57 protein-coding genes (1 of these 57 only partly in view) are annotated in these 55008 nt (G+C 69.5%); 36 read left to right on the forward strand and 21 right to left on the reverse strand.

Annotated features, from left to right (window positions below; genetic code table 11):
* Both VEB62_RS09720 and VEB62_RS09725 read right to left on the reverse strand, forming a co-directional pair.
* A partial coding sequence (locus VEB62_RS09720; protein ID WP_324798655.1) for an NYN domain-containing protein occupies positions 1–506 on the reverse strand: 506 nt, incomplete at its 3' end.
* A gap of 52 nt (positions 507–558) precedes the next feature.
* Positions 559–1269 (reverse strand): SseB family protein, encoded by a 711-nt coding sequence (locus VEB62_RS09725; RefSeq protein WP_324798657.1) that lies wholly within the window; start codon positions 1267–1269, stop codon positions 559–561.
* Between the two features lie 205 nt (positions 1270–1474).
* Between VEB62_RS09725 and VEB62_RS09730 the strand changes: the two genes are divergently transcribed.
* The 7 genes from VEB62_RS09730 (at position 1475) to VEB62_RS09760 (ending at position 7940) form a co-directional block, all read left to right on the forward strand.
* A complete protein-coding gene (locus VEB62_RS09730; RefSeq protein ID WP_324798659.1) occupies positions 1475–1843 on the forward strand; it encodes a GntR family transcriptional regulator in 369 nt (122 codons plus the stop codon).
* A gap of 3 nt (positions 1844–1846) precedes the next feature.
* Positions 1847–2716 carry an ABC transporter ATP-binding protein gene (locus tag VEB62_RS09735; RefSeq protein WP_324798662.1) on the forward strand — a complete coding sequence of 290 codons (870 nt, stop codon included), beginning with the start codon at positions 1847–1849 and terminating at the stop codon, positions 2714–2716.
* On the forward strand, positions 2713–3603 hold the full coding sequence (locus tag VEB62_RS09740; RefSeq protein WP_324798664.1) for a hypothetical protein: 891 nt from the start codon (positions 2713–2715) through the stop codon (positions 3601–3603). Before VEB62_RS09735 ends, VEB62_RS09740 begins: the two co-directional genes overlap by 4 nt.
* A 146-nt stretch (positions 3604–3749) precedes the next feature.
* Positions 3750–4439 (forward strand): DUF2306 domain-containing protein, encoded by a 690-nt coding sequence (locus VEB62_RS09745; RefSeq protein ID WP_324798666.1) that lies wholly within the window; start codon positions 3750–3752, stop codon positions 4437–4439.
* 70 nt (positions 4440–4509) lie between these two features.
* Positions 4510–5715 carry a vanadium-dependent haloperoxidase gene (locus tag VEB62_RS09750; protein ID WP_324798668.1) on the forward strand — a complete coding sequence of 402 codons (1206 nt, stop codon included), beginning with the start codon at positions 4510–4512 and terminating at the stop codon, positions 5713–5715.
* Between the two features lie 177 nt (positions 5716–5892).
* Positions 5893–6930 carry an HNH endonuclease gene (locus tag VEB62_RS09755; RefSeq protein WP_324798670.1) on the forward strand — a complete coding sequence of 346 codons (1038 nt, stop codon included), beginning with the start codon at positions 5893–5895 and terminating at the stop codon, positions 6928–6930.
* Positions 6931–7004: 74 nt separating this feature from the next.
* The gene (locus tag VEB62_RS09760; protein ID WP_324798672.1) at positions 7005–7940 is read left to right on the forward strand and encodes a hypothetical protein; all 936 of its coding nucleotides are present in this window, start codon (positions 7005–7007) and stop codon (positions 7938–7940) included.
* Positions 7941–8368: 428 nt separating this feature from the next.
* On the opposite strand, the gene lepA is transcribed toward VEB62_RS09760, so the two are convergent.
* Positions 8369–10177 (reverse strand): translation elongation factor 4, encoded by a 1809-nt coding sequence (lepA, locus tag VEB62_RS09765; protein WP_324798675.1) that lies wholly within the window; start codon positions 10175–10177, stop codon positions 8369–8371.
* A 228-nt stretch (positions 10178–10405) separates the two neighbouring features.
* Here lepA and VEB62_RS09770 point away from each other — a divergent pair, with 228 nt between their 5' ends.
* From VEB62_RS09770 to VEB62_RS09780, 3 genes are all read left to right on the forward strand, one after another.
* Positions 10406–11557: an efflux RND transporter periplasmic adaptor subunit gene (locus VEB62_RS09770; RefSeq protein WP_324798677.1), complete on the forward strand. Its 1152-nt coding sequence runs from the start codon at positions 10406–10408 to the stop codon at positions 11555–11557.
* An 8-nt stretch (positions 11558–11565) separates the two neighbouring features.
* Complete coding sequence (locus VEB62_RS09775) at positions 11566–14658, forward strand: efflux RND transporter permease subunit (protein WP_324798679.1); 3093 nt, start codon at positions 11566–11568, stop codon at positions 14656–14658.
* Between the two features lie 129 nt (positions 14659–14787).
* Positions 14788–14931 carry a hypothetical protein gene (locus VEB62_RS09780; protein ID WP_324798681.1) on the forward strand — a complete coding sequence of 48 codons (144 nt, stop codon included), beginning with the start codon at positions 14788–14790 and terminating at the stop codon, positions 14929–14931.
* Between the two features lie 155 nt (positions 14932–15086).
* On the opposite strand, the gene VEB62_RS09785 is transcribed toward VEB62_RS09780, so the two are convergent.
* Positions 15087–17684 (reverse strand): TonB-dependent receptor, encoded by a 2598-nt coding sequence (locus VEB62_RS09785; RefSeq protein WP_324798683.1) that lies wholly within the window; start codon positions 17682–17684, stop codon positions 15087–15089.
* 234 nt (positions 17685–17918) lie between these two features.
* A complete protein-coding gene (gene nhaA, locus VEB62_RS09790) occupies positions 17919–19130 on the reverse strand; it encodes a Na+/H+ antiporter NhaA (protein WP_324798686.1) in 1212 nt (403 codons plus the stop codon).
* A gap of 225 nt (positions 19131–19355) precedes the next feature.
* On the opposite strand from nhaA, the gene VEB62_RS09795 reads away from it, so the two are divergent.
* The 8 genes from VEB62_RS09795 (at position 19356) to VEB62_RS09830 (ending at position 27586) form a co-directional block, all read left to right on the forward strand.
* Entirely contained in the window at positions 19356–20771 is a 1416-nt protein-coding gene (locus VEB62_RS09795) for a protein adenylyltransferase SelO (RefSeq protein ID WP_324798689.1), read from the forward strand.
* A 301-nt stretch (positions 20772–21072) separates the two neighbouring features.
* Positions 21073–21495, forward strand: a complete 423-nt coding sequence (locus tag VEB62_RS09800) for a DoxX family protein (protein WP_324798692.1) — start codon at positions 21073–21075, stop codon at positions 21493–21495.
* 112 nt (positions 21496–21607) lie between these two features.
* The gene (locus VEB62_RS09805) at positions 21608–22093 is read left to right on the forward strand and encodes a MerR family transcriptional regulator (protein ID WP_324798695.1); all 486 of its coding nucleotides are present in this window, start codon (positions 21608–21610) and stop codon (positions 22091–22093) included.
* A gap of 4 nt (positions 22094–22097) precedes the next feature.
* Entirely contained in the window at positions 22098–23882 is a 1785-nt protein-coding gene (locus tag VEB62_RS09810) for an acyl-CoA dehydrogenase C-terminal domain-containing protein (protein WP_324798696.1), read from the forward strand.
* Positions 23883–24230 (forward strand): hypothetical protein, encoded by a 348-nt coding sequence (locus VEB62_RS09815; protein WP_324798698.1) that lies wholly within the window; start codon positions 23883–23885, stop codon positions 24228–24230.
* The gene (locus VEB62_RS09820; protein ID WP_324798700.1) at positions 24230–25393 is read left to right on the forward strand and encodes an acyl-CoA dehydrogenase family protein; all 1164 of its coding nucleotides are present in this window, start codon (positions 24230–24232) and stop codon (positions 25391–25393) included. The genes VEB62_RS09815 and VEB62_RS09820 overlap by 1 nt, the downstream gene beginning before the upstream one ends.
* Before the next feature lie 16 nt (positions 25394–25409).
* Positions 25410–26129, forward strand: a complete 720-nt coding sequence (locus VEB62_RS09825) for a 16S rRNA (uracil(1498)-N(3))-methyltransferase (RefSeq protein ID WP_324798702.1) — start codon at positions 25410–25412, stop codon at positions 26127–26129.
* Positions 26130–26224: 95 nt separating this feature from the next.
* Complete coding sequence (locus VEB62_RS09830) at positions 26225–27586, forward strand: glutamate--cysteine ligase (protein ID WP_324798704.1); 1362 nt, start codon at positions 26225–26227, stop codon at positions 27584–27586.
* On the opposite strand, the gene VEB62_RS09835 is transcribed toward VEB62_RS09830, so the two are convergent.
* Both VEB62_RS09835 and VEB62_RS09840 read right to left on the reverse strand, forming a co-directional pair.
* On the reverse strand, positions 27580–27990 hold the full coding sequence (locus VEB62_RS09835) for a nuclear transport factor 2 family protein (RefSeq protein WP_324798706.1): 411 nt from the start codon (positions 27988–27990) through the stop codon (positions 27580–27582). The genes VEB62_RS09830 and VEB62_RS09835 overlap by 7 nt on opposite strands.
* Positions 27987–28286, reverse strand: coding sequence for a CC_3452 family protein (locus VEB62_RS09840; RefSeq protein WP_324798709.1), 300 nt, complete (start codon positions 28284–28286; stop codon positions 27987–27989). The genes VEB62_RS09835 and VEB62_RS09840 overlap by 4 nt, the downstream gene beginning before the upstream one ends.
* 135 nt (positions 28287–28421) lie before the next feature.
* Between VEB62_RS09840 and VEB62_RS09845 the strand changes: the two genes are divergently transcribed.
* The 7 genes from VEB62_RS09845 (at position 28422) to VEB62_RS09875 (ending at position 33341) form a co-directional block, all read left to right on the forward strand.
* On the forward strand, positions 28422–29000 hold the full coding sequence (locus VEB62_RS09845; protein WP_324798711.1) for a TetR/AcrR family transcriptional regulator: 579 nt from the start codon (positions 28422–28424) through the stop codon (positions 28998–29000).
* 47 nt (positions 29001–29047) lie between these two features.
* Positions 29048–29422 (forward strand): VOC family protein, encoded by a 375-nt coding sequence (locus VEB62_RS09850; protein WP_324798713.1) that lies wholly within the window; start codon positions 29048–29050, stop codon positions 29420–29422.
* Positions 29419–30171, forward strand: coding sequence for a DUF72 domain-containing protein (locus tag VEB62_RS09855; RefSeq protein WP_324798715.1), 753 nt, complete (start codon positions 29419–29421; stop codon positions 30169–30171). The genes VEB62_RS09850 and VEB62_RS09855 overlap by 4 nt, the downstream gene beginning before the upstream one ends.
* Complete coding sequence (locus VEB62_RS09860) at positions 30168–30539, forward strand: GFA family protein (RefSeq protein WP_324798718.1); 372 nt, start codon at positions 30168–30170, stop codon at positions 30537–30539. Before VEB62_RS09855 ends, VEB62_RS09860 begins: the two co-directional genes overlap by 4 nt.
* A gap of 64 nt (positions 30540–30603) precedes the next feature.
* Complete coding sequence (locus VEB62_RS09865; RefSeq protein WP_324798721.1) at positions 30604–31674, forward strand: NAD(P)-dependent alcohol dehydrogenase; 1071 nt, start codon at positions 30604–30606, stop codon at positions 31672–31674.
* Between the two features lie 95 nt (positions 31675–31769).
* Entirely contained in the window at positions 31770–32495 is a 726-nt protein-coding gene (gene phbB, locus VEB62_RS09870; RefSeq protein WP_324798723.1) for an acetoacetyl-CoA reductase, read from the forward strand.
* A gap of 99 nt (positions 32496–32594) precedes the next feature.
* Positions 32595–33341, forward strand: a complete 747-nt coding sequence (locus VEB62_RS09875) for a DUF4908 domain-containing protein (RefSeq protein ID WP_324798726.1) — start codon at positions 32595–32597, stop codon at positions 33339–33341.
* On the opposite strand, the gene gloB is transcribed toward VEB62_RS09875, so the two are convergent.
* Complete coding sequence (gloB, locus tag VEB62_RS09880; RefSeq protein ID WP_324798730.1) at positions 33342–34070, reverse strand: hydroxyacylglutathione hydrolase; 729 nt, start codon at positions 34068–34070, stop codon at positions 33342–33344.
* A 44-nt stretch (positions 34071–34114) separates the two neighbouring features.
* On the opposite strand from gloB, the gene VEB62_RS09885 reads away from it, so the two are divergent.
* The 5 genes from VEB62_RS09885 to VEB62_RS09905 all read left to right on the forward strand — a co-directional run bounded on the left by VEB62_RS09885 (position 34115) and on the right by VEB62_RS09905 (position 38819).
* The gene (locus VEB62_RS09885) at positions 34115–34855 is read left to right on the forward strand and encodes a class I SAM-dependent methyltransferase (protein WP_324798733.1); all 741 of its coding nucleotides are present in this window, start codon (positions 34115–34117) and stop codon (positions 34853–34855) included.
* A 49-nt stretch (positions 34856–34904) separates the two neighbouring features.
* Positions 34905–35408, forward strand: a complete 504-nt coding sequence (locus VEB62_RS09890) for a SixA phosphatase family protein (RefSeq protein ID WP_324798736.1) — start codon at positions 34905–34907, stop codon at positions 35406–35408.
* Positions 35405–35752 carry a DUF952 domain-containing protein gene (locus VEB62_RS09895; protein ID WP_324798738.1) on the forward strand — a complete coding sequence of 116 codons (348 nt, stop codon included), beginning with the start codon at positions 35405–35407 and terminating at the stop codon, positions 35750–35752. The genes VEB62_RS09890 and VEB62_RS09895 overlap by 4 nt, the downstream gene beginning before the upstream one ends.
* A complete protein-coding gene (locus tag VEB62_RS09900) occupies positions 35743–36780 on the forward strand; it encodes a quinone-dependent dihydroorotate dehydrogenase (protein ID WP_324798740.1) in 1038 nt (345 codons plus the stop codon). Before VEB62_RS09895 ends, VEB62_RS09900 begins: the two co-directional genes overlap by 10 nt.
* A gap of 65 nt (positions 36781–36845) precedes the next feature.
* Positions 36846–38819, forward strand: coding sequence for an ATP-binding protein (locus tag VEB62_RS09905; RefSeq protein WP_324798743.1), 1974 nt, complete (start codon positions 36846–36848; stop codon positions 38817–38819).
* On the opposite strand, the gene VEB62_RS09910 is transcribed toward VEB62_RS09905, so the two are convergent.
* Positions 38765–39229: a very short patch repair endonuclease gene (locus tag VEB62_RS09910; RefSeq protein WP_324798745.1), complete on the reverse strand. Its 465-nt coding sequence runs from the start codon at positions 39227–39229 to the stop codon at positions 38765–38767. The two genes, VEB62_RS09905 and VEB62_RS09910, sit on opposite strands and share 55 nt — an antisense overlap.
* Before the next feature lie 144 nt (positions 39230–39373).
* Positions 39374–39859 (reverse strand): peroxiredoxin, encoded by a 486-nt coding sequence (locus VEB62_RS09915; protein ID WP_324798747.1) that lies wholly within the window; start codon positions 39857–39859, stop codon positions 39374–39376.
* Between the two features lie 121 nt (positions 39860–39980).
* Between VEB62_RS09915 and VEB62_RS09920 the strand changes: the two genes are divergently transcribed.
* Positions 39981–40550 carry a YqgE/AlgH family protein gene (locus VEB62_RS09920; RefSeq protein ID WP_324798750.1) on the forward strand — a complete coding sequence of 190 codons (570 nt, stop codon included), beginning with the start codon at positions 39981–39983 and terminating at the stop codon, positions 40548–40550.
* 4 nt (positions 40551–40554) lie between these two features.
* Here the strand turns inward: VEB62_RS09920 and VEB62_RS09925 are convergent, their stop codons facing one another.
* The 11 genes from VEB62_RS09925 to coxB all read right to left on the reverse strand — a co-directional run bounded on the left by VEB62_RS09925 (position 40555) and on the right by coxB (position 50811).
* Positions 40555–42222, reverse strand: a complete 1668-nt coding sequence (locus VEB62_RS09925) for a putative bifunctional diguanylate cyclase/phosphodiesterase (protein ID WP_324798753.1) — start codon at positions 42220–42222, stop codon at positions 40555–40557.
* Between the two features lie 45 nt (positions 42223–42267).
* A complete protein-coding gene (locus VEB62_RS09930) occupies positions 42268–42858 on the reverse strand; it encodes a GNAT family N-acetyltransferase (RefSeq protein ID WP_324798755.1) in 591 nt (196 codons plus the stop codon).
* A 25-nt stretch (positions 42859–42883) separates the two neighbouring features.
* Complete coding sequence (locus tag VEB62_RS09935; RefSeq protein ID WP_324798758.1) at positions 42884–44095, reverse strand: M16 family metallopeptidase; 1212 nt, start codon at positions 44093–44095, stop codon at positions 42884–42886.
* Between the two features lie 50 nt (positions 44096–44145).
* On the reverse strand, positions 44146–44856 hold the full coding sequence (locus VEB62_RS09940) for an SURF1 family protein (protein ID WP_324798760.1): 711 nt from the start codon (positions 44854–44856) through the stop codon (positions 44146–44148).
* A complete protein-coding gene (locus tag VEB62_RS09945) occupies positions 44846–45238 on the reverse strand; it encodes a DUF983 domain-containing protein (RefSeq protein ID WP_324798763.1) in 393 nt (130 codons plus the stop codon). The genes VEB62_RS09940 and VEB62_RS09945 overlap by 11 nt, the downstream gene beginning before the upstream one ends.
* Positions 45235–46161, reverse strand: a complete 927-nt coding sequence (locus VEB62_RS09950; protein WP_324798766.1) for a cytochrome c oxidase subunit 3 — start codon at positions 46159–46161, stop codon at positions 45235–45237. Before VEB62_RS09950 ends, VEB62_RS09945 begins: the two co-directional genes overlap by 4 nt.
* A 52-nt stretch (positions 46162–46213) precedes the next feature.
* Positions 46214–46777 (reverse strand): cytochrome c oxidase assembly protein, encoded by a 564-nt coding sequence (locus VEB62_RS09955; protein WP_324798769.1) that lies wholly within the window; start codon positions 46775–46777, stop codon positions 46214–46216.
* 10 nt (positions 46778–46787) lie between these two features.
* Positions 46788–46961: a cytochrome c oxidase system small membrane protein gene (locus VEB62_RS09960; RefSeq protein WP_324798772.1), complete on the reverse strand. Its 174-nt coding sequence runs from the start codon at positions 46959–46961 to the stop codon at positions 46788–46790.
* 5 nt (positions 46962–46966) lie between these two features.
* Complete coding sequence (locus VEB62_RS09965; protein ID WP_324798775.1) at positions 46967–47935, reverse strand: heme o synthase; 969 nt, start codon at positions 47933–47935, stop codon at positions 46967–46969.
* Between the two features lie 149 nt (positions 47936–48084).
* A complete protein-coding gene (gene ctaD / locus VEB62_RS09970) occupies positions 48085–49749 on the reverse strand; it encodes a cytochrome c oxidase subunit I (RefSeq protein WP_324798778.1) in 1665 nt (554 codons plus the stop codon).
* Positions 49750–49773: 24 nt separating this feature from the next.
* Positions 49774–50811 carry a cytochrome c oxidase subunit II gene (gene coxB, locus VEB62_RS09975; protein WP_414642017.1) on the reverse strand — a complete coding sequence of 346 codons (1038 nt, stop codon included), beginning with the start codon at positions 50809–50811 and terminating at the stop codon, positions 49774–49776.
* Between the two features lie 227 nt (positions 50812–51038).
* On the opposite strand from coxB, the gene VEB62_RS09980 reads away from it, so the two are divergent.
* From VEB62_RS09980 to VEB62_RS16700, 5 genes are all read left to right on the forward strand, one after another.
* On the forward strand, positions 51039–51425 hold the full coding sequence (locus tag VEB62_RS09980; protein WP_324798781.1) for a PadR family transcriptional regulator: 387 nt from the start codon (positions 51039–51041) through the stop codon (positions 51423–51425).
* Positions 51422–51994, forward strand: a complete 573-nt coding sequence (locus VEB62_RS09985; protein ID WP_324798784.1) for a DUF1700 domain-containing protein — start codon at positions 51422–51424, stop codon at positions 51992–51994. Before VEB62_RS09980 ends, VEB62_RS09985 begins: the two co-directional genes overlap by 4 nt.
* Before the next feature lie 12 nt (positions 51995–52006).
* Positions 52007–52759 (forward strand): GIN domain-containing protein, encoded by a 753-nt coding sequence (locus VEB62_RS09990; protein WP_324798786.1) that lies wholly within the window; start codon positions 52007–52009, stop codon positions 52757–52759.
* 52 nt (positions 52760–52811) lie between these two features.
* On the forward strand, positions 52812–54242 hold the full coding sequence (gene tldD / locus VEB62_RS09995; RefSeq protein ID WP_324798788.1) for a metalloprotease TldD: 1431 nt from the start codon (positions 52812–52814) through the stop codon (positions 54240–54242).
* Positions 54243–54989: 747 nt separating this feature from the next.
* Positions 54990–55008, forward strand: the 5' portion of a protein-coding gene (locus VEB62_RS16700; RefSeq protein WP_414642020.1) for a DUF2283 domain-containing protein. It continues 83 nt past the right edge of the window; the window shows 19 of its 102 coding nt (coding positions 1–19); its start codon is at positions 54990–54992; its stop codon lies beyond the right edge, outside the window.

Here is a 55008-nt window from a genome sequence, read left to right on the forward strand (position 1 = left end):
CCGCCGGGGGCGGCGGCGGCCTCGGCGGCGGCGGGCTCGCCGGTCGGGCCGACGAGGTTCTCGGTGTAGATGAAGCGGGTGCAGGCCTGGCGGAAGCTTTCGGGCGTCTTGCGCTCGCCGAAGCCGTAGACGTCGACGCCCTCTTCCCTGATGCGGGAAGCCAGACGGGTGAAGTCGGCATCGGACGAGACGAGGCAGAAGCCGTCGAAGCGTCCGGAATGCAGCAGGTCCATGCCGTCGATGACGAGGGCGATGTCGCCGGAGTTCTTGCCCTTGGTGTTGGCGAAATTCTGCTGGGGCTGGATGGCGAAGCGGGCCAGCACGCGGGTCCAGCCGGCGAGCTGGGCGCTGGAGAAATCGCCGTAGATGCGGCGGGCCGAGGCCTCGCCGAGGGTGGCGATCTCGGTGAACAGGGCCTCGGCGATGCGCGGCGAGGCGTTCTCGGCGTCGATCAGCACGGCCAGGCGGGGGGCGCGGTCGGCGCCTTTCAGGGTGTCGGTCGCCATCGTCTTTCGGCCTCCTCGGCTGGAACGGGTGTGGCGCGGCGGGCGGGGCGGGTCAACCGCGGGCGGGCACGATCTCCAGCCCGGCGCCCGGGGCCTCGTCCGGCGATCCGACCACCACGTCGAGGCGGGCGTCCAGCGTGACGCCCTGCAGCGCCCGGTTGATCAGCACCGGAATGGCGGCCTCGCCCGGGGCGACGCGGATGTCGAGCAGGAAGCCCTGCTCGCCGTCGCTCCAGCGGGCCAGGGCCAGCCACGCCGCCTTGACCGCCGGCTCGGCCGTCAGCTCGCGGGTCAGGTTGTCGACGAGGCCGGGCGGGGTGCTGGCGGGCCGGGCCACCCCGGTCGGATAGCGGTCGCGCGGGGCCGGGTTGGGGCGGCCGATCAGGGCGGCGATGGCGTCGGAGCTCCAGCGCGCGCCATAGCCGTGGCCGGGATTCAGCACCGCCGGGTTCTCGCGGATGGTCTCGAGCAGGGTGCGGCCGGGGAAGGCGACCGGTGCGGCGTCGGGGCCGATGGACCGGACCGCCCGCTCGCGCGCGGTGAAGACGGCGGTGGCCGGGCGGCCGTCCTGGGCCACGGTGCGCAGGCGCAGCACGTCGGCGGCGGCCTCGCCGGCCGCGGGGACGACCCACAGCTCGGCGTCGGGGACGGCGGCCTCGAAGGCGGCCCGCTCGCCGGCCCCGCCCGAGGCGGCGGCCATCAGCAGCCGCTCCAGATCGTTGAGCGGCTCGAAGGCGGGCCGGGCGGCGGGGGCGGTGGTCATGGGGTCGGTCCTCGTGCGTCTGCCCCCGTAAGGGGCGTCCGGGGGGCGCGTCTGGCGGGGGCGTCTGGATAGCGCAGGCGGGCGCGGCGGTCGACGGGGCGAGGAGGGTCTTGCGCAGGTGTTATGGTCGTGTATAACACCACTACAGGCCGATCGGCATGGGAGCGTGAGACGATGGTCCAGTCAGGACTGTCCGGAACCGACGATGGACTCAGAATGGAACGACAGCCAGCCGATCTACCGACAGCTCCGCGACCGGGTCGTCGCCATGATTCTTGACGACCTGCTCAGGGAGGGCGACCCGCTGCCGTCGGTGCGCAGCGTGGCGACCGACAGCCGGATCAATCCGCTGACGGTGCTGAAGGCCTATCAGCAACTGGTCGACGAGAGCCTGGTCGAGAAGAAGCGCGGCGTCGGCATGTTCGTCAGCGCCGGGGCGCGGGACCTGCTGCTGCAGGGCGAGCGCCAGCGGTTCCTCGAGGAGCGCTGGCCCGAGATCCGCACGACGATCCAGCGGCTGGGCCTGGCGGCCGAACTGCGCGCCTCCCTCGGCGCCGAAGACGGGGAGGGCTGAGCCGTGGCCGTCGTGGACGCGCGCAACCTGCGCAAGACCTATCGCAAGACCGTGGCGCTGGACGGGATCGACCTGTCGATCGGCGAGGGCCGGATCGTCGGCCTGCTGGGGCCCAACGGGGCCGGCAAGAGCACGGCGCTGCAGGCCATCCTCGGGCTGGTGTCGCATGAGGGGGAGCTGCGCGTGCTGGGGCTCGACCCGTGGCGCCAGCGCGGCGCGCTGATGCAGGAGGTCTGTTTCATCGCCGACGTGGCCGTGCTGCCGCGCTGGATGCGGGTCGGCCAGACGCTGGACTACATGGCCGGGGTGCATCCGCGGTTCGCCCGGGCCCGGGCCGAGGACTTCCTCGCCCGGACCACGATCCGCAAGGACAGCAAGGTCCGCGAACTGTCCAAGGGGATGGTGACCCAGCTGCATCTGGCGCTGGTGATGGCGGTGGACGCCCGGCTGCTGGTGCTGGACGAGCCGACGCTCGGGCTGGACCTGCTGTACCGCAAATCGTTCTTCGACGCCCTGCTCAGCGACTACGCCGACCACCAGCGCACCATCCTCCTGTCGACCCACGACGTGCACGAGATCCAGCATGTGCTGACCGACGTGATCTTCCTCGACCGGGGCCGGATCGCGCTGGGCGCCACCATGGAGGAGGTGGAGGCGCGCTTCGTCGAGGTGGTTGTGGCGGACGACCGGCTGGCGGCGGCGCGTGCGCTGAAGCCGGTGTCGGAACGGCGGATGTTCGGGCGCACCAGCCTGCTGTTCGACGGCGTCGAGCGCGAGCGGCTGGCGCCGCTGGGCGAGCTGCGGACGCCGGGCCTGGCCGATCTGTTCGTGGCCCTGCTCGGCGACAGCGTCCCGCGGGAGGCCGCGGCATGAGCGGCGAACGTCGAGAGTGGAGGCGGCTGGCCCGGACCTTCTACTGGCAGATCCGGCGCGAGCTGTGGGAGCACCGCGCCCTGTGGGTGGCGCCGCTGGCGGTCGCCGCCTTCGCCGTGATCGTGCATCTGGGGACCAGCCTGACCGCCTCCGACGCCGGACGGGCCGCCGCCCTCGCGGATCCGGCCCGGGCCGGGGAGTTCATGACCCACTACAGCGCCATGACCGGCGTCACCGTGGTCACCGGCCTGGTGGTCGGGGTGCTCTACAGCCTGGGCGCGCTGCAGGGCGAGCGGCGCGACCGCAGCATCCTGTTCTGGAAGTCGCTGCCGGTGTCGGACCGCATGACCGTGCTGTCCAAGGCGGCCGTCCCGCTGGTGGTCATCCCGCTGATCGTCTTCCCGATCGTCGTGGTCGCCAGCGGGCTGATGCTGGGGCTGCAGTCGCTGGTGTGGAGCCTCGACGGGTTCGATCCGCGTCCGCTGTGGGCCCGGGTGGACCTGCCGTTCCTGTGGCTGGCCCTGCTGTACGGCCTGCCGTTCATGGCGCTGTGGAACGCGCCCTTCTACGCCTGGATGCTGCTGGTCTCGGCGTGGTCGCGGCGGGTCGCCTTCCTGTGGGCCGCCGCCCCGTTCGCGGCGATCCTTATGGTCGAGCACCTGGCCCTGCACCACACGCCCGCCCACTGGCTGCTGGAGCGGCGCATCGGCGGCGGGGTGCTGCAGCCCTACTCGGCCAACGGCGAGGGGGTAGTGTGGATCGAGCGCCTGTCCGACCTCGATCCGGCGCGGATCTACACCCTGCCCGGCCTGTGGATCGGCGTGCTGATCGCGGCCGGCCTGCTCTACGCGGCGATCCGCATCCGCCGCTCCCGAACGCCCAACTGATCGTCGATCCCGGAAAGGATCAGCCCATGACTTCAGACAGATCCAGAGCCGACACCGGCTGACCGACCGGGGCCCCGCCCCGATCCCCGCACCACCGCCCGCCTTTCACCCCACCGACTTTCGCGACGCCGCGAACGGAGGACGCCATGACCTTGCCTGTTTTCAGCCTCGACAGCCTCGCCCAGACCGCCCTCGTCCTGCACATCAGCGGCGGCGCCGTGGGCCTCGTCTCCGGGTTCGTCGCCCTCGCCGCGCCCAAGGGCCGGCGCGTGCACCGGGCGGCGGGCAAGGTGTTCGTCCTCGCCATGGCGGTGATGGCCTTCTTCGCCCTGGTCGTGGCCCTGCAGCGGGGCCAGCCGCTCAACGCCATCGCCGGCGCCTTCGCCCTCTATCTGATCGGCACCGCCTGGCTGGCTGTGCGCCGCCCGCAAGGGACCGTCGGACGGGCCGAGACGGCCGGCTTGCTCGCCGCCTCGGCCATCGCCGCGACCGGCCTGGCGGTCGCCTTGCGGGGGGCGGGCGGCGACGGCGTGCCCGGCCCGGCCCTCTATGTGTTCGCCGGCGTCGCCGCCCTCGCCGCCGCCGCCGACCTCAGCGTGATCCTGCGGCGCGGGGTGTCCGGCCCGTCGCGCATCGCCCGGCATCTGTGGCGCATGTGCACGGCGCTGTTCATCGCCTCGGGCTCCTTCTTTCTCGGCCAGATGGACGAAATCCCGCAGGCCCTGCGCGGACCGCACCTGTTCGTGCCGGCGCTCGCGCCCCTGGCCGCCCTGCTCTTCTGGATGATCCGGACGCATCTCGCCCGGACATTCAAAAGCGTCCCGGCGACGCCCTGACGGCGCCCGGGACGGCTTCGACACAACCAATCAACCGGAGGAACAAGACATGCGTGCAATGATGATGGGAATGGCCGCTGCCGCGGCCCTGGCGGGGGCCCAGCCCGCCGCCGCGGACACCGTCTCCGACTGGTGGGAGTTCGCCGGCAGGATCGCCCCCTATATGGCGTCCGGGAACACCCCGGAGCAGGGCCGCGCCGTCACCCGCGCCTCCCTGGCGATGTTCGAGGCGGTCAACGCCATCGACCGGCGCTACGAGAGCTATCTCGACTTTCCGGCCGGCGATCCCGCCGCGTCCCAGGACGCCGCCGCGGCCACGGCGGCCTATACGGTGATGCTGCACCACTTCCCGGCCCAGAAGACGGCGCTGGACGACAGCTACGCCATCGCCATGGCGGCCATCACCGACGAGGCGGCGCGCGAGGCCGGCCGGCGGATCGGCGAGCAGGCGGCGCGGGCCGCGATCGCCGCCGGCGGCATCGACCCGGCGCTGTCGGCGACGCCCTACCGGCCGCGCACCACGCCCGGCGTCTGGGTCGCGACCCAGCTGCCGCAGATCGAGGGCTATGCGGTGACCTACCGCCCCTGGGTCATGCCGGCCGCCGACGCCCTGCGGCCGCCGCCCCCGCCCGCCCTGACCAGCGAGCGTTGGGCGCGGGACTATGAGGAGGTCCGCCGGGTGGGCGGCAAGACCAGCGCCGAGCGGACGCCGCACCAGACGCTGATGGCGCGCTACCGTCAGGCGTTCGACCTGACCCCGACGATGCGGCTCGCCGCCGACGCGCCGGGCCGCAGCCCGGTGCAGAACGCCCGCATGTTCGCCCTGCACCAGATGGCCTTCGACGACGCGGTGATCGCCATGGCCGACGCCAAGGCCCACTACGACTTCTGGCGGCCGATCACGGCGATCCGCAACGGCGCCGACGACGGCAACGACGCCACGCAAGCGGACGCCGGCTGGACGCCCCTGCTGGGCACGCCCAATTTCGCGGAATACCCCTGCGGCCACTGCATCGTCGCCGCGACGCACGCGGAGGTGATGAAGGCCGAGATCGGGCCGCGCCCGGCCACGGGCGTCCGGGTCGGATCGCTGGCCGTGCCGATGTCGGCGGTGCAGGTGCTGCCGGGCTGGGACGAATGGGTCCAGGAGGTGTCGGACTCGCGCATCTACGGCGGCGTCCACTTCCGCTTCTCGAATGAGGCCGGCGAGCAGATCGGCCGCGAGGCCGCGCGGATGGTGCTGAATCGCGTGATGCGGCCGCTGCCGGGGCGGTAGGGGGCGCCGTCGGATAGGGGGGAGGTGGGGCGGGACGGGGAGCCTCCCCGCCTTCGCCGGGCAGGGGCGAGGCACAGACTGGTGTCGGGGCGGGAGCCTGCTAACCTCCGGTAGGTGGAGGGCCGGGGCATACCAATCCAGAATAGGAAGCCGCGGCCGGGGCCGCCTCGCATCAAGGTGCGCGACGACGCGGGCGTGGAGCTTGACGCCGAGTTCTCGATCGAGCGCACCGCGACGGGTTTTGACGTGGTCCTGGAGTCCCGGGGCGGCGTTATGCGGAAGTCCGGCAAGAGACGGAACACGGACTACGCCCCCGCCCTGATTCTCCTGTTGGCCCGGATGGCCGGGCTCGATCTGGCGATCCAGCAGGCCCGGATCGCCAGCTCGACCACCGAAGCTCTCACGCCGGAACAGCGACGGCTGAATCTGCGTGACCATCCCTGCCCTGTCCAGTTGGCCGACCTGACAGATTTTGAGCCGCTGCGGCTCGACCTCGGCCGTTCGCTGGCGGCGTTCCGCGCGACCGCCGAGAGCAAGGGGGAGGGAACCTCCGCGAAGAAGCTCCGCCTGTCGGTCGTGGGTCCCGAGCTCGGCGGGATGTCGGAGAAGTCTTTCGCCCGGCGTCTGGCAGAACCTGCCACGCGGCGCAGGGCCATGCAGGATGTCGGCAGCGACTTCACCGAGGACCATTACGACGAGGGAGAGCCGGGCCACGCTTCCGTGTGGACCGAGCCTCCGACAGCTGACCCCGAGGCGCTGGCCGCCAGCGTCCGGGCGCTGCGGCGAAAACTGAAGGGCCGTCGTGCGCCGAAGGCGCCGCCGCCGGGATCACCTGGCGGCCAGCAGGTCATCGGCCAGACCATTCGCTACGTCCGAGACCCCAATGTCATCGTCTGGGTGCTGGAGACGGCGGATGGGCGCTGCGAGGTCTGCGAACAGGCGGCGCCGTTCTCACGGGAAGACGGGAGCCCGTTTCTGGAAGTGCATCATGTGCGTCCGCTGGGTGAAGGCGGGCCGGACACGGTCGACAACGCAGTGGCGGCCTGCCCGAACTGTCACCGGCGGCTCCATTACGCCACTGACCGGGTCGCAGTGCGGGAGGTGGTCATTCAGAGGATTGGACGTCTGCAGGATCACCCGGGGAGGCTCCTGATGACGGATATCCCCCTCCAGATCGTCCCGGACGAAGAAGAGCCACCGGTCAGGAGCGCCTGACTTCGCCATATCGTTCTTGAGGGGGGACTAACATGGTAACGACACGACAGGTCTTTCGCGGCGCTGCACGCACCATGCGGGCCATTGATCGCGAGGCTAAGCGATCGCAGGCGCGGCGGGTCGCCTATGAACGATCCGCCCAGAAGATCGCCCTGCTCGAGGAGGCCGCCGACGCGGCGGACGAATATCAGCAGATGATCGACCAGTTGGTCGGAGCCCATCGCATCGCGTTCCGGCCCGTCGACTGGGAGGCGAAGGCGCAATGCGAGCCCCTACCCATGCCCGAACGGACTTCCGTTACGGAGGAAGCCGCCAGACGGGCGGCGGGCGGCTATCATCCGAACTGGTTCGACCGGACCTTCGGTCTCGCCAGAGGGAAGGTCGCGCGACTTGAGTCAGCGGTGGCGCACGCCGTCATCCATGACGAAGCCATGCATCGCGCCGAATGCGGCAAGGTGCGCGCCGTCAACGACGGAATCGAACTGGCGCGCAAACTGATCGCCCTGGATCGAGACGCGGTCGCCAAGGTCGTGAATGAGCAAAGCGGGCTGGGTGACCTTCCGTTCTGCGTCGAGGCGCTGGACCTCTGGTTCGGCGAGAACCGGCAGGTGATCGCCCGCGTCGACGGCTTGGACCTCGAGGACATGCCGACGCAGTCGGTGACCCTGCTTCAGTCCGGCAAGGCCTCGGTCAAGCCGCTCAGCCCGGCGAAGATTCAGGAGCTGCACCGGGCCAACATCTGCGCCTCGGCTCTGCGGGTCGCCGTCGAACTGCTGAAGGTCGTCCCGGTCCCCATGGTCGAGGTGGTGATGGAAACCGACCTGCTGGACCCCGCTACGGGTCACATCGAGCCGAAGCCGGTTCTGAGCGTGAAGGTCTCACGTCAGGCGATCGCGACGCTCGCGCTGGAACGGACGGAGGCGCCGGCGGTGGTGGAGCGGCTGGGCGGGGAGATGGACTGGAACAGCCGGCGGGGATTTGCGGCGATTGCAGATGGGTGCGTAGCCTAAATGGTTCGCTTGGGAGAGAGCATCCCGGGCAGGTCGCGGCAATGGAAGCGGAAGTGGTAGCCGAGGGCGTGGACGAGGCGGCGGGCGGTGAGCTCCGGGGCGGTGTTTGAGCGGAAAAACAGGCTGGCGCCAGAGAGAAAGCATCGTTGGCTGGAGGATTTCCAGTTCCGAAGATGAGAGACGAAAGGCCGCCGAAGTGTCGCTTCTGAGCCTGCATCAGGCCCACGGCATCGATATCGACACATTTGTCGATGTGTATGCTCAGAATATCGGCACCAAAAGCCAAACCAGCCTAGCGCCCGCGCGTGTAGTGAATGCGCTCCGAGCGGCCGGCGCACAGATGGACGCTAGGGATATCAGGCACACGCTGAGCCAGTTGCGGCTGGTGGAACCCGCAGACTACGCCAAGGCGAGGCCGCACGAGGACATCAGTCCTCGTCCATCTTCAGCGCCGCGATGAACGCCTCCTGCGGGATCTCCACCTTGCCGAACTGGCGCATCCGCTTCTTGCCGGCCTTCTGCTTCTCGAGCAGCTTCTTCTTGCGGGTGGCGTCGCCGCCGTAGCATTTGGAGGTGACGTCCTTGCGCAGGGCGCGGACGGTTTCGCGGGCGATGATCTTGCCGCCGATGGCCGCCTGGATCGGGATGACGAACAGGTGGGGCGGGATCAGCTCCTTCATCTTCTCGACCATGCTGCGCCCGCGCATCTCGGCGCGGCCGCGGTGGACCAGCATGGAGAGGGCGTCGACCGGCTCGGAGTTGACCAGGATGTTCATCTTGACCAGGTCGCCCTCGCGGTAGTCGCTGAGCTCGTAGTCGAAGGAGGCGTAGCCCTTGGAGATGGATTTCAGCCGGTCGTAGAAGTCGAAGACGACCTCGTTGAGCGGCAGTTCGTAGACCACCAGGGCGCGGCTGCCGACGTAGGACAGTTCGACCTGCTGGCCGCGCCGGTCCTGGCACAGCTTGATGACGCCGCCGAGGTACTCGTCGGGGGTCAGGATGGTGGCCTTGATCCACGGCTCGGAGATGCTGAGGATCTGCATCACATCGGGCAGGTCGGCCGGGTTGTGCAGCTCCATGGTCGAGCGGTCGCGCAGGCCGATCTTGTAGACCACCGACGGGGCGGTCGCGATCAGGTCGAGGTTGAACTCGCGGCTGAGGCGCTCCTGGATGATCTCCAGGTGCAGCAGGCCGAGGAAGCCGCAGCGGAAGCCGAAGCCGAGGGCGGCGCTGGACTCCATCTCGTAGGTGAAGCTGGCGTCGTTGAGGCGCAGGCGGCCGATGGCGGCGCGCAGGTCCTCGAAGTCGGCGGCGTCGACCGGGAACAGGCCGCAGAACACCACCGACTGGACCTCCTTGAAGCCCTTGAGCGGTTCGGCGGTCGGCTTCTTCTCGTCGGTGATGGTGTCGCCGACGGCGGCGTGGGCGACCTCCTTGATCTGGGCGGTGATGAAGCCGACCTCGCCGGGGCCGAGGCTCTCGACCGGGGTGTTCTTGGGCAGGAAGACGCCAACCCGGTCGATCAGATGGGTCGAGCCGTTCTGCATCATCTTGACGCGCTGGCCGGCGCGCAGGGAGCCGTCGAAAACGCGGACCAGCACGACGACGCCGAGGTAGGGGTCGTACCAGGCGTCGACCAGCAGGGCCTTGAGCGGGGCGTTGGGGTCGCCCTTGGGGGCCGGCAGGCGGGTGACGATGGCCTCCAGCACGTCCTCGATGCCGATGCCCGACTTGGCCGAGCAGAGCACGGCGTCGGAGGCGTCGATGCCGATGACGTCCTCGATCTGCTGGCGGACGCGCTCGGGTTCGGCGGCGGGCAGGTCGATCTTGTTGAGGACCGGGACGATCTCGTGGTTGTTGTCGATGGCCTGGTAGACATTGGCCAGGGTCTGGGCCTCGACGCCCTGCGACGCGTCGACCACCAGCAGGCTGCCCTCGCAGGCGGCCAGGGAGCGCGACACCTCATAGGCGAAGTCGACGTGGCCGGGGGTGTCCATCAGATTGAGGACGTAGTCGAGGCCGTCCTTCGCCGTGTAGTTCAGGCGCACGGTCTGCGCCTTGATGGTGATGCCCCGCTCCTTCTCGATGTCCATGTTGTCGAGCACCTGGGCGCTCATCTCGCGCGCGGTCAGGCCGCCGGTGACCTGGATCAGCCGGTCGGACAGGGTCGACTTGCCGTGGTCGATGTGCGCGACCACGCTGAAATTTCTGATGCGTTCGATGGGAGGGGTCGTCATGGCCGCGCCGGTAGCACGGCAGGGCCGGATCGCCAACGCGGGCGGCGTCGAAGCGCGCTCCGCCACTGTTTTTGTGGCGGATTACATCGCCGTAAGGCGGCGCATTCGTATTTGAGAATAGATCGCGGAACAGCTATTCAACGACCGATGACAAGGTCGCCGGGACTGGCCGACCGTGGACACGCGCGCGGCTCCCCTCCGCGCTGCAGGGGATCTGACGTGGCGAACATGAAACGGAACAGCTGGACCCGCGCGATCGCCCTGAGCCTGACGCTGGCGCTCGCCGCCTGCGGCGCCGGCGAGGACGCGGCCAGAAAGGCCGAGGCCAAGGCCGCCGCCGGCGCCGGCGGCGGCAGCAGCCAGACGGTCACGGTCGCCGCGGCGGCGCTCCAGAACCTGCCGCGCATCGTTACGGCGTCCGGCACCATCTCCGCCTGGGAAGAGGTGCCGGTCGGCGCCGAGGCCGGCGGCCTCACCGCGACCGGCGTCTATGTCGACGAGGGGCGCTACGTCCGCCAGGGCCAGCCGCTGGTCCAGCTCAACGACGCCCTGCTGCGCGCCCAGCTGCGCCAGCAGCAGGCCGGGGTGCAGACCGCCCAGGCCAACGCCGCGCGCGACCAGTCCGCCCTCGCCCGGGCCCAGGAGCTGAAGGAGCGCGGCTTCCTCAGCCAGGCCTCGCTGGACACCGCCCTGGCCAACCAGCGGGCGTCCGCCGCCAATCTTCTCGCCGCCCAGGCCTCGCTGTCCGAAACCCGCACCCGACTGGCCCAGGCCACGATCCGGGCGCCGGTGTCCGGCCTGGTGATCAGCCGCAGCGTCACCCGGGGCCAGATCGTCGCCCCCGGGACCGAACTGTTCCGCATCGTCCGCGACGGCCGGCTGGAGCTCGACGCCCAGGTGCCCGAGACCGAACTGGCGCTGGTCCGCGCCGGCCAGTCCGCCGTCATCTCGTCCGACCAGGTCGGCGAGACCACCGGAACGGTCCGTATCGTGACGCCCGAGGTGAACACCGAGACCCGGCTGGGCATCGCCCGGATCGCCGTGTCCGGCGGCGGCTTCCGTCCCGGCATGTTCGCCCGCGCCCGCATCCAGGTCGGGGACCAGGCCGCCGTCACCGTGCCGACCCCGGCGGTGCTGTATCGCGAGAACCGGGCCGGCGTGTTCGTGCTGGGCGCCGATGGCCGCGCGCGGTTCCGGCCGGTTGTGGTCCTGTCGCGGACCACCGACCGGACCGCCGTCACCGGCATCGAGGCCGGCGTGCGCGTGGTGGTCGAGGGCGCCGGCTTCCTCGGCGAGGGGGACCGCGTCACCGTCGCGGGCGCCCGGCCCCCCGCGGCGACTCCGGTCGCCCGCGGGTCCGTCGCCGCAGCGAAGAAATAGGCCCGGCGATGAAGAACATCTCGTCCTGGTCGATCAAGAACCCGATCCCGATCATCCTCATGTTCGTGCTGCTGACGTTCGCGGGCGTCAACAGCTTCCTCGGGATGCGGATCAACAACAATCCCGACATCGATTTCCCCCTGGTCAACGTCACCGCGGTGCGTCCGGGCGCGGCCCCCGCCGAGATGGAGATCCAGGTCACCCGGCTGGTCGAGGATTCCCTGTCCGGCCTGTCCGGCGTGCGCCACATCACCTCGCAGGTCACCGACGGCGTCTCGAACACCCAGATCGAATTCGAACTGGGCACCGACACCGAGCGGGCGACCAACGACGTCCGCAACGCCATGAGCGGCCTGCGCGCCGACCTGCCGCAGGACATGCAGGAACCCAGCGTCCAGCGCATCGACATCACCGGCGACGACCTGATCCAGTGGGTTGTCCGCTCGCCCACCATGACGCCGGAGGAGATGAGCTGGTTCGTCGACAACGAGGTCACGCGCGCCCTGCTGGCCGTCCGCGGCGTCGGCGAGGTCAACCGGTCCGGCGGCGTGGACCGCGAGATCCGGGTCGAGATCGACCCCGACCGACTGGCCTCGTTCGGCGTGACGGCGGCGGCCGTCAGCCAGACCCTGACCTCGATCAACAGCGACATGCCGGGCGGCCGGGTCACGATCTCGGGCTCGGAGCGCGCCATCCGCACGCTCGGCTCGGCCAATTCGGTCGAACAGTTGCGCGAGACGCTGATCCCCGTCTCCGGCGGCCGGACGGTCCGGCTGGGCGATCTCGGAACCGTCGAGGACCATTGGGGCGAACCGCGCCGTCTGGCCCGCTACAACGGCCAGGAGGCGGTCACCTTCGAGATTCTGCGCTCGCGATCCGCCAGCGAGGTCAGGGTCGCCGAACTGGCCCGCAAACGGGTGGCGGAGATCGACGCGGCCCATCCCGAGCTGACCATCGAACAGGTCAGCGCCAACGTGAAGTTCACCGAGGAAAGCTACACGGCCTCGCTGGAAGCCTTGCTGCTGGGCGCGGTCCTGGCGGTGGTGGTGGTGTTCATCTTCCTGCGGGACTGGCGGGCGACGATCATCACCGCCCTGGCGATTCCGCTGTCGCTGATCCCGACCTTCGCCATCCTCGGACCGCTGGACCAGTCCCTGAACGGGGTCACCATGCTGGCCCTGTCGCTGACGGTCGGCATCCTCGTCGACGACGCGATCGTGGAGATCGAGAACATCGTCCGCCACATGCGCGGCGGCAAGACGCCGTACGTGGCCTCGATGGAGGCGGCCGACGAGATCGGTCTGGCCGTCGTGGCGACCACGGCCACCATCATCGCCGTCTTCGCGCCCGTGGGCTTCATGCCGGGCATCGTCGGGCAGTTCTTCAAGGCCTTCGCGCTGGCCGCCTGCGTCTCGGTGGCCTTCTCGCTGGTCGTGGCGCGGACGCTCACGCCGCTGATCGCCGCCTATCTGCTCAAGCATCAGAAGCACGAGGACAGCGATCCGTTCTGGATGGCCGGCTATCTCAAGGCACTGGGCTGGTGCCTCGCGAACCGCTGGAAGGTGTTCGGCATGGGCACCGCGCTGGTCATCGCCTCCGCGGCCACCATCGTCACCGGCGCCGTGCCGTTCGAGTTCATGTCGGCGGGGGACCAGTCGCGCGCCTCGTTTTCGGTCGAACTGCCGCCGGGCGCGACTTTGCGCCAGACCGACGCCGTCGTGCAGCGGATCACCCGCGACCTGCGGCAGAGGCCGGAAGTGGTCTCCGTCTTCGCCCAGATCGGCGGCCAGGACGTCGGCCAGGCCAATGTCTATGCCGACATGGTCGGCAAGGGCGAACGCGCGCTGAGCCAGCAGGCCTTCCAGCGCGAGATGGTCGACCGGTGGAAAGCCATCCCCGGGGCCAGGATCGGGTCCGGGGCCGCCCAGGGCGGCGGCGGACCATCGGACGGCACCAGCTACACCTTCGCCATCCTGAGCGACGACGGCGAGAAACTGGACGCCGCGGCGCGCCGCATCGAAGCCGAGATGCGCCGCGTCCCCGGACTGGCCAACGTGGTCAACACCGCCTCGATCGCCCGGCCCGAGATCCTGGTCACCCCGCGTCCCGACCAGGCCGCCCTGATGGGCGTCTCGACCGGCGCGATCTCACAGACCATCCGCGTCGCCACCATCGGCGACGTCGAGCAGAACCTGCCCAAATACAACCTCGGCGACCGCCAGGTGCCGATCCGGCTTCAGCTGACCGCCGAGGCGCGGGAGGACCTGTCGGTGCTGGAGACCCTGCGCGTGCCCACGGATACGGGCGGCGCCGTGCCGCTGAGCGCCGTCGCGGAAATCCGGTTCGGCTCCGGCCCGTCGCAGGTGGTGCGTCAGGACCGGGCGCGGATCGCCTCGATCACCGCCGAGCTGGACGGCATCCGTTCGGGCGACGCCGCCAATCGGGTGTCCGAACTGCCGTCCGTCAAGAACCTGCCCGCCGGCGTGCGCGAGGTGCCAGCGGGCGACACCGAGTTCATCCAGGAAATGGTGCTGGGCTTCGCCATCGCCTTCGCGACCGGCCTGTTCCTGATGTATGCGGTGCTGGTGCTGCTGTTCCGCAGCTTCGCCTATCCGATCACCATCATGGCCTCCCTGCCGCTGGCCGTCGGGGGCGCGCTGGCGGGATTGATGATCGCCAGCTCCAGCTTCTCGATCTCGTCGCTGATCGGGGTGCTGATGCTGATGGGCATCGCGGCCAAGAACTCGATCCTGCTGGTCGACTATATCGTCGAGGCCGAAAAGAGCGGGATGAAGCGCTTCGAGGCCATCATGGACGCCGCCCACAAGCGGGCGCGGCCGATCCTGATGACCACCTTCGCCATGGGCGCGGGCATGATGCCCGTCGCCATCGGCTGGGGCGCCGACGTCGAGTTCCGACAGCCGATGGCCATCGCCGTGGTGGGAGGGCTGATCTCCTCGACCTTCCTGTCACTGCTGTTCATCCCGCCGATCTTCACCATCGTCGACGACATCGCAGGCTTCTTCGCCCGCAGGATGAGCAAGATGTTCGCCAGCCAGCGGGATGAGCCCACGGGGCCGGAGCCGTACGTCGCCGAATAGGCGGTCTGCCTCCGGCGGAAACGGGCCGCGGGGCCGCGGGGCCGCAATCGCCCCGTTTGATCGGGGCCGCAACCAATCCGGTCCGGCGCCCCTTTGGTTGGTATGAAAACCGGAAGGCAGTGCCGGATCATGGCCGCCGAGGCGGCCGGCCGGGCCTACATCACCACCGACGAAATCCTCAAGGCGCAGCTGACAGCCCATGCCGAGGCATGGGCGGCATTGGGCGAAATGGCGGACAGGCAGGACGCGCTGCTCCTGGATATCCTGCCCTGACAGGCCGCCCTGGCGTGTCCGGCGGGCCCATCCCGCGATCACCGTGGCGAGCGTCTTCGCAGGCGCGGTCTCATGATCGAAATGCATGACCCAGAACGAAGCCGGCCGGGGTTTCCCCCGGCCGGCCCGTCCGTCCCGCCTTGCGACGGCCGGTTCTAGTACTTGTAGCGCAGGGTGGCGCCCCAGGTCCGCGGCGCGCCGAGGAAGGCGTCGTAGGTCTGGCTGTCCAGCGCCGGGTTATAGTAGGTGCCGTTCGGCTGGACGGTCGACTGGAACGCCGAGCCCTGCAGCGGGGCGTTGTAGGCGACCTGGATGTATTCCTCGTCGGTGAGGTTCTGCACCCAGAGTTCGGCCGTCCAGCGCTCATCCTCGGTGCCGAGCGAGACGCGCCCGTTCAGCGTGGTGAAGGCGTCCTGCTGCTTGAAGGGGATCAGGTCCGAGCCGGTGTTGTACTCGGTCATGTACTTGCCGGCGAGGCTGAAGCCCGTGCGCAGGCCGTTGCCGATGCTGCGATTGAAATTGATCGACAGGGTGGCGGACCATTCCGGCGCGAACGACGCCGTGGAGCCCGGCAGCAGCGACAGCTGCGGGAAGTTGCCCGGGTTGGCCAGGTCGGCGGCGGTGAACTCGCCGTACTCGGCCTCGGTCCAGGTGACGCCGCCCTGGAAGCTCAGGCCGTCGACCGGCGAGAACCACAGGAAGTCGGCGTCGACGCCGCGCGAGGTCAGTTCCGGGATCGACTCCACCACGAAGGCGGTGCCGAGGAAGGTGTTGAGCTGGAAGTCCTGGAACGTCTGGTCGAAGTAGGTGGCGTTCAGCAGCAGGGAGCGATCCAGCAGCGTCATCTTCAAGCCGGCCTCGTAGCTGTCGACCACTTCGGACGGGAACAGCAGCGAGGCGGTCGGGGTGATGCCCGACTGCACCCGGTCGAGGTTGTAGCCGAAGCTCTTGTAGCCGCGGGCGTAGGAGACGTAGGTCATGACCGACGGGTTCAGGCGGTAGGCCGCCTTGATCGTGCCGCTGAGCTCGCTGTCGTCGAACTCTTCCTGGACCCTGCGGTTGTTGAAGGCGATGTTCGACCAGGGAAGGCAGAAGGTGCCGAGGATGGTCGCGGCGTTGCCCGCGCCGACCACCGCGCCGATGGCGCCGGCGTTGGCCAGGGCCGCGCCGCAGGTGTTGCCGTTGCCGTTGGTGTTCTTCTGCAGCCCGTGCAGGCTCTTGTCGTCCATCGTGTAGCGCAGGCCCAGCGTCACATCGAACCGGTCCGTGAGGCGCCAGGTGTTGTTGGTGAACAGGGCGAACGAGGTCGACGTCTGCGAATAGACGTCCTCATAGCCCTGGCCGACGGTGAAGCCGGGTCCGCCGCCGCCGACGGCGCCGCCGGTGCCGAGGCAGGCGCCGAATCCGGGGGCGGTCTGGGCGGCGCGGGTATAGCAGCCGATCGTATTCGGGCTGACCGGCAGGGCCGGGTTCGCCGCATTCAGTCGGGCGCTGAGCAGGAAGGACAGGAAGGGCGTGTAGTCGGCGCCGAAATACCAGCTGTCGGTGCGGCCGATCTCTTCCTTGGTCGCAAACAGGCCGACCAGCCAGTCGAGGCTGTCCGTCGAGCCGGCGAGGCGGAACTCCTGGGTCAGATTCTCGACTTCGTAGCCGTAGTCGCCGTCCTGGACGCGGTAGGCGATGTCCGCGCCGGTGAAGTCGATGTCCTGACCCAGCTCGGACGACCAGTCACGCCACGAGGTGACGGAGGTCAGGGTGGCGTTGATCGACGTCAGGTCGATATTGGCCTCGGCCGACAGGCCCATGTCCGTGACGTCCTGGCCGGTGGCCCGGTTGGCGTAGGCGGTGCGGTCGAAGGGCAGCATGCCGAAGCCGGGGGCCGGCGGGCGCTGGCCCGGGCCGGCGGAAAGGGCGTCGATGAAGGGATAGGTCGGCCCGGTGCGGATCTGCGTGCCGACGCAGCAGTATTCGTTGCGCACCGAATAGTCGGCGATCAGGCGGATCGAGGCGTTGTCGTTCGGCAGGATCAGCAGTTGCCCGCGCAGCGTCGCGAACTCCTGGTTGCCGTCATCCGTCTCCATCCGGGGGCCGTCCCCGGTGTCGATGTTCATGAAGCCGTCGCGGACGCGGCTGGCGGCATAGACGCGGAAGGCGACCTGGTCGTTGATCGGGCCGGTCACGGAGCCCGCGATGCCGACGGCGTCGTAGTTGCCGACCGTCATTTCGAGGTTCACGCCCGGCGTGAACGACGGGGCCTCGGTGATGATGTTGATGACGCCGGCCGAGGTGTTCTTGCCGAACAGCGTGCCCTGCGGTCCCTTCAGGATCTCGATGCGCTGCATTTCGCCCAGGTCGCCGAAGCCGACCGAGTTGCGCGAGCGATAGACGCCGTCGATGACCACGCCGACCGAGCTTTCCAGGCCGGGGTTGTCGCCGACCGTGCCGACGCCGCGGATGCGGGCGGTGGTCGAGGCTTCCGACGCCGTCGAGGTGACGGTCATGCCGGGGGTCAGGATCTGCAGATCCTTGATGTCGCGGACGCCCGCGTCCTCGAGAACCTCTTCCGACAGGCTCGTGACCACGATCGGCACGTCCTGCAGGTTCTGCTCGCGCTTCTGGGCCGTTACGATGATGTCGTCGACGGTGGTCGGGCCCTCGGGGTCCTGGGCCGAGGCGACCCCGGCGAAGCCGAAGGCGACGGCGCCGACGACGGCGGCTGACGCGGTGCAGCGAAGAAGGTTGGTAAGGCGCATGGGCGGTTCCCCGACGTTGGCCGGGTTCCCGCGATGTGCGGGTTGCCGCGGCGTTTCCTGATCCCTGGTCCGCGCTCTTCTTGCGGAGCGCGGAAACTCCAGCATTCGGGGTAATCCAAGCCGGACTCCGCCACAAGCATTCGGGGCCGGAGCGGCCTCATTTCGGCCGTGGCGCAAGCCTGACTGTGACGCAAAAGCGACAGAAACCGATGACGTTAGGTCAATATTCGCCCGCTATCGGGCAGTATCCGGCGCGTCCACGACCGATTCCTTGCGCCGTCGACCAGCAAAAGCCAGCACCGCCGCGCCGATCACGGCCGACAGGAACGAGCCGCCCAGCACGCCCAGCTTGACCTCGACCTGCTGCGGCGAGTCGATGGCGCCCGGGAAAGCCAGGACGCCGATGAACAGGCTCATGGTGAAACCGACGCCGCACAGCAGGCTGACCCCGTAGAGCTCAAGCCAGGTCGACCCTGTGGGACGGCGCCCGATCTTCAGCGCGGAGGCCAGCCATGCCGCCCCGAACACGCCGACCTGCTTGCCCACGAACAGGCCGAGCGCCACGCCGATCACCAGCGGGGCGAAGGCCTGCTCCAGCGTCAGGCCGGCGAAGCTGACGCCCGCCTTGGCGAAGGCGAACAGCGGCAGGACCAGATAAGCCACCCAGGGGTGCAGGTCGTGCATCGCTTCCTGCAGCGGAATCTGACCGTCGCGACGCCGGCCGTTGACGGGCACGATGGCGGCGAACGCCACCGCCGTCAGCGAGGTCGACAGGCCCGACAGCACCGTCAGATACCAGACGAGGCCGAAACCCAGCACCCAGAACGGGGCCGGGACCTTCCAGCGACGCGCCGCCACACCGCCCGCCAGCAGCAGGCCGACGACCCAGATCAACGGCTGCCAGACCACGCCGCTCGAGAACAGCAGGGCGATCAGGGCGATGGCTCCGAGATCGTCGACGATGGCCAGGGTCAGCAGGAACACCCGCAGCGACGAGGGCAGCCGGCGCGCCGCCACGGCGAACACCGCCAGGGCGAAGGCGATGTCCGTGGCCAGCGGAATCGGCCAGCCTCCGTGCGGCCCGCCGGCGGCGCCCGACACGGCCAGATACACCAGGGCCGGCGCGACCATGCCGCCCAGCGCCGCCAGCACCGGCGTCGCCAGCTTCTTCGGATCGCTCAGTTCGCCCCGCAGGATCTCGTATTTGATCTCCAGCCCGACCACGAGGAAGAAGACCGCCATCAGGCCCTCCTTGATCCATTCGGAGATCGTCAGTTCGAGCAGCAGCGGGCCGAGCTGGAGGATGTGCTCGCTCTTCAGCCAGGCGAAATAGGTCGCCGACAGCGGCGAGTTGGCGATGACCAGCGCGGCGAGGGCGGCGAGGCCGAGGACGGCGCCCGAGGCAGCCTCGGTCCTGAGGAAATCGAGAGTGATCTTGCGCGCCACGGCGGCCTCCGGACTGGAAAGGTCTGTCGTGGCGCCCGGTTATCGACGGGCGCCGGACCGGGTTCACGCCGCGGATACGGGCGCCGGCCTGGCCCTGCGGCGCCGCGAACGACGGACGGGCCTGATCTCTGCCGACACAATACGGCCCGGGCCGGGGGGTTCAACCCGTCACGCAAAGGAACCGCGGCGGTTGCCCTTCGGGGCGGCAGACCGCATCTGCCGTCCATGCCCGTGTCCCCCGCCTACCGCCCCGAGCCGCGCTTCTTCGATCTGGGAGAAGACTATGGCGACGCCGTGCAGGCGGCGGAGTTTCCGCAGACCGTGCTGCGCTTTCGCAACGACCGCGCGGCCGCGACGGTCGGGCTGGATAGGCTGACCGACGCCGAATGGATCGCCCATTTCGGCCGGTTCGAGCCCCTGCCGGGCCAGCCCGGGCCGCTGGCCATGGGATATCACGGGCACCAGTTCCGCAGCTACAACGCCGATCTCGGCGACGGGCGGGGCTTCCTCGCGGCCCAACTGAGAGCGACGGACCATCGTCTGCTCGACCTCGGCACCAAGGGCTCGGGCCAGACGCCATGGTCGCGGGGCGGCGACGGCCGGCTGACCCTGAAGGGCGGCGTACGCGAGGTGCTGGCGGCGGAGATGCTGGAGGCGCTCGGCACGCCCACCAGCCGCGCATTTTCGCTGATCGAGACCGGCGAGGAACTGCAGCGCGGCGACGAGCCGTCGCCGACCCGGTCCGCCGTGCTGGTCCGGCTGTCGCACAGCCACATCCGCTTCGGAACCTTCCAGCGCGCCGCCTACATCGGTCGCCCCGACATGATCGAAACCCTGGTCGAGCATGCCCGGTCGCTCTACCACCCCGCGGTCGCGGCCGGAGACACGCCCGGCTTCCTGCGCGCCGTGGTCGAGGCCTCGGCCCGGCTGACCGCCCGCTGGATCGCCGCGGGGTTCGTGCACGGGGTGCTCAACACCGACAATCTTAACGTCACCGGCGAGAGCTTCGACTACGGCCCGTGGCGCTTCCTGCCCTATTACGAGCCGGGCTTCACGGCGGCCTATTTCGATCAGTTCGGCCTCTATGCCTTCGCCCGCCAGCCGGAGGCCGTGTTCTGGGCCCTGACCCAGCTGGGCGGAGCGCTCAAACTGGTCGCCGACGCGGAGCCGCTGACCGACGCGCTGAACGGCTTCGGTCCGGCCTATATCCGTGAGCTGCGCGTCGCCTTCCTGGCCCGGCTCGGGGTCGCCAGCCTCGGCGAGGCGGCCGACCAGAGGCTGCTGGACACGACGCTGGCGATGCTGCGCGAGGGCGGGGAGGCGCTGCGCTGGGAGCCGCTGTTCTTCGACTGGTTCGGCGGCTTCGCCTCGTCGGCGCGGGCGTTGGCCGGTCCCCGGGGCAGGCAGTACCAGGGCGAGGCCTTCGACGCCTTCCGCTTCGCCCTGTTCGAGCACGAGCCGGACCGCCCCGAGCGACTGGAGCATCCGATGTTCGCCGCGCCCGAACCGGAAGAGATGCTGATCGACGAGGTCGAGGCGGTCTGGGCCGCCATTGATGCGGGCGACGACTGGACCCCGTTCGAGGCCAGGCTCGCCCGGCTGCGACAGGCCGGCGAGGCGTGGGGACTGCGCGACTGCTGACAGCAGGCTGGCAGCAGGGTGGCGCCAGGGATGCGGCACCGGCGCCGGCCGGTCCGTCTCCGCAAGGAAAGTCGCCGTGCCACCCCCGCCCTGCTCGCAATGCCCCGGTCTTAAGGCGCCCGAAACGGACGCCGCATTACAGGGATTTATAGATACGGCCACGCTTTGGCCGCGGGACTCACGCAGAAAGCGGTCACGGATGGTTACGGTCTCGATTCGCGCCCTTGCGGACAGCCTCGGTCGATCCGACATCGCCACTGTTGCCAATAGAACGAGCGTCCCTCCCCGGGCGTCACATAAAATGACTTCTCAGGTTCTCACCCCCGCCCGGTCGCGCCTCGCCGCGAGCTACCGCAATCTGACGCTCTGGACGCTGCAGGGCTGGCTGGCGATGTTCTTCATCGCCGCCGGCTACGCCAAGCTGACCGAGCCGATGGCCAATCTCGTCGATCTGATGCGCTGGCCGGCCCTGGTCGCGGAAAACATGGTGCGCGGTCTCGGCGTCGCCGAGATCGTCCTCGCCGTCCTGATCCTCGCCCCGCTGGTGTCGTGGAAGCACGGCCGTCCGCTGCTGGTCACCGCCGCCGCCGGCCTGCTGGCGCTGGAGACGATCATGCTGGCGCTGCACGCCGCCGGGCTCGAGGCCGGGCTGGCCGTGACCAACCTTGTGCTGATCGCCATGACGGCGCCGGTGCTGTGGTACCGGGCGCGCGAGGCGCGCTGATCCGACGGGACTGAAGGAAGGGCGGCCGCCGGAGCGATCCGGCGGCCGCCTGCAATTCCGGCGAAGAACTGAAGGCTTCCCTTTACGTGCACGTCAAGTTATGACGTGGGGCATGGCGACCGCCGACGATCATCGCACCTATTCGATCCGCCAGCTCTGCCGCGAGTTCGGGGCCACGGCGCGCGCCCTGCGCTTCTATGAGGACAAGGGCCTGCTGACCCCGGCCCGCAAGGGCCAGACCCGGGTCTATGACGCCCGCGACCGGGCCCGGCTGAAGCTGATCCTGCGCGGACGTCGCATCGGCTTCTCGCTGCAGGAGATCCAGGAGATGCTGGATCTCTACGACCACGACAATCACAACGCCCACCAGATGGCCGTCGCCCTGCGCCGCCACCGGGCCCAGATCGCCGCGCTGAAACAGCAGCGCGAGGACCTCGACGCCGCCATCGAGACGGCCGAGGAAGCCTGCGCCGTGATGGAGCGCAAGCTGGGCGAGCACCGGCCCGACCTGCTGCCCGGGGCCGAGGAATACGCCTCGCTGCTGCGCGAGCGCCTCAACCCGGACAATCACCACCAGCCCTTCAAAGCGAGAGCGTAACTCCATGGCCTACAAGGCGCCTGTCCGCGACCTGACGTTCATCCTGAACGAGGTGCTGGAGATCGACCGCTACTCCAACCAGCCCGGCTTCGCCGACGTGTCCTCGGACCTGGTCGGCCAGATCCTCGAGGAAGGCGCCAAGTTCGCCGAGGAGGTCATCGCCCCGCTGAACAAGGTGGGCGACCAGGAAGGGTGCAAGTTCGACAACGGCAAGGTCACCGGCCCGACCGGCTGGAAGGACGCCTATCAGCAGATGGTCGCCGCCGGCTGGCCCGGCCTGTCGTCCGATCCGGAATACGGCGGCCAGGGCATGCCCGCGATCGTCGGCATGGCCTTCGGCCAGATGACCGCCGCCGCCTCGGCCGCCTTCTCGATGTATCCCGGCCTGACCCACGGCTGCTACGAGGCGCTGCACGCCAACGGCAGCCCTGAGCAGAAGGCCACCTACCTGCCCAAGCTGGCCACGGGCGAGTGGGGCGGGACCATGAACCTGACCGAGCCGCAGTGCGGCACCGATCTGGGCATGATCCGCACCAAGGCGGTTCCGAACGGCGACGGCAGCTATTCGATCACCGGCCAGAAGATCTGGATCAGCTCGGGCGAGCACGACTTCACCGACAACATCATCCATCTGGTGCTGGCCCGCATCGAGGGCGCGCCGGCCGGGATCAAGGGCATCAGCCTGTTCGTGGTGCCGAAGTTCTTCGTCACCGACGACGGCGGCGTGGGCGAGCGCAACGCGGGCGCGGGCTGCGCCGGGCTCGAGCACAAGATGGGCATCCACGGCAACGCCACCTGCGTCATGGCCTATGACGGGGCGAAAGGCTGGCTGGTGGGCCAGGAGAACAAGGGCATGGCGGCGATGTTCGTCATGATGAACGAGGCCCGCCTCGGCACCGGCCTGCAGGGCCTGTCGATCGGCGCCGCCGCCTATCAGGCCGCCGCCGAGTTCGCGAAGGACCGGCTGCAGGGCCGCTCGCTCACCGGCCCGAAGAACCCGGACGGCCCGGCCGATCCGATCATCGTCCACCCCGACGTGCGCCGCATGCTGATGGAGGCCCGCGCCTTCGTCGAAGGCGGCCAGGCCTTCATCCTGTGGACCGCCCTGCAGGCCGACCTGCAGAAGTCGGACGACGAGGCGACGGCCACCCGGGCCCGCGACTACATGGGCCTGATCACCCCGGTGCTGAAGGCCTATCTGACCGACAAGGGCTTCCACGCCGCCAGCCTGTCGATGCAGGTGCATGGCGGCTCGGGCTACACCGAGCATTTCCCGGCCAGCCAGTATCTGCGCGATGCACGGATCACCATGATCTACGAGGGCGCCAACGGCATCCAGGCGCTGGATCTGGTCGGCCGCAAGCTGCCGGCCAACGGCGGCCGGGCCATCATGACCTGGTTCGCCGAGATCGACGCCTTCACGGCCGAGCATGGCCACGAGGGTCCGATCAAGCCGTTCATCGACGGCCTGACCGACGCCAAGAAGAAGCTGCAGGAGGCCACGATGTGGCTGATGCAGAACGGCATGGCCAATCCGGACAACGCCGGGGCGGCGAGCACCGACTATCTGAACATCTTCGGCCTGACCGCGCTGGCCTACGTCTGGTCGCAGATGGCCATCGCGGCGCAAAAGCAGATCGACGCCGGCTCGACCGACCCGTTCTACGCCAACAAGCTGATGACCGGCCGGTATTTCGTCGAGCGCATTCTGCCCGACGCGGGAGCGCACCTGGTCAAGCTGAAGACAGGCGCCGAGGTGCTGATGGCCCTGCCGGCGGAGGCGTTCTAGGTGAACAGGATTGAGTACTGGACCAGACTTGCCGGTATCTCCTTTCTTGTTCCGCTCGCCTTTCTGGACGGCGTGGGAGCGCCAGTCGCGCTCGGCGTCGTAGTCCTGGTGGGCCTGCTCAACTACTATCGCGCCAGAGCGACCGGACGCCCACAGCTGGGCTGGGCGGCGACCATCGCGTTCGCCTCCGTCGCGCTGGTTCTGAAGGCGGCCATTCACTTCGCGCCTCTTTCTGACCCGATCGCTGATCTCGTCGGCTTTTCCTGCGTCGCCCTGTTTGGCGCCTGGCTAATCCCGACTCTGATCATCGGAGGGCTCCTCTCCAAAGATCGCTACGAAGTCACATGATGAACGTCCTCAACGTCGCCGAACCCGAGTTCATGCAGGACGAGGAGATCACCCTCTTCGCGGACAGCGTCGGCAAGTGGATCGACGAGCACGCCTCGCCCGAGGCGGTGCAGTCGTGGATCGCCAACTCGTCAGTGCCGCGCGAACTGTGGACCCAGTCCGGAGAGGCGGGGCTGCTGGGGCTGTCGATGCCCGAGGCGGACGGCGGCATGGGCGGGGACTACCGGCACGAGGTGGTGCTGATGCGCCAGCTGGGCTGGAAGGGGGCGGACCATTTCGGCATCTCGCTGCACAACGCGATCGTCATGCCCTACATCTGGCACTACGGCACCGAGGAGCAGAAGGCGCGCTGGCTGCCGCGGCTCCAGTCCGGCGAACTGGTCGGGGCGATCGCCATGACCGAGCCGGGCGCCGGCTCCGACCTGCAAGGGGTCAAGACCACCGCCATCAAACAGGGCAACCAGTATGTTCTGAATGGTTCGAAGACGTTCATCACCAACGGCCAGCTGGCCAATTTCGTCATCGTGGTGGCCAAGACCGACCCGTCGGAGGGGGCGAAGGGCACCAGCCTGATCGTCGTCGAGACGGACGGCGCCGAGGGCTTCGAGCGCGGCCGCAACCTGCACAAGATCGGCATGGAGGGGAACGACACCTCCGAGCTGTTCTTCAACGAGGTGAAGGTCCCCGGGGAGAACATCATCGGCGGCGGCGAGGGTCAGGGCTTCATCCAGCTGATGCAGCAGCTGCCGCAGGAACGGCTCAACATCGCCATCCAGGGGGTGGCCGCGGCCGAGCGCGGGCTGCGGGAGACGCTGGCCTACGTCAAGGAGCGCAAGGCCTTCGGCAAGCGGGTCATCGACTTCCAGAACACCCAGTTCAAGCTGGCCGAGGTGAAGACCAAGCTGACGGTGGCGAAGGTGTTCGTCGACCACTGCCTGGGCCTGCACCTGCAGGGCAAGCTCGACGCCGCCACCGCCTCGATGGCCAAATACTGGGTCACCGACATCCAGGGCGAGGTCATCGACGAGATGCTGCAGCTGCACGGCGGCTACGGCTATATGAACGAGTACCCGATCGCCCAGCTGTACAAGGACGCCCGGGTGCAGCGCATCTACGGCGGGACCAACGAGATCATGAAGCTCTTGATCGCGCGGACGCTGTGACCCCACAGAGGCGATCATGATCCGCCTCCACGTCCCGCAGTCCCTCGCCTCCGGCGCCGCCGTCCTGCCGACGCTCGACCAGTCGCGCTATCTGACCCAGGTCATGCGGCTGAAGATCGGGGAGGGGCTGCTGGTGTTCAACGGCGTCGACGGCGAGTGGCGCTGCGTCATCACCGAGGTGCTCAAGAAGGGCGTCGTGCTGCGAGCCGACGAACAGGTGCGACCGCAGTCCACCGGCCCCGACGTGGAGTTGCTGGTCAGCGTGGTGAAAAAGAGCGCGCTGGAGTTCGCGGTCGAGAAGGCGGTCGAACTGGGCGTGCGGCGCATCCGGCTGGTCGTCACCCACCGGACCCAGACCCAGCATGTGCGGATGGACCGGCTGGACGCCATCGCCATCGAGGCGGCCGAACAGACCGGGCGGGTGGATGTGCCGCTGGTCGACGCGCCGGCGAAGCTGGCGGACCTGCTGGACGGCTGGGAGGCCGGGCGACGGCTGATGTTCTGCGACGAGACCGGCGGCGCGCCGGCGGGTCCCGCGCTGCAGGCCGCGGGCGAAGACCCGTGGGCGGTTCTGATCGGCCCCGAGGGCGGGTTTTCGCCCGAGGAGCGCGAGCGGCTGCGGGCCCTGCCCTTCACCACCGCCGTGTCGCTGGGGCCGCGCGTGCTGCGCGCCGACACCGCCGCCATCGCCGCCCTGACGCTGTGGCAGGCGGCGGTGGGCGACTGGGAGCGGTAGCCCAAGGCGGCCTTATCGGCGCCGGAGCAGAATGGCCCTTGAGCCCGCCGCTCCGCCCGCCCATCTAGCGGCGACACGAGGGGCTGGAACACCGCATGGCCGACGCCGAACCGCTTACCCGCGAAGACCTGATCGGCGCCATGTCGAAGGGGTCCAAGCCCAAGGACCAGTGGCGCATCGGCGCCGAGCACGAGAAGTTCGGCTTCGATCGGTCGACCCTGAGGCGGCCGGACTACGACGGGCCGAACGGCATCAAGGCTATGCTGGAAGGTCTGACCCGATTCGGCTGGACCCAGGTCTACGAGGGCGGCCACGTGATCGCCCTCGAGCGGCCGAACAGCGAGGGCTACACCGCCTCGATCAGCCTCGAACCCGGTGGCCAGTTCGAGCTCTCGGGCGCGCCGCTGAGGGACGTGCACGACATCTGCAATGAGACCGGCCAGCACCTGATGGAGGTCAAGCAGGTCGCCGACCAGCTCAACCTCGGCTTCCTCGGCGCCGGTTTCGACCCGCTGTGGCGGCGCGAGGACGTGCCCGTGATGCCCAAGGGCCGCTACGATATCATGCGGGCCTATATGCCGAAGCGGGGCGGTCTGGGCCTCGACATGATGCTGCGCACCTGCACCATCCAGGCCAACCTCGACTTCGACGGCGAGGCCGACATGGTGGCCAAGTTCCGCACCTCGCTGGCGCTGCAGCCGATCGCCACGGCCCTGTTCGCCTGTAGTCCGTTCACGGAAGGCAAGCCGAACGGCTTCCTGAGCGCCCGCGCCAACGTCTGGACCGACACCGATCCGGACCGGACCGGCATGCTCGATTTCGTGTTCCGCGACGGGTTCGGATTCGAGGCCTATGCCGACTACGCGCTGGACGTGCCGATGTATTTCGCCAAGCGCGAGGGCCGCTACGTCGACCTGTCGGGCCAGTCGTTCCGGGCCTTCATGGACGGCAGGCTGGACGCCCTGCCGGGCGACCGGGCCAACGCCAAGGACTGGGCCGACCACCTGACCACCCTGTTCCCCGAGGTGCGGCTGAAGTCGTATCTGGAGATGCGCGGCGCCGACGGCGGACCGTGGAGCCGCATCTGCGGCCTGCCGGCGCTGTGGGCGGGCATCCTGTATGACGCGCCGTCGCTGGCGGCGGCCTGGGACCTGGTCAAGGACTGGGACATCGCCGACCACGAGCGCCTGCGCCGCGACGTCACCCGGCTGGGCCTCAAGGCCGAGGTGGCCGGGCGGTCGGTGCGAGACGTGGCCGTCGACCTGGTCGACATCGCCAAGCACGGGCTGAAGAACCGCGCCCGCTTCTCGGGCGGCATGGTCGACGAGCGCGGCTATCTGTCGGAGCTGGAGGACATCGCCGACAGCGGGATCACGCCGGCGGACCGGCTGCTGGAACTGTACCGCGGCGACTGGCAGGGCGACATCAGCCGCATCTACCGGGATTTCGCTTACTGACCGTCCGCCGGCCCATCCGCGCCCAGCACGCGTTCAGCCAGCGCAGTGTCCATGTATTCGTTGATCTCGACGATCCGGTCACCGGCGAAGCGGAACATGAAGACGTAGCGGTTATCGTACCGCTGGCCCCCGACCGTCTGGTTGTCGCCGTGGAACTCGACCGCCGCGTGATCGCCATCGACCACGATGCGGTCCGCGATGCTGCGGATGGTCCCGAGGCGGGCGCGCAGCGGGACCAGCAGCCGTTCGCGGATGTCCGCCACGCCCCGGTACTCGCCCGACCAGCCGCTCGAACCCGGCACGCGCCAGACGATGTCCTCGGACAGCGCGGCCTGGAAGGCGCGACCGTCGCCCGCCGCCAGGCCGTTGAAGATCGTCGTCAGCAGGGCTCGACGGTCGCTCATCGCGCCGCCGCCGTATTGCACTGGGCCAGCTCGGCTTCGGTCAGGGCGATTCCGCCGCGCTCGTAGCGGGTCACCGCGCCGAAGCGGGCGACGAAACGGCGGCATTCGCGCAGCGCGGGCTGGGACGCGCCGGAGCCGCGGGCGACGCAGGCGCCCTCGGGGCCGCAGGACCACGAATGGCCGTCCAGCACGAGGCGGCGCGCCTCGCCGGGCGCGGCGAGGGTGGCGGCCGCGTCGAGGACGGGGGCGGGCTGGGCGACGGCGAGGGTCGCCGAGATCAGGGTCATGAGAAGCATTGGAGCCTCCTGGGGCTGTTCATTGCGGCCGGTTCGTGTAAAAGTGACCGACCGTGCACATATGAGTGACCGCTCGGTCACTTCGAGTCAACAAGAAAGTGGCCGTTCGGACACTTTTGTTATGGAGACCTCCGCATGCCGCCCAAAGGCGCCGCCACCCACGCCCGGCTGATCGACGAGGCGATGACCCAGGTCACCGTGCGCGGTCTGGCCGCCGTCAGCCTGCAGGACGTCGCGAGCGCGGCGGGCGTGTCCAAGAGCGCGGTGCTGAAGCATTTCCAGTCCAAGGAGGCGCTGCAGGCCGAGGTGGTCGACACCATGATCGAGCGCTTCACCGAGGCCGTGTGGCGTCCGGCCGAGCCGCTGCCGGCGGGCCGCGAACGGCTCGACCGCATCTTCCAGGGCGAGCTGGACTGGATCGACGGCGAGGATCGCCCGGGCGGCTGCCCGTTGAAGGCGGCGGCCATGGAGCTGGACGACCAGCCGGGGCCGCTGCGCGACACGCTGAAGGCCAGCCAGGTGCGCTGGGCCAAGGTGCTGAAGCGCGAGTTCCGGACGCTGAATCCGAACGCGGACGACGCCACGCTCGAGGTGCTGGTGTTCCAGCTCAAGGGCATCGTGCTGGCCTACGGGCATTCGCGCCGTTTGCTCGACGACGACACGGCCCGGGCGCAGGCCACGGCGGCCTACCGGATGCTGGTCGGGGCGGCTTGATCGACGGGCGCGACGGGACGAAGGTCGCCGCCGAAGGGAGCCCGGACATGCCGACCACCGTCACGCCGATGATCCATGTGCCCGACGTGGACGCCGCCGCCGCGTGGTATGCGCGGCTGGGTTTCACCGTCGAGGAGACCGCCTCGGACGGCCTGGAGACGACCTGGGCGAAGCTGACGCTGGGCGAGAACGCCGTGATGCTGAACTGCGGCGGTCGGCCCGCCGAGCATGACCGCCGGGACGTGGATCTCTATGTCGGCGTGGACGACGTCCGGGCATGGCGCGACCGCTTGCCGGACGGGACAGAGATCATCAAGGACCTTTACGACGCCTACCACGGCATGCGCGAGTTCATCGTGCGCGACCTGAACGGCTTCTGGGTCACCTTCGGGCAATGGATTGGCGTGGAGCAGACAGCATGACCGGAACCATCAGAGTCGGCATCGGCGGCTGGACCTATGAGCCGTGGCGGGGCGTCTTCTATCCGGACAAGCTGAGCCAGAAGAAGGAGCTGGAGTACGCCTCCGGCAAGCTGACCTCGATCGAGATCAACGGCACCTACTATTCCGGCTTCAAGCCCGAGACGTGGATGAAGTGGCGCGACGAGACGCCGGACGGCTTCGTCTTCGCGGTCAAGGCCAGCCGGTTTTGCACCAACCGCAAGGTGCTGTCCGAGGGCAAGGAGAGCCTCGAGCGGTTCCTCGATCAGGGGCTGACGGCGCTGGGCGACAAGCTGGGGCCGATCAACTGGCAGTTCATGGCCACCAAGAAGTTCGACCCCGTCGACTTCGAGGGTTTCCTGAAGCTGTTGCCGAAGGAAAAGGACGGGGTGCGGCTGCGCCACGCGCTGGAGGTCCGCAGCGGCACGTTTGACAACGAACAGTTCCATGACCTCGCCCGCAAATACGGGGCGGCGATCGTCTATGGCCATGATGACGAGGCGCCGGAGTGGCCGCGCATCGATCAGGACACGGCGGACTTCAAATACGCCCGGCTGATGTCGAGCCGCGAGGACGAGCCGACGGGCATGTCCGCGGCCGAACTGGACGGCATCGTCAAACAGACCCGCGAATGGGCGAAGACGGGCGACGTGTTCGCCTACTTTATCGCCGGAGCCAAGGTGCGCAATCCGGCGGCGGCGCAGGCGCTGATCGCCAAGCTGGGCGCATGACCACGCTGGTGCGGGGAAGCTGCCATTGCGGAGCGCAACGGTTCACCGCCCCGGCGCCCGACAGCGTCACGCAGTGCACCTGCTCGACCTGCACCAAGCGCGGAACCGTCGCCGCCTACTATGCGCCCGGCGAGGTCGGGTTCAGCCTGACGCCTGACCGGCTGACCGCCTACCAGTGGGGGGACCGGATGATGACCTTCCACCATTGCGACGTCTGCGGCTGCGCCGTGTTCGCCGAGTCGGACGCCTGGACCACGGGGGAGGGCGAGGCGCGGCCGGCGCACATCACCCTGAACGCCCGGCTGTTCGACGACTTCGATCTGGACGCGGTCCCGGTCCGCCACGTCGACGGCCGCAACGACTGGTGACCTTGCGGGTTCGATCCACCGTGAACACCTGCCCCTGAACGCTCCGCTCCGCCGAGGACCCTCGATGCCCATCGCCACCCGCGCCTTCGCCGCCACCGCCGCCGACGCCCCGCTGTCGCCGTACAGCTTCGACCGGCGCGACCCGGGCCCGGACGACGTGGCCATCGAGATCAAATTCTGCGGCGTCTGCCACTCGGACCTGCACGTGGCGAAGAACGACCTCGGCAACACCCGCTATCCGGTCGTCCCGGGGCACGAGATGGCCGGGGTCGTCACCGCCGTCGGGGCCAATGTGACGAAGTTCAGGGCGGGCGACCGGGTCGGCGTCGGCTGCATGGTCGACAGCTGCCGCACCTGTTCCGCCTGCCGCGAAGGCGAGGAGCAATACTGCGTGCCCGGCTTCACCCAGACCTATGGCTGGCCCGATCCCAAGGGCGCCGAGGTCGGACAGGCGATCACCCAGGGCGGCTATTCCAACCGGATCACCGTCGACCAGAACTATGTGCTGCGCATCCCCGACAGCCTGCCGCTGGACGCCGCCGCGCCCCTGTTGTGCGCCGGCATCACCACCTACAGCCCGCTGAAGCACTGGAAGATCGGGCCCGGGTCGAAGGTGGCGGTGATCGGCCTCGGCGGCCTCGGCCATATGGCAGTCAAGCTGGCGGCGGCCATGGGGGCCGAGGTGACGGTCCTGTCCACCTCCGACCGCAAGAAGGCGGACGCCGAGCGGATGGGCGCGAAGCATTTCCTCATCAACTCCGACAAGACGGCGATGCAGGCGGCGGCGGAGAAGTTCGACCTGATCATCAACACGGTGTCGGCCACCCACGAGATCGCCAGCCACGTTCAGCTGCTGGCGCGCGACGGCACCATGGTGATGCTGGGCCTGACCACCGAGGGCCTGCCGGTCTACGCCCTGGGCCTGCTGTGGCGCCGGCGCGCCGTGGCCGGCTCGCTGATCGGCGGCATCCGCGAGACCCAGGAGATGCTCGATTTCTGCGCGGAGCACGGCATCGCCAGCGACATCGAGGTCATCGCACCGGACCAGATCAACGAGGCCTACGCCCGGATGGAGCGGTCTGACGTCCGCTACCGCTTCGTCATCGACATGAGCCGGTTCGACAAGACGGCTTGACCACACGCTTCCCGCGCAACGGCTCGCGGGTTAAAGCGTATCCATATGCAGGCGGCCCGGGTGAGAGGCCGCCGCTCGCAGGACAGGAAACGGACATGGCACGAGTGGCTCTGGTCACGGGCGGCACCCGCGGCATCGGCAAGGCGATCGCCCAGCGTCTGAAGGAGGACGGGATGCTGGTCGCCGCCGGCTACTCCGGCAATGTCGAGGCGGCCGAGGCCACCGCGCGCGAACTGGGCGTCATGGTGGTCAAGGGCAACGTCGGTTCGTTCGAGGACTGTCAGCGGGCCGTGGCCGAGATCGAGGCCGAGCTCGGCCCCATCGACACCCTGATCAACAACGCCGGCATCACCCGCGACGGCTTCTTCCACAAGATGACCAGCGACCAGTGGTCCGACGTCATCCGGGTCAATATGGACAGCGTGTTCAATATGACGCGCCAGGTCATCAACGGCATGCGCGACCGCGGCTTCGGCCGCATCGTCAATATCAGCTCGATCAACGGCCAGAAGGGCCAGATCGGCCAGACCAACTATTCCGCCGCCAAGGCCGGCATGATCGGCTTCACCAAGGCGCTGGCGCTGGAGAACGCCCGCAAGGGAGTGACGGTGAACTGCATCGCGCCGGGCTATATCGACACCGAGATGGTCGGGGCCATGGACGAGAAGGTGCTGGCCGGGATCGTCGCCCAGATCCCCGTCGGAAGACTCGGAAAAGGCGAGGAAATCGCCGACATGGTGTCCTGGCTCGCGGGCGAACGTGCCGGATATGTCACAGGCTGCACCCTGTCGCTGAACGGCGGTCAGTATCTCGTCGGCTAGGCTCCCTCCGCCCAAAATCCGCCGCGCGGCGATTCCACGAAAGTCGCCATGGAGTTGACGGCGAGGGTCAGAACGGCGCGAGGGCCGCTTCCGGCCGCGATGGCGATCGCCCTCGCGGCTGCGGCGCTGTCGCTGACGTCCATCGTCGCCGAAGCGGCGGCCCAGAACCGCGGCAACGCCCAGGCCGAGCAAAGCCGGGCCCTGCGCGACCGCGGCCCGTCCTCGGTCGCCCTGCCGCCCGTGGGCCGCTATGTGGCCGAGTCCGGCGAGGGCTTCATCCTCGACCGGTCCGGACGCCATCCGCTGCTCCGTTTCGACCGCCGCGACGAGACCTGGGTGCTGAGGCCCAGCGCCGCCCCTCGCGGCGACGTCATCTACCGCAACGACGCGGGCGAGCAGGTGCTGAGGGTCACGCCCAGCGGCGGCATGACCATCTACACGCCGCGCGCCCCCGGCGGCTCGCCGGCCTCCTTCACCGGCTCCGGCCCGAGCCTGACGCCGCCGACCCTCGGACCGGTCCTGCTGTTCCGCCTCATGGCCCAGCGCAGCCACATGGTCAGCCAGGCCGTCGGCCGGCTGGTCGAGGTCAATCTGGGCGGCGAACAGTCCGAGGCTCTGTGCGTCGAGGCGCTGATCGTCACCACCGAGGCGGTCATCCGCATCGCCCGCTCGCCGACCGCCCGGCAGTACATCGACGATCTGCGCAGCATCACCATCGTCGAAGGCTCCCGCGCGGGAGTGACCTATGCCCGCGGCCGGCTGACCGTCACCGTCGATCCGGGCGAGGGCATGGCGGGGCGGCCGTCGTCGGCCCGGGTGATCCGGGCCATCCTGCCCCGGGACTAGCTAGCCCGCGAAACGGTCCTTGGCCGCCCTGCGCGCGGCGAAGTCAGCGGCATCGGCGGCGCGCAGAAAGGGGTTGAACGCCTTCTCCGCCCCGATCGTGGTCGGGATCGTCGGCTGCCCCCGCTCCCGCGCCGCGACGATCGCCGCCGCGCGCGCCGCCATCTGCGGCCGGTCGTCGAGGCTGAGTGCGAACCGCGCGTTGGCCGCGGTGTATTCGTGGGCGCACCAGACGGTGGTCTCGTCCGGCCAGGCGGCGAGCCTTTGCAGACTGTCCCACATCTGCCCCGGCGTGCCCTCGAACAGCCGGCCGCAGCCGAGCGCGAACAGGGTGTCGCCGACGAAGGCGTGGCCGCCCGGGGCGTCGCGGTAGACGATATGGCCCAGCGTATGGCCGGGGGTGTCGGTCACCTCCAGCGCCGTCTCGCCCAGCATCACGACATCGCCGCCGCGGACGACCCGGTCCAGCGGCGCGGCCTTGCGCACCTCCTCGGGCCCGATGATTTCGCAGCCGGTCGCCGCCTTGAGGGCCGCGTTGCCCTGGGTGTGGTCCGGGTGCCAGTGGGTGTTGAGGATCAGGTCCAGCCGCCCCCAGCCCGATTGCTCCAGCGCGGCCAGGATGGCGTCGGCGTCCGGCGTGTCGATCGTGGCCACCGCGCCCGTGGCCGTGTCCCGCGCCAGGAAACCATAATTGTCGGAAAGGCAGGGAAACAGGCGAACGTCCAGGGGCATGCCGCATTCTAGCAGCGGGCCCTCCCGCGGCCTATGGTGATCGCATGCGACGCAGCATCGAGGACCTTCGGATTTTCTACGGCGAACCGGCCGGCGCGCTGGTCCGCCGGCTGCTGGCCCGCCGGCTGGACGACGCCTGGGGCGAGGCCGCCGCGTGCGACGTGCTGGGCATCGGCTATGCGACGCCATGGCTCGACGCCTTCGTCGGAGCCCGCCGGGTGGTCGCCGCCATGCCGGGAGGACAGGGGGTGGAGCTGTGGCCCTCCGTCGGCCGCAACCGCACCGTCCTGGTCGACGATCGCCGCCTGCCGTTCGCGGCGGGCAGCTTCGACCGCATCCTGCTGGTCCACGCGCTGGAAGAGGCGGAAGACGCGCCCGGCCTGCTGCTGGAGGCCGTGCGGGCGCTGTCGCCCGCCGGGCGCATCATCCTGATCGCCGCCGCGCGGGGCGGGCTGTGGTCCCGGGTCGAGGCGACCCCGTTCGGCCACGGCCGGCCGTTCACCCGGCGCCAGCTGGAGCGTCTGGTCCGCGACGCGGGGCTCGAGCCCACCGCCTGGTCGCAGACCCTGTATGTGCCGCCCTGGGGGCCGCTGCTGCCGTTCGGCGACGGCTTCGAACAGATCGGACGACGGGTCATGCCGGGGGCCGCCGGAGTGATCCTGCTGGAAGCGACGCGTCAGGCCTATGCGCGGGTGCATCCGGGCAGCGCGACGGCCCCGGTCACGGTCCTGACGCCGGCCCTGCACCCCCAGCCCGCGTCGCGGAGCCGCCGGGTTCGCCACTGACCGGTCTCCCCCGCTTTGCAGGCGGGGCGGCAGGCCCTAAAGGGCGGACATGCAGAGACTGATCCTGATGCGACACGCCGAGGCCGAACGGGCCGCGGGTTCGGGGCGCGACCGCGACCGGGCCCTGTCGGCCCGCGGCCGGGTCGACGCCGCCGCCATGGGACGCGGCCTGGCGGCGCGCGACCTGCGGCCGGACCTCGCGCTGGTGTCCCCGGCGGCGCGCACCCGCCAGACCTGGGATCTGCTCCACGACGCCTTCGGCGACGTCCAGGTCCGCGACGACGAGGCGCTGTACAACGGCGGCGCCGACACGCTCCGGCGGCTGGTCGAGGCCGTCGAGGATGACGCCGGCTGCCTGATGGTCGTGGCCCACAATCCCGGCGTCCATCTGCTGGCCGTGGAATATCTGGTCGAGAGCGCCGCCTCCCCCGCGATCCTCGACCGCATGAGCGGCGGCTTCCCGCCGGGGGCCGCGGCCGTTTTCGGCGTCGACCCCGCGGGCCGCCGTACGCTGGAAGGCTATCTGCAGCCGCGCGACCTCGCCGCCGGATGACCGACCTCGCCTACAAGCTGGTGGACCGGGCCGAGTATGAGGCGGCGGACGGGTTCTATTCCGGTTCGGCGGTGGATCGGGCGGACGGCTACATCCACATGTCCACGGCCGGGCAATTGGCCGAAACCGCGGCCCGACACTTCCGCGGGCGCGACGATCTCCTGCTGGTCGCGGTCCATCTGCCGGACCTGGAAGACCTGCGCTGGGAGCCCTCGAGAGGCGGAGCCCTGTTCCCCCATCTGTTCGGCCCCCTGCCCAAGGCTGCCGCCCTTTGGGAACGGAGCCTGTCGGTCGACGCGGACGGGATCATGCGATTTGACGACGGAGCGACCGGATGGCCCTGACCGACCTCGGCGCCGCCGCCCTGCGCCTCCTCGACCCGGAAACCGCACACCGGCTGGCCGTCCAGGCGCTCAGGCTCGCCCCCCTGCCCGCGCCGCCCGCCGACGATCCGGTGCTGGCGACCGTCGTCGCCGGCCTGCCCCTGTCCAATCCGGTGGGGCTGGCCGCCGGTCTGGACAAGAACGGCGAGGCGCTGCGGGGCCTGTCGCGGCTGGGCTTCGGCTTTGTCGAGTGCGGCTCGGTCACCCCCCGGGCCCAGCCGGGCAATGCGCGGCCGCGCCTGTTCCGCCTGTCGGAAGACCGGGCGATCATCAATCGCATGGGCTTCAACAACCAGGGGCTGGAGGCCTTCGCCGCCCGGCTGGCCCGCCGTCCCGCCGGGGCCGTGATCGGCGCCAATCTCGGGGCCAACAAGGACACGGACGACAAGGCCGCGGACTACGTCGCGGGCCTGACGCGGTTGAAGGGGCTGGCGGACTACGTCGCCGTCAACGTCTCCTCGCCCAATACGCCCGGTCTGCGCGACCTGCAGGGGCGGGCCGCCCTGGACGACCTGCTCGGGCGGCTGGCCGAGGCCCGCGGGGGCGATCCCACGCCGGTCTTCCTCAAGATCGCGCCCGACCTGACGGCCGGGGAGATCGGCCTGATCGTCGAGGCCGCTCTCGACCACGGCATCGACGCGCTGATCGTGTCGAACACGACGCTGGATCGCCCGGATTCCTTGCGGTCCCCGGATCGCGGCGAGGCCGGCGGCCTGTCGGGGGCGCCCCTGAAGGCGCGGGCGTCGGCGGCCCTGCGAGCGGCGGCCGAGGTCTCGGCCGGACGCCTGCCGCTGATCGCCGTCGGCGGGGTGGATTCCGGCGCCGAAGCCTATGCCCGCCTGCGCGCCGGGGCATCGGCCGTGCAGGTCTACAGCGCCCTCGTCTACGAGGGTCCCGGCCTCGTCGGGCGGATCAAGCGGGACCTCGCCGCCCGCCTGCGCGCCGACGGCTTTTCCACAGCCGGCGAGGCCGTGGGGGCCGGGCGTTGACGGAGCGTTAGGGCCCATGGGCCATGATGCCGCACGGGCGAATACGCCCGGTCCGGGGGAGCCGCATGGCGATCGCCAAAGCCAACATGCCTGCCGCCGCCCTCGACTCCACCTGGGCCGGCGCCATCCGTCAACGGCGCAAGGCGCTGTTGCAACGGCTGGGCATGGCCGCGGCCAGCGCCCTGGTGTTCAGCCCGTTGCTCGGCTGGTCGCTCAGCGTCAGCTGGGTGCTGGGCTATTTCCTGGTCCAGCTGGTCGACCTGTGGATTTTCAGCCCGGTCAACTCCGGCCGGACGGATGACCTGGGCGGCGCGCGCAATGTCGCCGGCGGCCTCCTGCTGATAGTCAACGCCAGCTATTTCGGCAGCCTGGCCGTGCCGTTGTGGCTCGTGGGCGGACCGATGGGCGGCATCTGCGCCTCCATGCTGCTGTCGGCCGGCGCCATCTATTCGATGATCAACGCCCCCCGGTCGATGACCGTCCTCGTTCTGACGGTGACGCCGCAATTCCTCTATCTCGCCACGACGCCCTTCTTCATGGCCGCTTACGGCGCATCGCCCGCCTTCGTCATGGCCGCCTCGATCGCCGTCGCCGTCTTCATCACCTACTGCCTGTCGACCTGGCAGCGGATGAACCAGGCGCGGGTCTCCGAGACCGCCGCCCGGATCGAGGCCGAAGAGAAACGGGCCGCCGCCGAACGCATCATGGAGGGGCGCAGCGCCTTCCTGGCCGCCGTCGGGCATGACTTGCGCACCCCGATCAGCGCCATCCTCACCGGCTCCGCCGAGCTGGAGCGCGGGGCGTCGGACAGCTCCGCCCGGGCCCAGGCCCGGCTGATCAGCGACGCGGGCTTCATGATGAAGGCCTTGCTGGACGACCTGCTGGACCACGCCAAACTCGACGCCGGCCACATGACCGTCGATGCGGTCGACTTCAATCTTCGCGAGCTGCTGAACCAGTCGACGCGACTGTGGCGCGGGCCGGCGCGGGCCAAGGGGCTCAAGCTTCGGATCGAGGGCGCGTCCACGGTGCCGGTCTCGGTCCGCGGCGATCCGATGCGGCTGCGGCAGGTGCTCAACAACCTGATCTCCAACGCCATGAAATTCACGGCGGAGGGCTCCATCACCCTGCGCTTCCAGGCTTGGGCCGAGGACACCGGCGGCCACGCCGTGCTGATCGAGGTGTCCGACACGGGTCCGGGCATGTCGCGCGATCAGCTGGCCCGCCTGTTCACGCCGTTCGACCAGACCACCGACGGCGTCAGCGCCCAGCACGGCGGCACCGGCCTGGGGCTCGCCATCAGCCGCCAGCTGGCCGAGCTTATGGGCGGCCGCCTGACGGCCCGCAGCAGCATCGGAAACGGCGCCAGCTTCACGCTCGCCCTCCGGCTCGAACCCGGCAAGGTCCTGACGACGGCGGCGCCGGCCCTGGATCAGGAAAGCCGGGACGCCGTCGCCCGCGCCCTGTCCACCGGCGTCTCGACCCGACCGTCCAGTCCGGCGTCGCCTGGCCCCCTGGCCCAGTCGCTGACGGAGACGAACGCCCCCGCGGCCGAGCCGCCCGCCCCGGCGGCGGTCGACGGCCCGACCGGGGACGAGGATGAGGACGAAGGCCGTCCGATGCGGGTTCTGGTCGTCGACGACCACGACATCAACCGCCGCGCCATCCAGTTGATCCTCCAGCCGCTCGGCTGCGACATCGCCACGGCCGCCGACGGCATGGCGGCGCTGAAGATCTGCGAGACCTCCAGCTTCGACCTGATCTTCATGGACGTGCGGATGCCCGAGCTCGACGGGCGCGAGACGACGCGCCGCATCCGCGCCGGCGACGGTCCCAACGCCCTGGTTCCGATCATCGCCGTTACGGCGGACACCTCGGCGGAAGACATCGCCGCCTGCACCGAGGCCGGCATGACCTATTTCGTGCCCAAGCCGATCACGCCGCCGATGCTGCTGGGCGCCATCACCCATGTCATGACCATGGCTCACCCGGGAGAAGACGCTCCGGACGAGGCCGTGGCCGAGACCGCCGCCGCCTGACCCCGCACCCCGGCGACCAGCCGGTCGGCGAAGTCAGGGGCTTTCATGCCGCATTCCCAGACCGTGATGACGCGCCAGCCGGAGGCTTCCAGCGCCGCCCGCGCCGCGGCGTCGCGCGCCCGGTTGCGCCCGATCTTGCCGCTCCAGTAGTCCGCGTTGGCCTTCGGCTTGCGGGCCCCGCGCGGGCAGTCGTGCCCGTGCCAGAAGCAGCCGTGCACGAACACCGCCGTGCGCCGCCCCTTCATGACCAGATCGGGCCGCCCGGGAAGGCCGGCGCCCCCCAGCCGGTAGCCGATCCCCGCCGCTCGCAGGATGCGGCGCACGGTCAGCTCCGGGGCCGTGTCGCGGCCCTTCACGCGGCGCATCACCGCGCTGCGCTGTTCCGGAGTGAAGACGTCGGTTTTTTCCACTACCCGCTCATCCCGGCGAAAGCCGGGACCCAGTTCTGTCCAGCTTGACGCCGGCTCCTCAGGACGACCTTGCCAGCCGCACCCGATAAACCGTCCATCCAAAGCACTGGGTCCCGGCTTTCGCCGGGATGAGCGGAATGGGGATCAAAGCTGCGTCAGCAGATGCTCCGCCGACGACACCTTGAACTCGCCCGGCTGCTCGATGTTCAGCTGCTCGACGACGCCGTCCTTGACGATCATCGAATAGCGCTGCGAGCGCTCGCCCATGCCGAAACCCTTGGCGTCCATCGACAGGCCGAGCGCGCGGGTGAGGTCGCCGTTGCCGTCGCCCAGCATGACGATCTCGTCCTTGCCCACGCCCTGGCTGTCGGCCCAGGCGCCCATGACGAAGGCGTCGTTCACCGACAGGCAGGCGACGGTGTCGATCCCCTTGCCGGCCAGATCCTCGCGGTGATCCTTGAAGCCGGGCAGGTGCTTGGCTGAACAGGTCGGGGTGAAGGCGCCGGGCACGGCGAACAGGGCCACGGTCTTGCCGGCGAAAATCTCGTCGGTGGACACTGGCTTCGGGCCCTCGTCGGTGGCGCGGGTCAGGGTGGCCGAGGGGATGCGGTCGCCGATCTGGACGGTCATGGCAGGCTCCGGGGTTTCAAGGTCGAACTCCCGATCCAGATAGGCGCTGCGGCGGGCCGCGCCAACCTTTCGATGACCGGTCGGCCTTGCGCGGCCCGGCCCCGGCCCCGATGATAGGGACATGGATCAATTCCACTCCCTCGCCGGCCGGCTGCTGGTGGCCATGCCCGGCATCAGCGATCCCCGGTTCGAGCACGCCGTCATCCTCGTCTGCGCCCACCGCCCGGATCACGCCATGGGGTTGCGTCTCGACCGGCCGGCGCGGGGCGTCGACCTGAAGAAGGTCCTGACCAAGCTCGACACGCCCGCCCCGGACGACGCCTCCGGGCGGGCGGTGCTGGTCGGCGGTCCGGTCGAGCGCGAACGCGGCTTCGTGCTGCACACCGACGACTGGATCGTCGAGGACGCCTCCCTGGCCTTCGGCGAGGGTCTGGCGATGACGGGAACGCGCGAGGCGCTCGCGGCCATGGTCGATCCGGTCGGCGGTCCGCGCCGCGCGGTGCTGTTGCTCGGCTACGCCGGCTGGGGCGAAGGCCAGTTGGAGGACGAGCTGGGCGAGAACGTCTGGCTCACCGCCGAGGCCGACGCCGACCTGATCTTCGATCCCGACTACGACGGCAAATGGGCGCGCGCCCTGGCCGGCCTGGGCATCGACCCGGCGCAGTTGTCAGGGCAGAGCGGCCGGGCCTGAGCGATCAGGCCGAGCGCGCCTTGATCGGGGCCGTGCCGTCGGCCAGCGACTCGTTGAGATAGACCTCGGCCTCCTGGGCCGGGAGGGCCTGGGCGTAGCCGAAGCCTTGGCCGTAATGGCACTGGGCGTCGAGCAGAAGCTTGGCCAGGCCGGCGTTCTCGACGCCCTCGGCCACCACCTCCAGCGACAGGTCGCGGCCGAGGTTGACCACCGACTTGACGATCTTGGCCGAGCCCTCGTCCTTGTCCATGGTCAGCACGAAGTAGCGGTCGATCTTCAGCGTATCGAACGGCAGCTTGGCCAGCCAGGTCAGCGACGAGAAGCCGGTGCCGAAGTCGTCGAGGGCCAGCGAGGCGCCGGCCTCGCGCAGCCGGGTCAGGATTTCGGCGGCGCGCGTGGTGTCGCGCATGATGTCGCCCTCGGTGACCTCGAGCTTCAGCGCCCCCCTGGGCAGGCCGGCGTCGGCGATGATCCGCGCCACGTCCTCGACCAGATTGATGCGCTCGATCTCGCCGACCGACAGGTTGACGCTGCAGAACAGATTGCCCGCCGACGGGTGCCGGGCCAGCCAGTCGGCCAGCTGACGCGCCGACTGGCTCATCATCATCAGGCCGAGGTCGTTCATCAGGCCCATCTCGGCGGCCAGGCCGAGGAATTCGTCCGGCGGCACCAGGCCCCGATGCGGATGGCGCCAGCGGGCAAGGGCCTCGAACCCGGCCACGGCGCCGGTCACCAGGTTCACGATCGGCTGGTAGAAGGGCTCGATCTCGCCGCGCACGAAGGCGTTGCGCAGGTCGGCCTCCAGCGCCAGCCGCGACAGGCTGTCGGACTCCAGCGCCCGGCCATAGGCCGCCGCCCCGCCGCGCCCGGCCGTCTTGGCCTGCTCCACGGCCAGTTCGGCGCGGCGCAGCAGCTCGGCCGGATCGGACGCGTCCGGCCCGCCCTCGGCCGCCACGGCGCCGATGGAGACCGTCGGATAGATGTCGAAGCCCGCCACCCGGAGCGGCTGCTCCAGCGCCTCGCGCAGGCGTTCGGAGGCGGCCCCGGAGCCGCGCGGCACGATCACCGCGAACTCGTCCTCGCCGATGCGGGCCGGATTGGCCTCCGGCGCGAAAGCCCCGTTGAGGCGCGCGCCGAGCGCCGCCAGCACCAGATCGGCCCGTTCGTGACCGAGCGCCTCATTGAGGCGGCGCAGGCGGTCGACGTCGGCCACCACCACTTCGTAGTCGCCCGGCTGGGTCAGGGTCTCGCCGGCGCGCGTCAGGAAGGTGCGGCGGTCCAGCAGGCCGGTCAGGTGATCCCGGTGCGACGCCGCGAACTTGGTCTCCAGCGCCACCACCCCGGCGGCGCGCAACCCGTCCTCCAGCCAGACGCCGCGCCAGATGCAGGTCTCGGAATCGCGCATGCGCAGGCGCACGGCGACCTCGGTCCCCTCCTCCTGGGGCTTGAGGATGCGTTCGGCCAGAGAGCGGTCGTGGGGCACGGCCACGGCGGTGAAGGCCGCCCCGGAGCACTCCGGCGCCAGCGGACCCAGTCCGAGCGCGCGGGTCGCGCCGGTGAAGCGCATCTGGTCGTCCGACGGGGTCCAGATCCACAGCGCGGTGTCGGCGGCGGCCAGCGCCTCGATGGCGGTCGTCGCGTCCCAGGCCAGACTTCTGGAGCGTGTGTTCAAAACGCGTGACGATCCCGACAGGACGGCGCCAGGGATCACCCGAGGTCAGCCGCCGCGCCCGGCGCCGTCATTGACGAGGCCGAACAGGAGATGATCTGCCCAAGCGCCGTTAATTTTAAGATAAGCCCGGGCCTGTCCCTCGAGCACGAAGCCGGCCTTTTCCAGCACCCGGCGCGACGCCAGATTGGTCGGCACGCAGGCCGCTTCGACCCGGTGCAACTTGAGGTCATCAAAGGCGTGCGCCACCATGGCCCGCACCGCCGCTGTGGCGTGCCCCCGGCCCGCGAACGGCCGGCCGATCCAGTAACCCAGGGTTCCGGACTCGGCGACCCCGCGCCGGATGTTCGACAGGGTGATGGCCCCGACCAGCGCCTGGTCCGCGTCGGCGAAGATGAAGAACGGCCAGGCGTTGCCCGCGTCCATCTCGCGCGCATAGATCGCCAGGCGTCGCTTGAAGGCGACGCGGGTCAGATCGTCCTCCGGCCAGCTCGGCTCCCACGGCTGCAGATAGGCGTGGGACAGATGGCGCAGGGCGGCCCAGGCCTCGTAGTCCGGACCGCGCGGAGGACGCAGGGTCACGCCGTCGCCCTTGACGACCGGACCGGTCGCCTCGTTGATCCAGTCCAGCAGGGCCATGCCTGAAAGAATACCCCTCCGGCGATCAGCCGAAAAGGGCGTCCCGGAACGCAGGGCCGGCCGGGGCCGCCGCCTTCGGGCCCAGAACCGCCGTGGCCGCCTTGCCCGACGACAGCGACGCCGCCGCCGCCGCGCGCACGTCATCGACGGTCTGGGCCAGCGTCCGGTCGGCCATGGTCTGGGACGCGATCGGGGCGCCGAAGATCAACACCTGCGCCGCCGCCCGTCCGGCCCGCGCCGCCGGGCTCTCGTCCGACATCCACAGGCCGGCGTTCATCACCGCCTTGGCCCGCGACAGTTCCGCCGCCGTCGGCCCGCTGTCGGCCAGCGCCTTAAGCTCGGCCGCGCAGACCTCGGCCAGCTCGACCGCCCGGTCGGCCGCGGCCCCGGCGTAGATGCCCAGAAGGCCCGCGTCCTCGTAGGGCTCGTGATAGGCGTCGATGGCGTAGGCCAGCCCCCGCTCCTCGCGGGCGCTCTGGAACAGGCGCGAGGCCATGCCGCCGCCGAGGATTTCGGTCATCAGCCGCGCCGCCGCATAGGCCGGATCGGCAGCCGAGGCGGACGGCAGCTGGAAGACGATGTTGGCCTGTTCGATGCGGCGCGACAGGGCTGTGTGGCCGCCGGTGAAGCGGGGGGTGGGCGGAGCCTCGGCGGGGGTCGGCGTCTCGCCGCCGAACCAGCGCTCGGCCAGCGCCAGCAGTTCGGTCTCGTCCACCGCCCCGGAGGCCGCGACCACCATCCGGTCGGGAGAATACAGCCGCGCCCGCCAATCGCCGATCAGGGCCCGCGTGATCGGCTTCAGGCTGGCGACGGAGCCCAGGATCGGCCGCCCCAGCGGCTGGCCCTCGAAGGCGCGCGTCTGGGCCATCTCGAAGACGTGGTCGTCGGGCGTGTCGAAGGCCTCGGCGATCTCCTGGGCCACCACGTCCTTCTCGCGCTCGATCTCGTCCGGATCGAGCGTCGGGCGGAACACCAGATCCGACAGCACCTGCATGGCCAGCGGCAGGGAGCCGTGCAGCGCCCGCACCTCGAAACTGGTGCGCTCGTAGCCGGTCGAGGCGTTCAGGGATCCGCCCTCCGCCTCGATCCGCTCGACGATCTCGCGCGCGCCCATGTCGCCCGCGCCCTTGAAGACGAGGTGTTCGAGACAATGCGACCAGCCGGACTGGGCCTTGCCCTCCCATTTCGCCCCGCCGCGCACGGAGACGGTCAGGGCCAGGGTGCGCAGGCCCGGCATGGGATCGCAGACGACGCGGACGCCGTTGGACAGGGTGTGGAGCGTGGCGGTCAGGATTTCAGCTTTCGGCGAAGCAGGGCGATGTAGACACCGGCCAGCGCCAGCGCCAGTCCGAACCAGGTAATCGCATAGCCGAGGTGGTTGTTCGAGAAGGCGGCGGGCGGGGCCGACGGCTGCAGCGCCAGCCATTCGGGATTGGACGAGGTCAGGGCGTACAGGGTCCACGGCGCGACGGGCCCCTTCAGGTCCAGCGCACGGGCCATGGCGGCGTTGTCGCGGGCGTAGAAGCGCCGGCCTTCGGCGGCCAGGGCCATCGGCCCCGGGGCGGGGGTGTCCCGGACCTCGGCCACAACCCGGACCGGCGCGCCGGACTCCGAGACCGGCGGGCGGGTGGAAATGACATCGGCGACGAACCCGCGATCGACCAGCAAGGCCTGACCGTAGCCGGGATGGCGGCAGGCCGAGATCAGGCGGACCCCGGGCCGACCCTCATGAATGGTCTGGAGTTCGACGAAGGGCGCCGTGGCCAGGCCAGGGCAGGTCAACGACACCTTGCGGAACTCGGGAGTGTCCGCCCCGAGGACATGGGCGGGGGCTCCGGGTGGGGCCGCGGCCGCCGCTGCCGCCCGCGCGATCAGGGCCTGTTTCCACTGCAGCCGCTGAACCTGCCAGACGCCGAGCGAGACCAGCAGGGCGAACAGCAGCACCGACAGAACGGTCAGGATCCACGGAAACCGGCCCTTCGCCATCTCAGTGTTCATGGCGCGCCTGCCCCGCCTCGTTCCGCATCTGCAGGGCGATCATGACGGCCTTGCCCGGCCGCATCAGGCCCAGCGACAACCCGGCCACCAGCGGCAGGGCCACCAGCGCCATGGCCCAGATCGGCGGGCTGTAGGCGATCTGGATGAACAGCGCCCCGAACACCACCGGCGTGCCGGCGATCTGCATCACGAACACCGCGGCGCCGTCGCCGGTGTTCAGCCGGCTGAAGTCGAAGCCGCAGGGCTCGCAGCGCTCCACCACCTTGAGAAATCCGGCGAACAGCGGGCCCTTGCCGCAGTTCGGGCAGCGGCAAAGCAGACCGGCGCGGATCGGGTTGATCCGCGCCGGTTGATTGTCTCGGACTGGAGCCCTCTCCGTCACCCGAAGGTGACGTAGACGAAGGCGAACAGGAACAGCCAGACCACGTCCACGAAATGCCAGTACCAGGCCGCCGCCTCGAAGCCGAAATGCTTCTCCGGGGTCATCTGGCCGGCGAGGATGCGCAGCAGGCAGACGGTCAGGAAGATGGTTCCGATCAGCACGTGGAAGCCGTGGAAGCCGGTCGCCATGAAGAAGATCGAACCATAGAGGCCCGAGTTGGCGGCCTCTTCGTTGAAGAACAGGTTCTCGTGGATGATGTGGTTGTATTCGTAGGCTTGGATGGCGGTGAACAGCACGCCCAGGGCGATGGTGATGCCGAGGCCGATCTTGGTGGCCTTGCGGTCGCCGACCTGCAGCGCGTGGTGCGCCCAGGTCACCGTCGTGCCGGACAGCAGCAGGATGATGGTGTTGAGCAGGGGCAGTTGCCAGGCGTCCAGCGCCTCGACGCCCTTCGGCGGCCAGATGCTCGTGCCGTCGGGATTGGCCCAGGCCGCGGCCGTTCCGGCCCAGTTGCCGATCTCGGGCACGTGGCCGCGCGCCTCGTTGAACACCGCCATCTCGAAGAACATCCAGAAGAAGGCGGCGAAGAACATCACTTCCGAGGCGATGAACAGGATCATGCCGTAGCGCAGGCCGATCGACACGACCGGGGTGTGATCGCCCTGGCGGCTTTCCTTGATCACGTCCGCCCACCAGCCGACCATCGACACCAGCACGCCCGCCAGACCGGCGAAGAACAGCGCCTGCTTGCCGTCGGACAGCAGGGCCGAGGCCAGCGGGCCGGAGTCGGCCGGGACCAGGCCCTTCATCCACACCACGGCGCCGATGAACATGATGACGGTGGCGATCGATGACACCAGCGGCCACGGGCTGGGGTTCACCAGGTGATAGTCGTGATGCGGAACGGCGTGGGCGTCGGCCATCTGGGTCTCTTGCAACGGTCGAGAGTCGGATTGGGGCAGGCTATAGCGTCCGCTATCCGGCCGCGCCAGTGGCTGCGGCGGGGTTTGCGCCCGCTTCGGCGCCCTTGGTCGGATAGAAGGTGTAGCTGAGGGTGATCTCGCGCACGCCGCGGCTCTCGCGGTCGGTGGCGATCTCGGGCGCGACGAAATACTGGACGGGGAATTTCATCGTCTGGCCGGGCTGGATCGTCTGCCCTTCGAAGCAGAAGCACTGCAGCTTCTGGAAGTAGGGCCCGGCCCGTTCGGGCACGACATTGTACGCCGCTGTCGCGTGGATCGGCCGGTCCGAGGTGTTGGTCACGTCGAAGAAGGCGATGCCGGTCTCGCCGATGCGCACCCGCTGGCTGACCTGTTCGGCGCGGAAGGTCATGGGCAGGCCGCGGACGTTGGTGTCGAAGCGGATCAGCACCGTCTCGTCCAGCACCGTGTCGGGCGCCTTGTCGGCCTTGCTCACCGTGCCGTCGAAACCGGTGACCTGGCAGAACATCCGGTACAGCGGCACGGCGGCGAAGGCCGCGCCGGTCATGCCCATCACCCCGAAGACGCAGGCGATGGCGATCAGGTTCTTGCGGTTCATGCCGGCCGCCTCACGGTTCCTGCACGACCAGCTGGGCCGTGGGCCCGCCGGCGGTCTGGTCCCTGTCGGCCGACAGCTTCAGGATCGTCGTGGTGAAGACCAGCACGATGAACACCACCAGCACGGCGGCCAGGGCCCGGTTTCGCCGGGTGCGGGCGGCGAGCTCTTCGGGGGTCAGGCGCATGGCGGCTACGGCCTCATCATCGGGGTCAGGCTCTCGACCAGCAGGGCCGCGAACAGAGCCATCAGGTACAGGATCGAGAACGCGAACAGGTTCCGCGCCGGTTTGGCCTCCGCGCGGACATCATACAATGCGGCCTCTCGCCCCACGGCCTCGGCCTTGTCCGGCTGGTCGCCGGCCCGCGAGCGCCACAGCCGCGCGGCCAGCAACAGGAAGCCCGCCCCGCCCGCGATCGACACCGCCAGATAGACCGGCCCGCCCAGCCCCGACAGCCCGGGCGCGATGGCCACCGGCACGAACACCAGGCTGTAGAGGAGGATCTGCAGGCGGGTGCTCTTCGCCCCGCGCGCCACCGGCATCATCGGAATCCCGGCCTTGGCGTAGTCGCCGGCCGAATACAGCGCCAGCGCCCAGCTGTGCGGCGGGGTCCACAGAAAGATGATCAGGAACAGCAGCCACGCCTGCCACGGCGCGGTCCCGGTCGCGGCCGCCCAGCCGATCACCGGCGGAAACGCGCCGGCCGCGCCGCCGATGACGATGTTCTGGGGCGTCCGGCGCTTGAGAAGCAGGGTGTAGAAGCCGGCGTAGTAGACGATGGTCAGGGCCAGCAGGCCGCCGGCCAGCCAGTTGGTCGCCATGCCCAGCAGCATGACCGAGAACAGCGACAGGACGACCCCGAAGGCCATCGCGTCGTTCTTGCTCACCCGGCCCGCCGCCACCGGCCGTCCGCGCGTGCGGCGCATCAGGGCGTCGGTCTCGCCTTCCAGCGCCATGTTCAGCGCCCCGGCCGCACCCGCGCCGACGGCGATGCACAGGATGGCGATGGCCGCCGTGAGCCAGCCGATGTCTCCGCCGGCCACCACGAGGCCCGTCACCGCGGTGAAGATCACCAGCGACATCACGCGCGGCTTCAGCAGCTGGAAGTAGTCTTCCGGCTGGGCCGTGGTGATCGACGGGGCGGCGGCGGGTCGGGTCATGGGTCTCCAACGCGCTCAACTGGCGCGAAGCGCGGTAGCGCTCAAAACCGCGCTCAAGTAGCGCGAAGCGCGGTAGCGCATACAATGCCGGAGGGCCGCTCCTCCGCTGAAGGAACGGCCCCCGATGCCTTGGTCCGGACTGGCCGGTCCTAGTGCTCGTCGTTCTTGACCACCGGCAGTTCGTTGAACTGGTGGTGCGGCGGAGGCGAGGACAGGGTCCACTCCAGGGTCGTGGCGCCTTCGCCCCACGGATTGTCGACGGCCGGACGACGCCGGATGGCGGCCTCGGCCAGCATGATCAGGAAGACCACCACGCCCGCGGCCGTGATCGCATAGCCGATCGAGGACAGGTGGTTCCACATGGCGAAGCCATCGGCATAGTCGACGATCCGGCGCGGCATGCCCTGCGCCCCGAGGAAATGCTGCGGGAAGAACACCAGGTTCACGCCGACGAACATGATCCAGAAGTGGGTCGCGCCGAGGTACTCGTTGTACTTCACGCCGAACATCTTCTCGAACCAGTAGTAGAAGCCCGCGAAGATCGCGAACACGGCTCCCAGCGACAGCACATAGTGGAAGTGCGCCACCACGTAATAGGTGTCGTGCAGCGGGTAATCGATGCCGGCGTTGGACAGGACCACGCCGGTCACGCCGCCGACGGTGAACAGGAAGATGAAGCCGATCGCCCACAGCATGGGCGTCTTGAAGCTGATCGAGCCGCCCCACATGGTGGCGATCCAGCTGAAGATCTTCACCCCCGTCGGCACCGCGATGATCATGGTCGCGGCGATGAAGTAGGCGCGCAGGTTCACGCTCATGCCGACCGTGTACATGTGGTGCGCCCACACGATGAAGCCGACGAAGCCGATGGCGACCATGGCGTAGGCCATGGCGAGGTAGCCGAAGATCGGCTTCTTCGAGAAGGTCGAGACGATGTGGCTGATCATGCCGAAGCCGGGCAGGATCAGGATGTAGACCTCCGGGTGGCCGAAGAACCAGAACAGGTGCTGGTACATCACCGGATCGCCGCCGCCGGCGGGATCGAAGAAGCTGGTGCCGAAGTTGCGGTCGGCCAGCAGCATGGTGATGGCGCCGGCCAGGACCGGCAGCGACAGCAGCAGCAGGAAGGCGGTGACCAGCACCGACCAGGCGAACAGCGGCATCCGGTGCAGGGTCATGCCCGGCGCGCGCATGTTGAAGATGGTGGTGATGAAGTTGATGGCGCCGAGGATCGAGCTGGCGCCCGCCACGTGCAGGGCGAAGATCGCCAGGTCGAAGGCCGGGCCGGGGTGGCCCATGGTCGACAGCGGCGGATAGGCCGTCCACCCGCCGCCGAAGCCCTTGCCGGGGCCGCCGTCGACGAACATCGAGGTGATCAGCAGGATCCACGAGGCGACCAGCAGCCAGAACGACACGTTGTTCATGCGCGGGAAGGCCATGTCCGGCGCGCCGATCATGATCGGCACGAACCAGTTGCCGAAGCCGCCGATCATCGCCGGCATGACCATGAAGAAGATCATGATCAGGGCGTGGCCGGTGACGACCACGTTATAGCCGTGCTTGGACTGCTCGACGAGGCCGAGCAGCCAGACGCCCGAGCCCTCCTGGAAGATCTGGATGCCCGGCTCGGCCAGTTCCCAGCGGATCAGGCCCGACAGGGCGCCGCCCACGATGCCCGCCATGATGGCGAACAGCAGGTACAGGGTGCCGATGTCCTTGTGGTTGGTCGACAGGAACCAGCGGGTGAAGAATCCCGGCTTGTGGTCATGATGCCCGTCGTGGTCGTGGGCGAGGTTCGCGGCTGCGGTGGCCATGGTCTTTGGGGCTCTCGCGTATCGTTACTGGGCGGCCGGAGCGGCGGCGGTGTCGGGAACGGCGGGCGCCGGGGCGGCCGGGGCGGCGCCGGCGGCGGCCGGAATGGCGGCGCCGTTCCGCATGGCGTCCGAGGAGACATTGCGCGCGGCGACCGCGCCGGTGGTGCCGGCCTCGATCTGCGCCGCCGTGCCGCCCGGAGCCTGCGCCGGCGTCTTCGGGGTCATCGAGCCGCCCTTGGAGGCGACCCAGGTCGCGAACTCGGCTTCGGTGACGACGTTGATCTGGATCGGCATGAAGGCGTGGTCGACGCCGCACAGCTCCGAGCACTGGCCGTAGTAGACGCCCGGACGCTCGGCCTTGAACCAGGTCTCGTTGACCCGGCCCGGGACCGCGTCGGTCTTGAGGCCGAAGGCCGGCAGGGCCACGGCGTGGATGACGTCGGCGGCGGTGACCAGCAGGCGGACGTTGGCGCCGACCGGCACCACCATCGGCTCGTCGGCGGCGAGGCGGTACAGGCTGTGCGGCATGCCGCGCTCGGCGATTTCCTCTTCCGGCAGCATGTTGGAGATGTATTCGGCGACGCCCTGGTCCGGATATTCGTAGGCCCAGTTCCACTGGTTGCCCGTGACCTTCACGGTCAGGTCCGGTTTCGGCATGTCGTGATAGTTGAACAGCAGGCGGAACGAGAACAGCGAGATGAAGACGAGGATCAGGACCGGCACGATCGTCCAGATCACCTCGACCAGGGTGTTATGGCTCCACTTGGCCGGGACCGGGTTGGACTTCTTGTTGTAGCGGATGACGATCCACGTGATCAGGCCCAGCACCAGCAGGCAGATGAAGGTGATGATCGGCATCAGGATGGCGTCATGGAACATGTGCGCCTCGCGCATCAGCGGCGCGGCGGCCGTCTGAAGCCCGACGGCGCCGTCGGTCGGCTGGCCGATCCGCTCGGGCTCCTGGTTACAGCCGGCGGCGAAAAGAGCGAGGGCCAGGACGGCCGCGCCGCTGCTGATCAGACCCCGGGCCCGCGTGCCCATCCCCATGCGAGACATCCTCATTAAACCGTTCTGTCGCAAGCGCCTGCGAGTGAATCGCAAGCAGGCGCCGGGGCGGAGGCCCGCGGCGGTTCTTGGCGCGGTCCATATCGCCCTCCCCCGCGCTTGCCAAGCGATTGGACGCCGCACCCGTCTCCGGCGACCGGATTAAATCGCTGTCATGTTTGGACAGCTACCTTGCACTGACAGATACCTTGCGATACCTCTTGATCATCAAGGGAGACGCCGAGGTGCCTGAAACCATTGAAATCCAGCTGAAGAAGGGGGTGCTCACACTGTGTGTGCTGGCCCTTCTCAATCGCCGCGACAGCTACGCCTATGAGATCGCCTCGACCCTGTCGGACGCAATCGACATGGGCGAGGGGACCATCTACCCGCTGATGCGGCGGATGCAGTCCGACGGCCAGGTCGAGACCTATCTGGTCGAATCGTCCTCCGGGCCGTCGCGCAAATACTATCGCCTGACCGACGCCGGCCGCCGCGCCCTCGAGGCCCAGACCACCGAGTGGCGCGCCTTCGTCACCGCCGTCGAGGACGTCATGAACGCCGACGCCGATCCGGCCCCGCCGCCCGCCGTCGCCAAGAACGCCAAATCTGAAAGGGGAGCCAAACAATGACCCGCGCCGAATTCATGGGCCGGTTGAGGCGGGGCCTCGTCGGCATGCCGGCCACCGCCGCCGCCGAGATCGCCTCCGACTACGAGATGCATTTCGAGGACGGCGCCGCCGCCGGCCGCACCGAGGCGGAAGTCGCCGCGGCCCTCGGCGATCCCGACCGGCTCGCCCGCGAGCTTCGGGCCGAAGCCGGCGCCCGTCGCTGGGACCAGGAAAAGAACCCGTCCGCCGCCGCCGCCGCCGTGTTCGCGGTGCTGGGGCTGGGCGCGATCGACATCCTGATCCTGCTGCCGATCGCCATGGGCGTCGTCGGCGCGCTGTTCGGCTTCTTCATGGCGGCCATCGGCCTGTTCATAGGCGGCGGCGCGGTGATGGTGGCCGGACCCTTCGCAGGCTTCCCCGGCGGTCCGCTGGCGGCGGTCCTCGGGGGCCTCGGCATGATGGCCGGCGCCACGGCGATCGGCGCCCTGACCGCCGTCGTCACCATCCTGCTGGTCAACGCCACCGTCTGGTACGCCCGCCTGCACTACCGGCTGCTGAAGCCGGCCCTTGAACCCCAAGCCCAGGCCTGAGGAGAGACCCGCATGATCCGCACCCTTCTGATCATCACCGGCGCCAGCCTCGTGCTCTGCGCCGCGGCCCTCGGCGGAGCCTTCGCCCTCGGCGGCCAGGACATCGCCCGCAACGGCGGAAACTGGACCTTCTGGGACGACGACGGCGAGAGCCACACCGTGCATTTCTCCCGCAGGGATCCCGGCCCCGGCGTCACCCGCACCCTCGCCTGGGACGGCGGCGATCGTCTCGAGGTCGAGGTGGCGGCCGAGGTCACCTACATCCAGGGCGATGAAGCCTCGGTGGTCGTCACCGGTCCGCGCGAACAGGTCGAGGGCCTCCGTCTCACCGCCGGCCGCCTGACCTTCGACGACGACGACCGCGGCGATCACGTCGTGTTCGGCTGGCACAACAGCCCGCGCCTGCGGATCACGGTCACGGCGCCCTCCGTGCGCAACTTCGAACTGTCCAGTTCGGGCGACCTGATCATCCGCAACTACGACCAGCCCAGCCTGGCCATCGCGATCGAGGGGTCCGGCGAGGTGGACGCGGTCGGCCGCACCGAAACCGTCGATCTGGACATCGCCGGATCCGGCGAGGCGGATCTTTCGGACCTCGTGACCCGGGACGCCGACGTGGATATTTCCGGATCCGGCGAGGCGGTGGTCGGTCCGACCGGCGCCGCCCGCATCACCATCTCCGGGTCAGGGGACGTCGATCTGTCCCGTCGCCCGGCCAGCGTGACCGAGAGCATTTCGGGCTCCGGCGACGTCAACCAGCGCTGACGATTGGGGTGAGGCCGGTGACTTCGCCGGCCTCACACCCTATTTCAGCGGCATGACCCTCCACGCCTCGCCGCCCGCCATCCTCGAATCCGCCGACGTCGCCGCCGACGAGGCCCTGTCCATCCTCCAGACCGCGCTGAGCGGCGCCGACGACGGGGAGCTGTTCCTCGAACGCTCCGAATCCGAATCGCTGGTCTTCGACGACGGCCGGCTGAAGTCCGCGGCCTACGACGCCGCCGAGGGCTTCGGCCTGCGCGTGGTGGCGGGCGAGACCGCCGGCTACGCCCACGCCAACGAGATCAGCGGCCCCGCCCTGCGCCGCGCCGCCGACAGCGCCGCCCTGGCCAAGGCCGGTCACGCGGCCGTCGTCGCCGAGGCGCCCCGCGCCACCAATCAAAAGCTCTACGACGCCGTCGATCCGCTGGCCTCGCCGGCCTTTTCCGACAAGATCGCCCTGCTGTCCGAAATCGACGCCTGGGCCCGCGCCCGGGATCCGCGGGTCGTGCAGGTCTCGGCCTCGCTGGTCGGCGAGCGCCGACATATCGAGATCCTGCGCGGCGACGGCCGCCGGGTCTCCGACCTGCGCCCCCTCGTCCGCCTCAACGTCTCGGTCACGGTCGAGAAGAACGGCCGCCGCGAGAGCGCCTCCGCCGGCGCGGGCGGCCGGGCCGGCTTCGAGACCTGGATCGCCCCCGAGCGCTGGCAGGGGCAGGTCGACGAGGCGCTGCGTCAGGCGCTGGTCAATCTCGAGGCCGTCGACTGTCCGGCCGGCGAGATGGATGTGGTGCTCGGCGCCGGCTGGCCCGGCGTCCTGCTGCACGAGGCCATCGGCCACGGCTTCGAGGGCGACTTCCACCGCAAGGGCTCGTCGGTCTTCTCGGGCAAGATGGGCCAGCGCGTCGCCGCCCCCGGGGTCACCGTCGTCGACGACGGCTCGATCGCCGGCCGCCGCGGTTCGCTCAGCTTCGACGACGAGGGCACCCCGACCTCGCGCACCGTGCTGATCGAGGACGGCATCATGGTCGGCCTGATGCACGACCGGCTGTCGGCCCGTCAGCTCGGCGCCCGGGCCACCGGCAACGGCCGGCGCCAGTCCTTCGCCCACATGCCGATGCCGCGCATGACCAACACCTTCATGGAGGGCGGCAAGGACAGCCAGGCCGACATGATCGCCTCCACCAAGCGCGGCCTCTACGCCGCCAATTTCGGCGGCGGCCAGGTCGACATCACCAACGGCAAGTTCGTCTTCCAGTGCACCGAGGCCTATCTGATCGAGGACGGCCGGATCACCGCCCCGGTGCGCGGCGCCACCCTGATCGGCGACGGGGCCACGGCGCTGCAGCACGTCCGGATGATCGGCGACGACTTCGCCTTCGACCCCGGCGTCGGCGTCTGCGGCAAGGCCGGCCAGGGCGTCCCGGTCGGCATCGGCCAGCCCAGCCTCAAGATCGGCGGCCTGACCGTGGGCGGCACGGCGGTCTAGGCTGTATCGACATTCAACCGTCACTTCCCCACGTTCTCGCCCTTTCGTCCGTCATCCTCGGGCTTGGCCCGAGGATGACGACGATGGGTAGAGTTCGGTCCTGCCCGACGGTGAATGTCGATTGAACCTGGGGTCCGTACTCAGCAAGGCCTGCCCCCGGGCGGGTGTTCCGCGGATCGTGCCGCGTCCGCCGCGTGCCGGCGAGGGCCCGGCGGTTGCGCGACGCCCGGGGGATATCCGGGACCATCCTCGGGCTTCGATCGCGAAGACGGCGCCGTGACGCTGTGCTGGCAATCCGCGAATCCATAGTCGGGTTCATCGGAAAATAACGCCTGCAATCAACGCTCTGACCGTTTCCCGATCCGATCTTCCCGCCACAGGAAGCCCGGGGCCGATAATGCGCACCCGGTCTTTGACAATCGAAACCTTCGACGCGCCGCCGAGGCCGTCGTCCGCGCTCGCAACCGGACTCTCCGGTCTCTGTTTTTCGTCCGGATCACCCGGGACGACGCGCCCATGCCGGGGCGAGGGCGATCAGACTGTTCAGACTGTTCAGACCCTGTTTTGAGTCTGAACCCGGGGCGACCGTCGGCTCACGACCCATAGCGGACACCGTGAGACGCGATTAGCCTGCTCGTCATAACGAGGTGCGCCGTGCGATTTGAGCCAAGCGATCAAGACCCTTCAGTGGGGTATTTGTATCTCTCCAACCATCCGGGCGCCGGCGTAGCTGGCTGCGTGAGGGGCATGGTGAGAATAAGCGCCC

It is taken from the genome of Brevundimonas sp. (assembly GCF_035626975.1).
In the GTDB taxonomy this organism is placed as follows: domain Bacteria; phylum Pseudomonadota; class Alphaproteobacteria; order Caulobacterales; family Caulobacteraceae; genus Brevundimonas.

What these genes read in the sequence shown, in the direction of transcription:
- VEB62_RS09875 (WP_324798726.1), top strand. Translation starts at nt 32,595, where the DNA reads ATGGCGATCGCCCTCGCGGCTGCGGCGCTGTCGCTGACGTCCATCGTC.
- VEB62_RS09830 (WP_324798704.1), top strand. Translation starts at nt 26,225, where the DNA reads ATGGCCGACGCCGAACCGCTTACCCGCGAAGACCTGATCGGCGCCATG.
- VEB62_RS09775 (WP_324798679.1), top strand. Translation starts at nt 11,566, where the DNA reads ATGAAGAACATCTCGTCCTGGTCGATCAAGAACCCGATCCCGATCATC.
- VEB62_RS09825 (WP_324798702.1), top strand. Translation starts at nt 25,410, where the DNA reads ATGATCCGCCTCCACGTCCCGCAGTCCCTCGCCTCCGGCGCCGCCGTC.
- phbB (WP_324798723.1), top strand. Translation starts at nt 31,770, where the DNA reads ATGGCACGAGTGGCTCTGGTCACGGGCGGCACCCGCGGCATCGGCAAG.
- VEB62_RS09860 (WP_324798718.1), top strand. Translation starts at nt 30,168, where the DNA reads ATGACCACGCTGGTGCGGGGAAGCTGCCATTGCGGAGCGCAACGGTTC.
- VEB62_RS09955 (WP_324798769.1), bottom strand. Translation starts at nt 46,777, where the DNA reads ATGAACCGCAAGAACCTGATCGCCATCGCCTGCGTCTTCGGGGTGATG.
- VEB62_RS09900 (WP_324798740.1), top strand. Translation starts at nt 35,743, where the DNA reads ATGGCCCTGACCGACCTCGGCGCCGCCGCCCTGCGCCTCCTCGACCCG.
- VEB62_RS09730 (WP_324798659.1), top strand. Translation starts at nt 1,475, where the DNA reads ATGGACTCAGAATGGAACGACAGCCAGCCGATCTACCGACAGCTCCGC.
- VEB62_RS09920 (WP_324798750.1), top strand. Translation starts at nt 39,981, where the DNA reads ATGGATCAATTCCACTCCCTCGCCGGCCGGCTGCTGGTGGCCATGCCC.
- VEB62_RS09805 (WP_324798695.1), top strand. Translation starts at nt 21,608, where the DNA reads ATGGCGACCGCCGACGATCATCGCACCTATTCGATCCGCCAGCTCTGC.
- VEB62_RS09760 (WP_324798672.1), top strand. Translation starts at nt 7,005, where the DNA reads ATGCGGGCCATTGATCGCGAGGCTAAGCGATCGCAGGCGCGGCGGGTC.
- VEB62_RS09750 (WP_324798668.1), top strand. Translation starts at nt 4,510, where the DNA reads ATGGCCGCTGCCGCGGCCCTGGCGGGGGCCCAGCCCGCCGCCGCGGAC.
- VEB62_RS09770 (WP_324798677.1), top strand. Translation starts at nt 10,406, where the DNA reads ATGAAACGGAACAGCTGGACCCGCGCGATCGCCCTGAGCCTGACGCTG.
- VEB62_RS09745 (WP_324798666.1), top strand. Translation starts at nt 3,750, where the DNA reads ATGACCTTGCCTGTTTTCAGCCTCGACAGCCTCGCCCAGACCGCCCTC.
- VEB62_RS09800 (WP_324798692.1), top strand. Translation starts at nt 21,073, where the DNA reads ATGACTTCTCAGGTTCTCACCCCCGCCCGGTCGCGCCTCGCCGCGAGC.
- VEB62_RS09885 (WP_324798733.1), top strand. Translation starts at nt 34,115, where the DNA reads ATGCGACGCAGCATCGAGGACCTTCGGATTTTCTACGGCGAACCGGCC.
- VEB62_RS09840 (WP_324798709.1), bottom strand. Translation starts at nt 28,286, where the DNA reads ATGCTTCTCATGACCCTGATCTCGGCGACCCTCGCCGTCGCCCAGCCC.
- VEB62_RS09780 (WP_324798681.1), top strand. Translation starts at nt 14,788, where the DNA reads ATGGCCGCCGAGGCGGCCGGCCGGGCCTACATCACCACCGACGAAATC.
- VEB62_RS09905 (WP_324798743.1), top strand. Translation starts at nt 36,846, where the DNA reads ATGGCGATCGCCAAAGCCAACATGCCTGCCGCCGCCCTCGACTCCACC.
- gloB (WP_324798730.1), bottom strand. Translation starts at nt 34,070, where the DNA reads ATGCCCCTGGACGTTCGCCTGTTTCCCTGCCTTTCCGACAATTATGGT.
- VEB62_RS09795 (WP_324798689.1), top strand. Translation starts at nt 19,356, where the DNA reads ATGCCCGTGTCCCCCGCCTACCGCCCCGAGCCGCGCTTCTTCGATCTG.
- VEB62_RS09985 (WP_324798784.1), top strand. Translation starts at nt 51,422, where the DNA reads ATGACCCGCGCCGAATTCATGGGCCGGTTGAGGCGGGGCCTCGTCGGC.
- VEB62_RS09740 (WP_324798664.1), top strand. Translation starts at nt 2,713, where the DNA reads ATGAGCGGCGAACGTCGAGAGTGGAGGCGGCTGGCCCGGACCTTCTAC.
- lepA (WP_324798675.1), bottom strand. Translation starts at nt 10,177, where the DNA reads ATGACGACCCCTCCCATCGAACGCATCAGAAATTTCAGCGTGGTCGCG.
- VEB62_RS09845 (WP_324798711.1), top strand. Translation starts at nt 28,422, where the DNA reads ATGCCGCCCAAAGGCGCCGCCACCCACGCCCGGCTGATCGACGAGGCG.
- VEB62_RS09820 (WP_324798700.1), top strand. Translation starts at nt 24,230, where the DNA reads ATGAACGTCCTCAACGTCGCCGAACCCGAGTTCATGCAGGACGAGGAG.
- ctaD (WP_324798778.1), bottom strand. Translation starts at nt 49,749, where the DNA reads ATGGCCACCGCAGCCGCGAACCTCGCCCACGACCACGACGGGCATCAT.
- VEB62_RS09930 (WP_324798755.1), bottom strand. Translation starts at nt 42,858, where the DNA reads ATGGCCCTGCTGGACTGGATCAACGAGGCGACCGGTCCGGTCGTCAAG.
- VEB62_RS09835 (WP_324798706.1), bottom strand. Translation starts at nt 27,990, where the DNA reads ATGAGCGACCGTCGAGCCCTGCTGACGACGATCTTCAACGGCCTGGCG.
- VEB62_RS09890 (WP_324798736.1), top strand. Translation starts at nt 34,905, where the DNA reads ATGCAGAGACTGATCCTGATGCGACACGCCGAGGCCGAACGGGCCGCG.
- coxB (WP_414642017.1), bottom strand. Translation starts at nt 50,811, where the DNA reads ATGAGGATGTCTCGCATGGGGATGGGCACGCGGGCCCGGGGTCTGATC.
- VEB62_RS09855 (WP_324798715.1), top strand. Translation starts at nt 29,419, where the DNA reads ATGACCGGAACCATCAGAGTCGGCATCGGCGGCTGGACCTATGAGCCG.
- VEB62_RS09895 (WP_324798738.1), top strand. Translation starts at nt 35,405, where the DNA reads ATGACCGACCTCGCCTACAAGCTGGTGGACCGGGCCGAGTATGAGGCG.
- tldD (WP_324798788.1), top strand. Translation starts at nt 52,812, where the DNA reads ATGACCCTCCACGCCTCGCCGCCCGCCATCCTCGAATCCGCCGACGTC.
- VEB62_RS09785 (WP_324798683.1), bottom strand. Translation starts at nt 17,684, where the DNA reads ATGCGCCTTACCAACCTTCTTCGCTGCACCGCGTCAGCCGCCGTCGTC.
- VEB62_RS09940 (WP_324798760.1), bottom strand. Translation starts at nt 44,856, where the DNA reads ATGAACACTGAGATGGCGAAGGGCCGGTTTCCGTGGATCCTGACCGTT.
- VEB62_RS09915 (WP_324798747.1), bottom strand. Translation starts at nt 39,859, where the DNA reads ATGACCGTCCAGATCGGCGACCGCATCCCCTCGGCCACCCTGACCCGC.
- VEB62_RS09950 (WP_324798766.1), bottom strand. Translation starts at nt 46,161, where the DNA reads ATGGCCGACGCCCACGCCGTTCCGCATCACGACTATCACCTGGTGAAC.
- VEB62_RS09990 (WP_324798786.1), top strand. Translation starts at nt 52,007, where the DNA reads ATGATCCGCACCCTTCTGATCATCACCGGCGCCAGCCTCGTGCTCTGC.
- VEB62_RS09810 (WP_324798696.1), top strand. Translation starts at nt 22,098, where the DNA reads ATGGCCTACAAGGCGCCTGTCCGCGACCTGACGTTCATCCTGAACGAG.
- VEB62_RS09850 (WP_324798713.1), top strand. Translation starts at nt 29,048, where the DNA reads ATGCCGACCACCGTCACGCCGATGATCCATGTGCCCGACGTGGACGCC.
- VEB62_RS09960 (WP_324798772.1), bottom strand. Translation starts at nt 46,961, where the DNA reads ATGCGCCTGACCCCCGAAGAGCTCGCCGCCCGCACCCGGCGAAACCGG.
- VEB62_RS09965 (WP_324798775.1), bottom strand. Translation starts at nt 47,935, where the DNA reads ATGACCCGACCCGCCGCCGCCCCGTCGATCACCACGGCCCAGCCGGAA.
- VEB62_RS09935 (WP_324798758.1), bottom strand. Translation starts at nt 44,095, where the DNA reads ATGCCGGGCCTGCGCACCCTGGCCCTGACCGTCTCCGTGCGCGGCGGG.
- VEB62_RS09725 (WP_324798657.1), bottom strand. Translation starts at nt 1,269, where the DNA reads ATGACCACCGCCCCCGCCGCCCGGCCCGCCTTCGAGCCGCTCAACGAT.
- VEB62_RS09865 (WP_324798721.1), top strand. Translation starts at nt 30,604, where the DNA reads ATGCCCATCGCCACCCGCGCCTTCGCCGCCACCGCCGCCGACGCCCCG.